Source organism: Microvirga sp. 2TAF3 (assembly GCF_052114965.1).
Taxonomy (GTDB): domain Bacteria; phylum Pseudomonadota; class Alphaproteobacteria; order Rhizobiales; family Beijerinckiaceae; genus Microvirga.
The window spans coordinates 15,001-71,742 of the sequence record NZ_JBFRFT010000006.1 but is presented as its reverse complement, the minus strand read 5'-3'; the positions used below and the strand labels follow the sequence as shown (position 1 = coordinate 71,742).

The 56,742-nt window shown below is 63.3% G+C and carries 49 protein-coding genes and 1 tRNA gene (1 of these 50 only partly in view); 33 read left to right on the top strand and 17 right to left on the bottom strand.

Annotated elements, in window-relative coordinates; all coding sequences use genetic code 11:
• The 7 genes from sucD to AB4Y97_RS08130 form a co-directional block, all read left to right on the top strand.
• Positions 1 to 278, top strand: the 3' portion of a protein-coding gene (sucD, locus tag AB4Y97_RS08160; RefSeq protein WP_441998526.1) for a succinate--CoA ligase subunit alpha. 610 nt of this gene lie to the left of the window's left edge; only the last 278 of its 888 coding nucleotides appear in the window; its start codon lies off the left edge, out of view; it ends in the stop codon at positions 276 to 278.
• A gap of 17 nt (positions 279 to 295) precedes the next feature.
• On the top strand, positions 296 to 784 hold the full coding sequence (locus tag AB4Y97_RS08155; protein WP_441998525.1) for a DUF1579 family protein: 489 nt from the start codon (positions 296 to 298) through the stop codon (positions 782 to 784).
• 12 nt (positions 785 to 796) lie between these two features.
• A complete protein-coding gene (locus AB4Y97_RS08150; RefSeq protein ID WP_441998524.1) occupies positions 797 to 3,757 on the top strand; it encodes a 2-oxoglutarate dehydrogenase E1 component in 2,961 nt (986 codons plus the stop codon).
• Positions 3,758 to 3,819: 62 nt separating this feature from the next.
• Positions 3,820 to 5,040, top strand: coding sequence for a 2-oxoglutarate dehydrogenase complex dihydrolipoyllysine-residue succinyltransferase (gene odhB / locus AB4Y97_RS08145; protein WP_441998523.1), 1,221 nt, complete (start codon positions 3,820 to 3,822; stop codon positions 5,038 to 5,040).
• 10 nt (positions 5,041 to 5,050) lie between these two features.
• Positions 5,051 to 5,272, top strand: a complete 222-nt coding sequence (locus AB4Y97_RS08140) for a hypothetical protein (RefSeq protein ID WP_441998522.1) — start codon at positions 5,051 to 5,053, stop codon at positions 5,270 to 5,272.
• Between the two features lie 3 nt (positions 5,273 to 5,275).
• Complete coding sequence (gene lpdA, locus AB4Y97_RS08135) at positions 5,276 to 6,676, top strand: dihydrolipoyl dehydrogenase (RefSeq protein WP_441998521.1); 1,401 nt, start codon at positions 5,276 to 5,278, stop codon at positions 6,674 to 6,676.
• A 7-nt stretch (positions 6,677 to 6,683) separates the two neighbouring features.
• Positions 6,684 to 7,307, top strand: coding sequence for a thymidine kinase (locus tag AB4Y97_RS08130; RefSeq protein WP_441998520.1), 624 nt, complete (start codon positions 6,684 to 6,686; stop codon positions 7,305 to 7,307).
• 6 nt (positions 7,308 to 7,313) lie between these two features.
• On the opposite strand, the gene AB4Y97_RS08125 is transcribed toward AB4Y97_RS08130, so the two are convergent.
• The gene (locus tag AB4Y97_RS08125; protein ID WP_441998702.1) at positions 7,314 to 8,294 is read right to left on the bottom strand and encodes a tyrosine recombinase XerC; all 981 of its coding nucleotides are present in this window, start codon (positions 8,292 to 8,294) and stop codon (positions 7,314 to 7,316) included.
• An 84-nt stretch (positions 8,295 to 8,378) separates the two neighbouring features.
• On the opposite strand from AB4Y97_RS08125, the gene AB4Y97_RS08120 reads away from it, so the two are divergent.
• The 8 genes from AB4Y97_RS08120 (at position 8,379) to AB4Y97_RS08085 (ending at position 17,024) form a co-directional block, all read left to right on the top strand.
• Entirely contained in the window at positions 8,379 to 8,999 is a 621-nt protein-coding gene (locus tag AB4Y97_RS08120) for a class I SAM-dependent methyltransferase (RefSeq protein ID WP_441998519.1), read from the top strand.
• Between the two features lie 43 nt (positions 9,000 to 9,042).
• The gene (locus AB4Y97_RS08115; RefSeq protein ID WP_441998518.1) at positions 9,043 to 11,205 is read left to right on the top strand and encodes a primosomal protein N'; all 2,163 of its coding nucleotides are present in this window, start codon (positions 9,043 to 9,045) and stop codon (positions 11,203 to 11,205) included.
• A 43-nt stretch (positions 11,206 to 11,248) separates the two neighbouring features.
• Entirely contained in the window at positions 11,249 to 11,809 is a 561-nt protein-coding gene (locus AB4Y97_RS08110; RefSeq protein WP_441998517.1) for a histidine phosphatase family protein, read from the top strand.
• Positions 11,810 to 12,024: 215 nt separating this feature from the next.
• Positions 12,025 to 12,597: a F0F1 ATP synthase subunit delta gene (locus AB4Y97_RS08105; RefSeq protein WP_441998516.1), complete on the top strand. Its 573-nt coding sequence runs from the start codon at positions 12,025 to 12,027 to the stop codon at positions 12,595 to 12,597.
• Positions 12,597 to 14,126 carry a F0F1 ATP synthase subunit alpha gene (atpA, locus tag AB4Y97_RS08100; RefSeq protein ID WP_441998515.1) on the top strand — a complete coding sequence of 510 codons (1,530 nt, stop codon included), beginning with the start codon at positions 12,597 to 12,599 and terminating at the stop codon, positions 14,124 to 14,126. Before AB4Y97_RS08105 ends, atpA begins: the two co-directional genes overlap by 1 nt.
• Positions 14,127 to 14,165: 39 nt before the next feature.
• The gene (locus AB4Y97_RS08095; protein ID WP_441998514.1) at positions 14,166 to 15,041 is read left to right on the top strand and encodes a F0F1 ATP synthase subunit gamma; all 876 of its coding nucleotides are present in this window, start codon (positions 14,166 to 14,168) and stop codon (positions 15,039 to 15,041) included.
• A 22-nt stretch (positions 15,042 to 15,063) separates the two neighbouring features.
• Entirely contained in the window at positions 15,064 to 16,506 is a 1,443-nt protein-coding gene (atpD, locus tag AB4Y97_RS08090) for a F0F1 ATP synthase subunit beta (RefSeq protein ID WP_441998513.1), read from the top strand.
• A gap of 116 nt (positions 16,507 to 16,622) precedes the next feature.
• A complete protein-coding gene (locus tag AB4Y97_RS08085; protein WP_441998512.1) occupies positions 16,623 to 17,024 on the top strand; it encodes a F0F1 ATP synthase subunit epsilon in 402 nt (133 codons plus the stop codon).
• Between the two features lie 68 nt (positions 17,025 to 17,092).
• On the opposite strand, the gene AB4Y97_RS08080 is transcribed toward AB4Y97_RS08085, so the two are convergent.
• Positions 17,093 to 17,503 (bottom strand): ACT domain-containing protein, encoded by a 411-nt coding sequence (locus tag AB4Y97_RS08080; RefSeq protein ID WP_441998511.1) that lies wholly within the window; start codon positions 17,501 to 17,503, stop codon positions 17,093 to 17,095.
• Positions 17,504 to 17,505: 2 nt separating this feature from the next.
• Positions 17,506 to 20,604 (bottom strand): bifunctional proline dehydrogenase/L-glutamate gamma-semialdehyde dehydrogenase PutA, encoded by a 3,099-nt coding sequence (gene putA / locus AB4Y97_RS08075; protein WP_441998510.1) that lies wholly within the window; start codon positions 20,602 to 20,604, stop codon positions 17,506 to 17,508.
• A gap of 111 nt (positions 20,605 to 20,715) precedes the next feature.
• Between putA and AB4Y97_RS08070 the strand changes: the two genes are divergently transcribed.
• Positions 20,716 to 21,177, top strand: a complete 462-nt coding sequence (locus AB4Y97_RS08070; RefSeq protein WP_441998509.1) for an Lrp/AsnC ligand binding domain-containing protein — start codon at positions 20,716 to 20,718, stop codon at positions 21,175 to 21,177.
• A 168-nt stretch (positions 21,178 to 21,345) separates the two neighbouring features.
• Here the strand turns inward: AB4Y97_RS08070 and AB4Y97_RS08065 are convergent, their stop codons facing one another.
• Positions 21,346 to 22,341: a TerC family protein gene (locus AB4Y97_RS08065; RefSeq protein WP_441998508.1), complete on the bottom strand. Its 996-nt coding sequence runs from the start codon at positions 22,339 to 22,341 to the stop codon at positions 21,346 to 21,348.
• A gap of 246 nt (positions 22,342 to 22,587) precedes the next feature.
• On the opposite strand from AB4Y97_RS08065, the gene AB4Y97_RS08060 reads away from it, so the two are divergent.
• Positions 22,588 to 23,682 carry an ABC transporter substrate-binding protein gene (locus AB4Y97_RS08060; protein ID WP_441998507.1) on the top strand — a complete coding sequence of 365 codons (1,095 nt, stop codon included), beginning with the start codon at positions 22,588 to 22,590 and terminating at the stop codon, positions 23,680 to 23,682.
• Between the two features lie 91 nt (positions 23,683 to 23,773).
• Here the strand turns inward: AB4Y97_RS08060 and AB4Y97_RS08055 are convergent, their stop codons facing one another.
• The 3 genes from AB4Y97_RS08055 to AB4Y97_RS08045 form a co-directional block, all read right to left on the bottom strand.
• Positions 23,774 to 24,919, bottom strand: coding sequence for a CobW family GTP-binding protein (locus AB4Y97_RS08055; protein WP_441998506.1), 1,146 nt, complete (start codon positions 24,917 to 24,919; stop codon positions 23,774 to 23,776).
• Between the two features lie 5 nt (positions 24,920 to 24,924).
• Complete coding sequence (locus AB4Y97_RS08050; RefSeq protein ID WP_441998505.1) at positions 24,925 to 25,821, bottom strand: DMT family transporter; 897 nt, start codon at positions 25,819 to 25,821, stop codon at positions 24,925 to 24,927.
• Between the two features lie 176 nt (positions 25,822 to 25,997).
• Positions 25,998 to 27,344, bottom strand: a complete 1,347-nt coding sequence (locus tag AB4Y97_RS08045) for a D-alanyl-D-alanine carboxypeptidase family protein (protein WP_441998504.1) — start codon at positions 27,342 to 27,344, stop codon at positions 25,998 to 26,000.
• A 190-nt stretch (positions 27,345 to 27,534) separates the two neighbouring features.
• Between AB4Y97_RS08045 and AB4Y97_RS08040 the strand changes: the two genes are divergently transcribed.
• From AB4Y97_RS08040 to AB4Y97_RS08030, 3 genes are all read left to right on the top strand, one after another.
• Entirely contained in the window at positions 27,535 to 28,437 is a 903-nt protein-coding gene (locus AB4Y97_RS08040; protein ID WP_441998503.1) for an EamA family transporter, read from the top strand.
• 85 nt (positions 28,438 to 28,522) lie between these two features.
• Positions 28,523 to 29,677, top strand: a complete 1,155-nt coding sequence (locus AB4Y97_RS08035) for a 2OG-Fe(II) oxygenase (protein ID WP_441998502.1) — start codon at positions 28,523 to 28,525, stop codon at positions 29,675 to 29,677.
• Positions 29,678 to 29,742: 65 nt separating this feature from the next.
• Positions 29,743 to 30,909 (top strand): acetyl-CoA acetyltransferase, encoded by a 1,167-nt coding sequence (locus tag AB4Y97_RS08030; RefSeq protein WP_441998501.1) that lies wholly within the window; start codon positions 29,743 to 29,745, stop codon positions 30,907 to 30,909.
• A 34-nt stretch (positions 30,910 to 30,943) separates the two neighbouring features.
• On the opposite strand, the gene AB4Y97_RS08025 is transcribed toward AB4Y97_RS08030, so the two are convergent.
• Positions 30,944 to 31,237, bottom strand: a complete 294-nt coding sequence (locus AB4Y97_RS08025; RefSeq protein ID WP_441998500.1) for a BolA family protein — start codon at positions 31,235 to 31,237, stop codon at positions 30,944 to 30,946.
• A gap of 89 nt (positions 31,238 to 31,326) precedes the next feature.
• Between AB4Y97_RS08025 and AB4Y97_RS08020 the strand changes: the two genes are divergently transcribed.
• From AB4Y97_RS08020 to AB4Y97_RS08005, 4 genes are all read left to right on the top strand, one after another.
• Entirely contained in the window at positions 31,327 to 31,953 is a 627-nt protein-coding gene (locus AB4Y97_RS08020) for a J domain-containing protein (protein ID WP_441998499.1), read from the top strand.
• 118 nt (positions 31,954 to 32,071) lie between these two features.
• Positions 32,072 to 33,061, top strand: a complete 990-nt coding sequence (gene cobS / locus AB4Y97_RS08015; protein ID WP_441998498.1) for a cobaltochelatase subunit CobS — start codon at positions 32,072 to 32,074, stop codon at positions 33,059 to 33,061.
• 117 nt (positions 33,062 to 33,178) lie between these two features.
• Positions 33,179 to 35,071 (top strand): cobaltochelatase subunit CobT, encoded by a 1,893-nt coding sequence (gene cobT / locus AB4Y97_RS08010; protein ID WP_441998497.1) that lies wholly within the window; start codon positions 33,179 to 33,181, stop codon positions 35,069 to 35,071.
• 90 nt (positions 35,072 to 35,161) lie between these two features.
• On the top strand, positions 35,162 to 36,193 hold the full coding sequence (locus tag AB4Y97_RS08005) for an esterase-like activity of phytase family protein (protein WP_441998496.1): 1,032 nt from the start codon (positions 35,162 to 35,164) through the stop codon (positions 36,191 to 36,193).
• 30 nt (positions 36,194 to 36,223) lie between these two features.
• Here AB4Y97_RS08005 and AB4Y97_RS08000 read toward each other — a convergent pair whose 3' ends face one another.
• Together AB4Y97_RS08000 and rpmB are read right to left on the bottom strand one after the other, a co-directional pair.
• Entirely contained in the window at positions 36,224 to 36,853 is a 630-nt protein-coding gene (locus AB4Y97_RS08000) for a queuosine precursor transporter (protein WP_441998495.1), read from the bottom strand.
• A 160-nt stretch (positions 36,854 to 37,013) separates the two neighbouring features.
• A complete protein-coding gene (gene rpmB, locus AB4Y97_RS07995; protein WP_441998494.1) occupies positions 37,014 to 37,304 on the bottom strand; it encodes a 50S ribosomal protein L28 in 291 nt (96 codons plus the stop codon).
• Between the two features lie 237 nt (positions 37,305 to 37,541).
• On the opposite strand from rpmB, the gene AB4Y97_RS07990 reads away from it, so the two are divergent.
• The 6 genes from AB4Y97_RS07990 (at position 37,542) to AB4Y97_RS07965 (ending at position 44,576) form a co-directional block, all read left to right on the top strand.
• Positions 37,542 to 38,387, top strand: a complete 846-nt coding sequence (locus AB4Y97_RS07990) for a DUF3108 domain-containing protein (protein WP_441998493.1) — start codon at positions 37,542 to 37,544, stop codon at positions 38,385 to 38,387.
• Positions 38,388 to 38,582: 195 nt separating this feature from the next.
• Positions 38,583 to 41,687 (top strand): helicase-related protein, encoded by a 3,105-nt coding sequence (locus AB4Y97_RS07985; RefSeq protein WP_441998492.1) that lies wholly within the window; start codon positions 38,583 to 38,585, stop codon positions 41,685 to 41,687.
• Between the two features lie 102 nt (positions 41,688 to 41,789).
• The gene (locus tag AB4Y97_RS07980) at positions 41,790 to 42,092 is read left to right on the top strand and encodes an RNA-binding S4 domain-containing protein (protein ID WP_441998491.1); all 303 of its coding nucleotides are present in this window, start codon (positions 41,790 to 41,792) and stop codon (positions 42,090 to 42,092) included.
• A 56-nt stretch (positions 42,093 to 42,148) separates the two neighbouring features.
• Positions 42,149 to 42,487: a ferredoxin FdxA gene (gene fdxA / locus AB4Y97_RS07975; protein WP_441998490.1), complete on the top strand. Its 339-nt coding sequence runs from the start codon at positions 42,149 to 42,151 to the stop codon at positions 42,485 to 42,487.
• Positions 42,488 to 42,947: 460 nt separating this feature from the next.
• Positions 42,948 to 43,532, top strand: a complete 585-nt coding sequence (locus tag AB4Y97_RS07970) for a CarD family transcriptional regulator (protein WP_441998489.1) — start codon at positions 42,948 to 42,950, stop codon at positions 43,530 to 43,532.
• A gap of 171 nt (positions 43,533 to 43,703) precedes the next feature.
• Entirely contained in the window at positions 43,704 to 44,576 is an 873-nt protein-coding gene (locus AB4Y97_RS07965; protein WP_441998488.1) for an RNA polymerase factor sigma-32, read from the top strand.
• 56 nt (positions 44,577 to 44,632) lie between these two features.
• Here AB4Y97_RS07965 and AB4Y97_RS07960 read toward each other — a convergent pair whose 3' ends face one another.
• Together AB4Y97_RS07960 and AB4Y97_RS07955 are read right to left on the bottom strand one after the other, a co-directional pair.
• Positions 44,633 to 46,063 carry a M48 family metalloprotease gene (locus tag AB4Y97_RS07960; RefSeq protein WP_441998487.1) on the bottom strand — a complete coding sequence of 477 codons (1,431 nt, stop codon included), beginning with the start codon at positions 46,061 to 46,063 and terminating at the stop codon, positions 44,633 to 44,635.
• A gap of 6 nt (positions 46,064 to 46,069) precedes the next feature.
• Positions 46,070 to 46,888, bottom strand: a complete 819-nt coding sequence (locus tag AB4Y97_RS07955) for a thermonuclease family protein (protein ID WP_441998486.1) — start codon at positions 46,886 to 46,888, stop codon at positions 46,070 to 46,072.
• 120 nt (positions 46,889 to 47,008) lie between these two features.
• On the opposite strand from AB4Y97_RS07955, the gene AB4Y97_RS07950 reads away from it, so the two are divergent.
• Both AB4Y97_RS07950 and AB4Y97_RS07945 read left to right on the top strand, forming a co-directional pair.
• Positions 47,009 to 47,085: transfer RNA gene (locus AB4Y97_RS07950), tRNA-Arg, on the top strand.
• 254 nt (positions 47,086 to 47,339) lie between these two features.
• The gene (locus tag AB4Y97_RS07945; protein ID WP_441998485.1) at positions 47,340 to 48,800 is read left to right on the top strand and encodes a tetratricopeptide repeat protein; all 1,461 of its coding nucleotides are present in this window, start codon (positions 47,340 to 47,342) and stop codon (positions 48,798 to 48,800) included.
• A gap of 15 nt (positions 48,801 to 48,815) precedes the next feature.
• On the opposite strand, the gene AB4Y97_RS07940 is transcribed toward AB4Y97_RS07945, so the two are convergent.
• The 5 genes from AB4Y97_RS07940 to AB4Y97_RS07920 all read right to left on the bottom strand — a co-directional run bounded on the left by AB4Y97_RS07940 (position 48,816) and on the right by AB4Y97_RS07920 (position 55,648).
• On the bottom strand, positions 48,816 to 49,520 hold the full coding sequence (locus AB4Y97_RS07940) for a hypothetical protein (protein ID WP_441998484.1): 705 nt from the start codon (positions 49,518 to 49,520) through the stop codon (positions 48,816 to 48,818).
• 636 nt (positions 49,521 to 50,156) lie between these two features.
• Positions 50,157 to 51,563, bottom strand: coding sequence for a chromate efflux transporter (gene chrA / locus AB4Y97_RS07935; RefSeq protein ID WP_441998483.1), 1,407 nt, complete (start codon positions 51,561 to 51,563; stop codon positions 50,157 to 50,159).
• A 1-nt stretch (position 51,564) separates the two neighbouring features.
• The gene (locus AB4Y97_RS07930; protein WP_441998482.1) at positions 51,565 to 52,389 is read right to left on the bottom strand and encodes a chromate resistance protein ChrB domain-containing protein; all 825 of its coding nucleotides are present in this window, start codon (positions 52,387 to 52,389) and stop codon (positions 51,565 to 51,567) included.
• A 472-nt stretch (positions 52,390 to 52,861) separates the two neighbouring features.
• Positions 52,862 to 53,071 (bottom strand): hypothetical protein, encoded by a 210-nt coding sequence (locus AB4Y97_RS07925; protein ID WP_441998481.1) that lies wholly within the window; start codon positions 53,069 to 53,071, stop codon positions 52,862 to 52,864.
• 180 nt (positions 53,072 to 53,251) lie between these two features.
• Positions 53,252 to 55,648: a putative bifunctional diguanylate cyclase/phosphodiesterase gene (locus AB4Y97_RS07920; protein WP_441998480.1), complete on the bottom strand. Its 2,397-nt coding sequence runs from the start codon at positions 55,646 to 55,648 to the stop codon at positions 53,252 to 53,254.
• 678 nt (positions 55,649 to 56,326) lie between these two features.
• Between AB4Y97_RS07920 and AB4Y97_RS07915 the strand changes: the two genes are divergently transcribed.
• The gene (locus tag AB4Y97_RS07915) at positions 56,327 to 56,635 is read left to right on the top strand and encodes an HU family DNA-binding protein (RefSeq protein ID WP_441998701.1); all 309 of its coding nucleotides are present in this window, start codon (positions 56,327 to 56,329) and stop codon (positions 56,633 to 56,635) included.
• The last annotated feature ends 107 nt before the right edge of the window (positions 56,636 to 56,742 follow it).

Sequence of the window (56,742 nt, the reverse complement as noted above, 5' to 3'; positions counted from 1 at the left end):
TCGTCATGATCGGCGAGATCGGCGGCTCGGCGGAAGAAGAAGCGGCCGAGTTCATCGCCCGCGAGGCCAAGAAGGGCCGTAAAAAACCGATGGTCGGCTTCATCGCGGGCCGCACGGCTCCTCCGGGACGCCGCATGGGTCATGCCGGCGCCATCATCTCCGGCGGCAAGGGCGGCGCGGAAGACAAGATCGCGGCCATGGAGGCGGCGGGCATCCGCGTGTCGCCGTCCCCGGCGCGCCTCGGCAAGACCCTCGTCGACGTGCTCAAGGGCCGCTGAGGGTAAGGACCACATCCATGGCACCGCAACCGGGAGCAGAACATCAGCGACTTCAGGCACTGGCCGGTGCCTGGATCGGCGATGAGGTGCTCTCGGATACCCCGTGGATGAAAGGCGGCAAGGCCACCGGCTTTGTCGAGACGCGGATGACTCTCGGCGGTTTCGTCCTGGATCAGGATTACCGCCAGGAGCGCGACGGTGGAGAAACGTTGCGGGCGAGGGGTTTGTTTACCTTCGATTCAGATCGAGGCGAATACAGGCTCTTCTGGTTCGACGATCTTGGTTTCGCTCCGGCAGATCCTGCCGGCGGAAGCTGGGAGGGTGGTACGCTCACGGTGCTGCGCAAGTCGCCGCGCGCCATCGCCCGTCACGCCTTCGCCATTCGCAGCGCTCAGGAGTACGAGCTTGCCATTGAGAATTCATGGGATGGCGGCGCCACCTGGATGCCTGTCCTGACAGGCCTCTACCGGCGCCGCTCCGAGGACGGCCCATCCCCTGTTGCTTAAGGAATAATGATCATGTCCCGCCAGGACGCCAACGAAAAGTTCCTCAACACCGCTTTCCTCGACGGAGCGAACGCTCCCTATATCGAGGATCTTTACGCCCGCTACCAGGAGAACCCGGCCTCGGTCGATCCCGAATGGCAGGCCTTCTTCGGCGCGTTGAAGGACGACAAGCAGGCCGTCACCCAGAATGCGCGCGGCGCCTCCTGGAAGAAGCCGAACTGGCCGGTCCCGGCCAATGGCGAACTCATTTCCGCCCTCGATGGCAACTGGGCCCAGGTCGAGAAGGCGGTCGGCGACAAGATCAAGGCGAAGGCGCAGAACAAGGGCGCCGAGATCAGCCAGGAGCAGGTGCTGCAGGCAACCCGCGATTCCGTGCGGGCCATCATGCTCATCCGCGCCTATCGCGTGCGCGGCCACCTACACGCCAAGCTCGATCCGCTGGGGATCAACCCGCGCCCGAACGACCAGGAACTGCATCCCTCCCATTATGGCTTCACGGACGCCGACTGGGACCGCAAGATCTTCCTCGACAACGTGCTCGGGCTCGAATTCGCCACCATTCGCGAGATCGTCACGATCCTGGAGCGCACCTATTGCCAGACGCTCGGCGTCGAGTTCATGCATATCTCCGACCCGGCGGAAAAGGCCTGGATCCAGGAGCGCATCGAGGGGCCGGACAAGGAGATCACTTTCACCCGCGAGGGCAAGCGCGCCATCCTCAACAAACTCGTCGAGGCGGAAGGTTTCGAGAAGTTCCTCGACCTGAAATACACCGGTACCAAGCGCTTCGGCTTGGACGGTAGCGAGTCGCTGATCCCGGCGCTCGAGCAGATCATCAAGCGCGGCGGCAATCTCGGCGTGCAGGAAATCGTGCTCGGCATGGCCCATCGCGGCCGCCTCAACGTGCTGACCCAGGTCATGGGCAAGCCGCATCGGGCGCTGTTCCACGAATTCAAGGGTGGCTCCTTCGCCCCCGACGACGTGGAAGGCTCGGGCGACGTGAAGTATCACCTCGGCGCGTCGTCGGACCGCACCTTCGATGGCAACAACGTCCACCTGTCGCTCACCGCCAATCCGTCGCATCTCGAGATCGTCGATCCGGTGGTGCTCGGCAAGGTGCGCGCCAAGCAGGATCAGCATGGCTGCTCGCCGGAGAACCGCACGGCGGTCATGCCGCTCCTCATCCACGGCGACGCGGCCTTTGCGGGCCAGGGCGTGGTGGCGGAGTGCTTGGGCCTGTCCGGCCTGCGCGGTCACCGCACCGGCGGCTCGATCCACTTCATCATCAACAACCAGATCGGCTTCACCACCGATCCGCGCTTCTCGCGTTCCTCGCCCTATCCGTCGGATGTGGCGAAGATGGTCGAGGCACCGATCTTCCACGTGAACGGCGACGATCCGGAGGCGGTGGTGTTCGCGGCCAAGGTTGCGACCGAATACCGCCAGAAGTTCCAGAAGCCGGTCGTGGTGGACATGTTCTGCTACCGCCGCTTCGGCCACAACGAGGGCGACGAGCCGGCCTTCACCCAGCCGCTGATGTATCGCAAGATCCGGTCGCATCCGTCGATCCTGGAGATCTACTCCAAGAAACTCCTGGCGGAAGGCGCGGTCAGCGACGCCGAGATCGAGGAAATGAAGAACGCCTGGCGCTCGAAGCTCGACGCCGAGTTCGACATCGCCTCGAACTACAAGCCCAACAAGGCCGACTGGCTCGATGGCCGCTGGGCCGGCCTCAAGGCCGTGCGTGAGGACGCCGACGATCCGCGTCGCGGCCAGACCGGCGTCTCCGTCGCGACTCTGCAGGCGATCGCCAAGGCGCTCACTACCGTGCCGGAGGGTTTCCATCTTCACCGCACGATCCAGCGCTTCCTCGATAACCGCAAGAAGATGATGGAGACGGGCGAGGGCATCGATTGGGCCATGGCGGAAGCCCTGTCCTTCGGCTCACTCCTGGTCGAGGGCCATCGCGTCCGTCTTTCCGGGCAGGATGTGGAGCGCGGCACCTTCTCGCAACGCCATTCGGTTCTCACCGATCAGGAGAACGAGGAGCGCTATACGCCCCTCAACCATATCAGCGAGGACCAGGCTCGTTACGAGGTCATCAACTCGATGCTCTCGGAAGAGGCGGTGCTCGGCTTCGAATACGGCTACACGCTCTCCGAACCCAATGCGCTGACGCTTTGGGAAGCGCAGTTCGGCGACTTCGCCAACGGCGCGCAGGTGGTGTTCGACCAGTTCATCTCGTCCGGCGAACGCAAGTGGCTGCGCATGTCCGGCCTCGTCTGCCTCCTGCCGCACGGCTATGAGGGCCAGGGACCGGAGCACTCCTCCGCCCGTCTCGAGCGCTGGCTGCAGATGTGCGCGGAGGACAATATGCAGGTTGCGTATTGCACCACGCCGTCGAACTACTTCCACATCCTGCGCCGTCAGCTGAAACGCGAGTTCCGCAAGCCGCTGATCCTGATGACGCCGAAGTCGCTGCTGCGCCACAAGCGCGCCGTGTCGCCGCTTTCCGCCATCTCGGAAGGCACTTCGTTCCACCGTGTGCTGGCGGATGACGCGCAGCGCAACACGGACGGCGTCAAGCTCGTCAAGGACGACAAGATCCGTCGCGTCGTGATCTGCACGGGCAAGGTCTATTACGACCTTTACGAGGAGCGCGAGAAGCGTGGGCTGGACGATGTGTATCTGATGCGCGTCGAGCAGCTTTATCCGTTCCCGGCGAAGTCGCTCGCGGCGGAGCTCTCCCGCTTCAAGAAAGCCGACGTGGTGTGGTGCCAGGAAGAGCCCAAGAACATGGGTTCCTGGACCTTCGTCGAGCCCTATCTCGAGTGGGTGCTCAAGACTGCCGGCTCGAAGGTGGATCGCCCCCGTTATGTGGGTCGCGCCGCCTCCGCCGCCACCGCCACCGGCCTGATGTCCAAGCATCTGACTCAATTGCAGGCTTTCCTCGACGAGGCTTTCGCGGCTTAAATAGCCGCGAAAGACTTTCTCCTTATCCCTGGGCCGAGAGGCCCTGACCCGACAAGACGAACATGGCGACCGAAATCCGCGTACCCACCCTTGGCGAATCCGTTTCAGAGGCCACCATCGGCCGCTGGTTCAAGAAGCCCGGCGATCCCGTGAAGGCCGACGAGCCCGTTGTCGAGCTCGAAACGGACAAGGTAACCCTCGAGGTCAATGCCCCCGCCAGCGGCACGCTCGGCGACATCATTGCCAAGGATGGCGAGACGGTGGCCCCCGGCGCAGTGCTCGGCTCTATCGTCGAGGGTGGCGCGGCCGCTGCTCCTACGCCCAAGGCCGAAGCGCCGAAGGCTGCTCCCGCAGCCGCGCCCGCCCCGGCTCCAGCCGCTGCCCCCGCTGCGGTCAAGGAACCCGGTCCGGCTGTCGGCCGGATCGCCGCCGAGAGCGGTGTCTCGCCTGCGGCTGTCGCGGGCACGGGCAAGGACGGTCGCGTGACGAAGGGCGACATGCTCGCCGCCATCGCGTCCGGCGTTACCGCTCCGGCTCCGAGCGCCCCGGTTCAGGTCCGCGCGCCCTCCGCCCCGGTCGATGCGTCGCGAGAAGAGCGCGTGAAGATGACCAAGCTGCGCCAGACCATCGCGCGCCGCCTGAAGGACGCCCAGAACACCGCCGCCATGCTGACCACGTTCAACGACGTGGACATGAGCGCCGTGATGTCCCTGCGTGCGCAGTACAAGGACGTCTTCGAGAAGAAGCACGGCGTAAAGCTCGGCTTCATGGGCTTCTTCACCAAGGCGGTGATCCAGGCGCTGAAGGAAATCCCGGCGGTCAATGCCGAGATCGACGGTCAGGATCTCGTCTACAAGAACTACTATCACATCGGCATCGCTGTCGGCACGGAGAAGGGCCTCGTGGTTCCGGTCGTGCGCGACGCGGATCAGCTCTCCATCGCCGAGATCGAGAAGAAGATCGCCGATTTCGGCCGCCGCGCCCGCGACGGGAAGCTTTCCATCGACGAGATGCAGGGTGGTACCTTCACCATCACCAATGGCGGCATCTACGGTTCGCTCCTGTCGACCCCGATCCTCAACGCGCCGCAATCGGGCATTCTCGGCATGCATCGCATCGAGGATCGTCCGGTGGCCCGCAACGGCCAGGTCGTCATCCGCCCAATGATGTATCTCGCGCTCTCCTACGATCACCGTATCGTCGACGGCAAGGAGGCCGTGACATTCCTGGTGCGCGTGAAGGAAGCCCTGGAGGATCCGGCGCGTCTCGTTCTGGACCTGTGAGTTAGGTATAATGACTAGCCGTCTCATCCCATTCAAAACGGCGGGCAATCAGGTCAAGGTTTACGTGAACCCAGATCGAATTGCCTACATTCGCGAAAATGTCGGTCGAGCAACCTGCATATTCTTTGCAGCCGGAGTGGACGCAAAGAATGGCGAACTGCCATTCTTGCTCGTCGATGGTGACGTGGATGAGACGGCAAAAAAGCTGAATGCAGCTGCAGCAAAGAGTTAATCAATGTCCTACGATCTCATCGTCATCGGTACCGGCCCCGGCGGCTATGTGTGTGCCATCCGCGCGGCGCAGCTCGGCCTCAAGACGGCTGTCGTTGAAAAGCGCAAGACCCATGGCGGCACCTGCCTCAATGTGGGCTGCATTCCGTCCAAGGCGCTGCTTCACGCCTCTCACGCCTTCGAGGATGCGAATACGCATTTCGACAAGCTCGGAATCAGCGTCGGCACGCCGAAGATCGACGTGAAGAAGATGCAGACCTTCAAGCAGGAGGGCGTGGACGGTAACGTGAAGGGCGTCGAGTTCCTGCTCAAGAAGAACAAGGTCGACGTGTTCTTCGGCTTGGGCCGCATCGCCGCCGCCGGCCAGGTCGAAGTGACCGGCGAGGACGGCTCGAACCAGGTTCTGCAGACGAAGAACATCGTCATCGCGACCGGCTCGGATGTGGCCCGTCTGCCGGGCGTCGAGATCGACGAGAAGGTCATCGTGTCCTCGACCGGCGCGCTGGAATTGGAGAGCGTGCCGAAGCGCCTCGTCGTCATCGGCGCGGGCGTCATCGGCCTCGAACTCGGTTCGGTGTGGCGTCGTCTCGGCTCGGAGGTGATCGTGGTCGAGTATCTCGACCGGATCCTGCCCGGCATGGATGGCGAGGTCGCCAAGAACTTCCAACGCATGCTCACCAAGCAGGGCTTCCAGTTCAAGCTCGGCTCGAAGGTTACGAAGGTCGAGAAGAAGGGCAAGGGCGCAACCCTCACCGTCGAGCCCGCCGCCGGTGGCGCTTCGGAGACCATCGAGGCCGATGTGGTGCTCGTCGCCATCGGCCGCGTGCCCTACACGCAGGGCCTCGGTCTCGACGAGATCGGCGTCTCGCGGGACAATCGCGGCCGCATTCAGACCGACGCGCATTTCTCCACCAACGTCACCGGCATCTATGCCATCGGCGATGTGATCGCCGGCCCGATGCTCGCGCACAAGGCGGAGGACGAGGGCGTCGCGGTGGCGGAAATTCTCGCCGGCAAGGCGGGCCACGTGAATTACGACGTGATTCCAAGCGTGGTCTATACCGCGCCGGAAGTCGCCTCCGTCGGCAAGACCGAGGAGGAACTGAAGGCTGCCGGCATCGCCTACAATGTCGGCAAGTTCCCCTTCATGGCCAATGGCCGCGCCAAGGCGATCGGCTTGACCGAGGGTTTCGTGAAGGTGCTGGCGGATGCGGCGACGGACAAGGTGCTCGGCGTTCACATCGTCGGCGCGAATGCCGGCGAATTGATCCACGAGGCGGTCATCGCCATGGAGTTCGGCGGCTCGTCGGAAGATATCGCCCGCTCCTGCCACGCGCATCCGACCTTCGCCGAAGCGGTCAAGGAAGCCGCGATGGCGGTGGAGAAGCGCGCGATCCATATGTGATCGGTCGATGGCGAAACTTCACTTCCTCTACTCGGTGATGAACGCAGGCAAGACCACGCATCTCCTGCAGGTTCGGCATAACTACATCGAGAACGGCGGCCATGTGCTGCTGTTCACGAGCCTGATCGACGACCGTTTCGGTGTCGGCAAGGTGAGGTCTCGCATCGGCATTGAGTCCGATGCGATTCCCCTGCGAAAGGATGAGGCCATCGACGCCATTGTCGCGGCTGAGAACGCCAAGAAACCGGTCACTGTCGTCCTGATCGACGAAGTGCAGTTCATGACGGCTGACCAGGCCCGCCAGCTTGCGTGGATCGTCGACGAGTTGCGGGTGCCCGTCATGGCCTATGGGCTGAAGAACAACGTCTACGGCACGTTGTTCAGCGATGCGATCGCCGTGATCATGGCGCTGGCCGACGACTTCCAGGAGATCAAGCAGCTCTGCCATTGCGGCCGCAAGGCGACGATGATTCTCAAATACGACCGCAACGGTCAGGCCGTCCGCTCGGGCGAGGTGGTCGAGATCGGCGGCGAGGGCCGCTACGTCTCCGTCTGCCGCCCTCATTGGACCTCGGGTGACATCGGCCCCGCCTCACGGCAATTGCTGTCCCGGACGGTGGCGGCGGAGTAGCGGGGCTCAGGCTTTCACCCGCGCTCGCGGATGCGCCGAATCGAACGCATCCATCAACCTCGTCGCATCCACTTTCGTGTAGAGCTGCGTCGTCGAGAGCGAGGCGTGCCCTAAGAGCTCCTGGATGCCCCGCAGGTCGCCGCCGCGAGCCAGAAGATGGGTGGCGAAGGAATGGCGAAGCGCATGGGGTGTGGCGCTGTCGGGCAGGCCGAGCACACCACGCAGTTCCTCCACCGCCAGCTGGATGATGCGCGGCGAAAGCGGGCCGCCGCGTGCGCCGACGAAAAGCGGACCCTCCGGCGGCACTGAATAGGGGCAGAGGTGGAGATATTCCTCCACGGCTCGCTGAATCGCCGGGATCACCGGTACGCTGCGCATCTTGCCCCCCTTGCCGGTGACCGTGATCGAATCGGTCCCGTGAATCGGCGCATCGCGCCGTTGAAGGCCGAGCGCTTCGGAGATGCGCAGGCCCGCCCCGTAGAGAAGCGACAGCACCGCAGCGTCCCGCGCCAGGATCCAGGGCTTGCGGTTCTCGCCCGCGCGGGTCTCCGTATCCGTTACTGCGACGGCGGAAGAGGCGGAGAGGGGGCGGGGCAGATTCTTGTCCACCTTCGGCGTGCGAATCGCCGCGAAAGCGGAGGCCGTGCCATGGCCGTCACGCTCCAGGTGGCGCGCGAAGGAGCGCAGGGCCGCGAGCTGGCGCATGAGGGAGCGGCTCTGAACGGCCTCCATTCGGCGGGCAGCGAGGAAAGAGCGTATGTCGAGGGGCTTAAGGCCAAGAATACCCTTGATGCTCGGGGGCTCGCCGAGATGTCCGGTGAGAAAGGTCAGGAACTGGCGCAGATCACGGGCATAGGCCTCCACCGTCTTCGCCGAGAGACGGCGCTCTTTGGCGAGCGAAGCAAGCCAAAGCATCGCCTCCCGGCGGGTATCCTCCGCGCCGGGCAGGGCGAGATCGAGGGGCGAGGCGGGTTTCGGTGAACTCATGGCGCGAGTATCGGTGTCCTGCTGTTTCAAAAGCGTGAACACCGCGAGATACTCATCCGCCATGAAACGAACAGACGACATTCAATGACCGATTCGGCCCCAAGCCTTCCGAGCAATGCGAGCTACGCTGAGAACGCCGATATTCTGGCCGTGCGTTACGAGAACCTGACGTTCGACGATATTTACGGACCCCTGGCTGCCTTCGTGCCGGAAGGCGGGCAGGTCATCGATATCGGCGCCGGGACGGGGCGCGATGCAGCGGCGCTCGTCGCGCGGGGCTTTTCCGTCCTTGCCGTAGAGCCGACCGCCGAAATGCGGGCACATGGCCAGCGCCTGCATCCGGATCCCGCCATCACGTGGTGCGACGATCTGTTGCCGGACCTGTCCCGTGTGCGGAGGCTCGGCATCGAGGCGGACTTTATCCTCATGACGGCGGTGTGGATGCACCTCACCGAGGAGGAGCGACGCCGCGCGCTACCGAACGTCCTGTCTCTTCTCAAGCCGCGAGGGCGCCTACTGATGAGCATTCGCAAAGGACCGGTGCCGGTCGGTGCGCGCATGTTCGAGATTCCCATCGAGCCGTTCATCGAGGCGGCGAGGGGGGAGGGCCTTGAGCTTCTCCAACTGAACAGGTCCGAGGACATGCACGGGCGCCCGGGCGTGAGCTGGACCAAGCTTGCTTTTGAAAAGACAAAGCGGGCGTAAATCGTCTATCAATCGCCCCATCGTTCCTCATGCTTGTTTCCTGATGGCTCCAAAGATCGCCGATGTCCTCATTCCGCTGGCACTGGACACGGCCTACAGCTACGCCGTGCCCGATGGGCTGCCCCTCAAGGAGGGCGATGTGGTGCAGGTGCCGCTGGCGACCCGCGAGGTGGCCGGCGTGGTCTGGGGCCTGCGCGAAGGATCGGGCGCCAATTTCAAGAAGATCACGGGCCGTATCGACGCGCCGGCGCTTTCGCCGAAAATGCGCAAATTTCTCGATTGGGTCGCCTGGTACACCCTCGCGCCCAAGGGCTCGGCTCTCGCCATGGGCCTCAAGCTGGTCGACGGCGAACGACCGGAGGCCGTCCGCGTCGGGGTCCGGCTGGCAGGCGACCTCCCCAAACGCATGACGCCCGCCCGGCAGCGCGTCGTCGAGGCGGCGAGGGGCGGGCTCGTCCGTCTCAAGCGCGAGCTGGCCCAGGAGGCCGGGGTCAGCGTCGGAGTCCTCGACGGCCTGATCGACGAAGGCACGCTGGAAACCGTGGCCCTGATGGCGGAGCCCGCCGCCGAGGCACCGGATCCGGATTTCCGCCACACCGGCCTCTCGGAGGATCAGCGGGCCGCCGCCGAGACTCTCGTCGCGACCCTGGCCGAGGAGCATGCGCCCGTCACCTTGCTGGAAGGCGTCACCGGTTCCGGCAAGACGGAGGTCTATTTCGAGGCGGTGGCCGAGGCCGTGCGGCAGGGGCGGCAGGCGCTCATCCTCATGCCGGAAATCGCGCTGACGGCCCAGTTCCTCGACCGATTCGCCGCCCGCTTCGGCGTGAAGCCCGCCACCTGGCATTCGGGTGTCTCGGGCCGGAAGCGCGAGCGGCTTTATGCGGGCATCGCTTCGGGCGAAGTGAAGGTTGTGGCCGGGGCCCGCTCGGCCCTGTTCCTTCCCTATGCCGATCTCGGCCTCATCGTGGTCGATGAGGAGCATGAGGCCGCCTACAAGCAGGATGATGGCGTCCATTATCATGCCCGCGACATGGCGGTGGTGCGGGGACGGATCGAGAATGCCTCGGTCGTTCTGGCCTCCGCCACCCCCTCCATCGAGAGTCGGGTCAATGTGGAGCGCGGTCGTTATCGCCATGTGCAACTGCCCGAGCGCTTCGGTGGCCGGCAATTGCCGCAGATCCGCCCGGTGGATCTGAAGCGTGAAACCATTCTGCGTGGGCGCTGGCTCTCGCCGAGCCTGATCGGCGCCATGGAGGAAAATCTGGGACGGGGCGAGCAGGTTCTGCTTTTCCTCAACCGTCGCGGCTATGCGCCGCTCACCCTCTGCCGAGCCTGTGCCCACCGCTACGAATGCCCCAACTGTTCCGCCTGGCTCGTGGAGCACCGCTTCCGGCGGTCCCTGGTCTGTCACCATTGCGGCCATGTGGAACGCACGCCGCAGGCCTGCATCTCCTGCGGCAGCGTCGATTCGCTCACCTCCTGCGGTCCGGGCGTCGAGCGAATTGCCGAGGAGGTCGCCGAACTGTTCCCGAACAAGCGCGGCATCGTACTCTCCAGTGACTTCCCCGGCGGCACGGAGCGTCTGCGGCGGGAACTCGCCGCCATCGCGGACGGCGAATTCGACATCGTGATCGGCACTCAGCTCGTCGCGAAAGGGCACAATTTCCCGCTCATGACCCTGGTCGGCGTGCTAGACGCGGATATCGGCCTCACTTCCGGCGATCCCCGCGCGGCGGAGCGTACCTTCCAACTGCTCCAACAGGTTACGGGGCGCGCCGGGCGCGGCGAAAAGCCCGGCCGCGCGCTGGTCCAAACCTGGCAACCGGACCATCCGGTCATTGCGGCCCTGGTCTCGGGTGATGCCGAACGCTTCTACAGGGAGGAAACCCGCGTGCGCGAGATGGCAGGCCTGCCGCCGTTTGGCCGCTTGGCATCCCTTATCGTGTCGGCCGCCGAGCGAGAGGCGGCGGAAGCCCATGCCCGCGCCATGGCCAAGGTAACGGAGCCGCCGCCCGGGGTTACGGTGCTTGGCCCGGCCGAGGCGCCGCTCGCCCTGATCCGGGGACGCTACCGCTACCGGCTCCTGGTGAAGACGGAGCGCGAGGTCGATCTCCAGGCTTATCTGCGCGCCTGGATGGCGCGATGCCCGAAAGTGCGCGGCAATACTCGCGTCACCATCGATGTGGATCCGCAGAGCTTTTTATGACGATGAAACGACAAGACGATAACAAGACGATAAAAGGGGCACCATGACCAAGATTGTTCACTGCATCCGCCACGGCCAATCCACCTTCAACGCCCATTTCGCTGAAACCGGGCTCGATCCGATGCATCCCGATGCACCCCTGACCGAGCTTGGCCGCCGGCAGGTCGCGGAGCGGGCTCCCGAGTTGCGTGTCCATTCCTATGAGCTGGTCGTAACCTCGCCTCTGACCCGGGCCATCCAGACCACCCTCGGGCTGTTCGGCGATCATCCCGCATCGCCGCCGATCCATGTGGAATGCCTGCATCGGGAATATCTCGAGAGCAGCTGCGATGTCGGACGGGCGCCCGGCTTTCTGGCTCAGGATTTTCCGAATCTCTCCTTCGGGCACCTGAACGAGATCTGGTGGCACAATGACGGCGAGCCCGACGAGCGAGGTTTCGTGACCGAACCGACAGCAATCTTGGCCGAGCGGGTCGGACAATTCCGCAACTGGCTTGCTGCCCGGCCGGAGAGTCTCATCGCCGTCGTCGGTCATGGGACTTTCTTCTCCCATCTCACGGGACAACAGCTGCGGAACTGCGAGGTTGCAATCCTGGAACTCTAAGGCCGCCGCCCCTCGGCGGAGCCGGTAGGAGCCTAGATCGGAGACTCTTGGCCCGCCTCGCCTTGCGCCTGCGAAAAACCCATGCTAGTGCACCCCTGCCTAGCGGGCGGAGAGACCTCCCCCCTGGCTCATTTCCACCGACCTGACGGGTTTCCCGAGAGCCTTCCGAGACTCTGCCGGTCCGAAACCCGTAAGACTTGAGAGAGACGATTCAAGTGGCGCAAAGCGGTTCGCAAGAAGGACCCCTCCTGTCGGGCGTGGCGCAACGCTATGCCTCGGCGCTGTTCGAGCTCGCTCAGGAAGCGAATTCCGTGGACGCCGTCGCCGGCGATCTCGACCGCTTCGGACGGCTGATTCAAGAGAGCGCCGATCTGCAGCGCCTGATCCGCAACCCCGTCTTCACGGCGGAAGAGCAGGCCGGCGCGATCGGCGCCATCCTCGACAAGACCGGCATTTCGGGTCTTGCCGGCAATTTCATCCGCTTGGTGGCCTCCAAGCGTCGCCTTTTCGCTCTGCCCGACATGATCCGCGCCTATCGCGAACTCGTGGCCGATGCGAAGGGCATCGTCCGGGCCCAGGTCATGCTGGCGGAGCAGCCTTCCGACAAGGTGATGAACGAAATCAAGGCGGCGCTGCGCGACGTCGCCAAGGCTGACGTCGCCCTCGACGTCAAGATCGACCCGAGCCTCATCGGCGGCCTCATCGTAAAGATGGGTTCCCGCATGGTGGATGCCTCGGTGCGCACCAAACTCAATTCCATTCGTCTAGCGATGAAAGAGGTCCGCTGATGGACATTCGAGCCGCTGAGATCTCCGCGATCCTCAAAGAGCAGATCAAGAACTTCGGTACCGAGGCTGAAGTCACCGAAGTCGGTCAGGTCCTGTCCGTCGGCGACGGCATCGCCCGCTGCTATGGTCTGGACAACGTTCAGGCCGGCGAATTGGTCGAGTTCGAGAGCGGCGTGCGTGGCATGACGCTCAACCTCGAATCCGACAATGTCGGCATCGTGATCTTCGGCTCCGATCGCGAGATCGCCGAAGGCCAGACCGTGAAGCGCACCGGCGCCATCGTGGACGTGCCGGTCGGCAAGGGCCTGCTCGGCCGCGTCGTCGACGCGCTCGGCAACCCCATCGACGGCAAGGGCCCGATCCAGGCGACCGAGCGCCGCCGCGTGGACGTGAAGGCCCCGGGCATCATTCCGCGCAAGTCGGTGCACGAGCCGATGGCGACGGGCCTCAAGTCCATCGACGCCCTCATCCCGGTCGGCCGCGGCCAGCGCGAGTTGATCATCGGCGACCGCCAGACCGGAAAGACCGCGATCGCCCTCGACACGATCCTCAACCAGAAGCCGCTCAACCAGGGCAACGACGAGTCGCAGAAGCTGTACTGCGTTTACGTCGCCATCGGCCAGAAGCGCTCGACGGTCGCGCAGTTCGTGAAGGTGCTGGAAGAGAACGGCGCGCTGGAATACTCGATCATCGTCGCCGCGACCGCTTCCGATCCGGCCCCGATGCAGTATCTGGCGCCGTTCGCCGGCTGCGCCATGGGCGAGTACTTCCGCGACAACGGCATGCATGCCGTGATCACCTATGACGATCTGTCCAAGCAGGCCGTCGCCTATCGCCAGATGTCGCTTCTGCTCCGCCGTCCGCCGGGCCGCGAGGCTTATCCGGGCGACGTGTTCTATCTCCACTCGCGTCTTCTCGAGCGCGCCGCGAAGCTCAACGATTCGCAGGGTGCGGGTTCGCTGACCGCTCTGCCGGTCATCGAGACGCAGGCCAACGACGTGTCGGCCTATATCCCGACCAACGTGATTTCGATCACCGACGGCCAGATCTTCCTTGAGACGGACCTGTTCTACCAGGGCATCCGTCCGGCGGTGAACGTCGGTCTCTCCGTGTCCCGCGTGGGCTCGGCCGCCCAGACGAAGGCGATGAAGAAGGTCGCCGGCAAGATCAAGGGCGAGCTGGCGCAGTACCGCGAAATGGCGGCCTTCGCTCAGTTCGGCTCGGACCTCGACGCCACGACCCAGCGCCTGCTCAACCGCGGCTCGCGCCTCACCGAGCTTCTGAAGCAGCCGCAGTTCTCGCCGCTGAAGATGGAAGAACAGGTGGCGGTGATCTATGCCGGCGTGAACGGCTATCTCGACGCGCTGCCGCTCAACCGTGTCCGCGCCTTCGAAGACGGCCTGCTCGGCACTCTGCGCAGCAAGCATGCCGACATTCTGGAGGCGATCCGTTCCAGCAAGGATCTGACGAGCGATACGGAAGCGAAGCTCAAGGACGTCGTCCAGTCCTTCGCCAAGTCGTTCTCCTAAAAGATCGAACCGGGTTTCCGGAGAGGATAGGGCCGCTCGATGCCGAGCTTGAAAGACCTTCGTAACCGCATCGCCTCGGTGAAGGCGACGCAGAAGATCACCAAGGCCATGCAGATGGTGGCCGCTGCGAAGCTGCGCCGCGCGCAGACAGCGGCGGAAGCCGCGCGTCCTTATGCGGAGCGCATGGCCGTGGTTCTCGGCAACCTCGCGTCCGGCATTACTGTCGGGCCCGAGACGCCGCGTCTTCTGGCCGGCACCGGCTCCGACCGGGTGCATCTCCTGATCGTCTGCACGGCCGAGCGCGGCCTGTGCGGCGCGTTCAACTCCTCCATCGCCCGTCTGGCCCGCGACCATGCCAACCGGCTGATGGCGGAAGGCAAAACCGTGAAGATCATCTGCGTGGGCAAGAAGGGCTACGATATTCTTCGTCGCCAGTTCGGCCAGCAGATCATCGATCTCATCGATCTGCGTTCGGTGCGCCAGCTCGGCTTCGAGCAGGCCGACCAGATTGCTCAGAAGGTGCTCGCACTCTTCGAGCAGGGTGAGTACGATGTGGCGACCCTGTTCTACTCGCGCTTCCGCTCGGTGATCGCCCAGATCCCGACGGCGCATCAGATCGTGCCGGCCCAGATCGAGTCCGGGGCCTCCTCGGCCGCTGATGCCGTCTACGATTACGAACCCGATGAGGGCGAGATCCTGACGGCGCTGCTGCCGCGGAACCTGACCGTGCAGATCTTCCGCGCGCTTCTGGAAAACGCCGCATCCGAGCAGGGCGCGCGCATGAGCGCCATGGACAATGCGACCCGCAACGCGGGCGAGATGATCAAGAAGCAGACGATGACCTACAACCGGTCGCGTCAGGCGATGATCACCAAGGAACTGATCGAAATCATTTCGGGCGCCGAGGCGCTCTGACGACATCCGAGAGGAGCCAATCATGGCCAACACCGCCAACAAAGCCGGCAAGCCGACCGGCCACATCACGCAGGTCATCGGCGCCGTCGTCGACGTGAAGTTCGAAGGCCACCTGCCGGAAATCCTGAACGCGCTGGAAACCACCAACCAGGGCAATCGTCTGGTGCTTGAAGTGGCCCAGCAGCTCGGCGAGAACACCGTCCGCTGCATCGCCATGGACACCTCCGAGGGTCTGGTCCGCGGCCAGCCCGTCACCGATACCGGCGCGCCGATCTCGGTGCCCGTCGGCGCCGGTACGCTCGGCCGCATCATGAACGTCATCGGCGAGCCGGTCGACGAAGCCGGCCCCATACCGTCGGAAGGCACCCGTGCCATCCACCAGCCGGCCCCGTCCTATGCGGAGCAGGCGACGGAAGCGCAGATCCTCGTCACGGGCATCAAGGTCGTCGACCTGCTCGCGCCTTACGCCAAGGGCGGCAAGATCGGCCTGTTCGGTGGCGCCGGCGTCGGCAAGACCGTGCTGATCATGGAGCTCATCAACAACGTCGCGAAGGCGCACGGCGGCTACTCCGTGTTCGCCGGCGTCGGTGAGCGCACCCGCGAAGGCAACGATCTCTACCACGAAATGATCGAATCGGGCGTGAACAAGCTCGGCGGCGGCGAAGGCTCCAAGTGCGCCCTCGTCTACGGCCAGATGAACGAGCCCCCGGGCGCCCGTGCCCGCGTCGCGCTCACCGGCCTGACGGTCGCCGAGAACTTCCGCGACCAGGGTCAGGACGTGCTGTTCTTCGTCGACAACATCTTCCGCTTCACGCAGGCGGGCTCCGAGGTGTCGGCGCTTCTCGGCCGTATTCCGTCGGCGGTGGGTTATCAGCCGACGCTCGCGACCGACATGGGCGCGCTGCAGGAGCGCATCACCACCACCACCAAGGGCTCGATCACCTCGGTGCAGGCCATCTACGTGCCCGCCGACGACCTGACCGATCCGGCCCCGGCCACCTCCTTCGCCCACCTCGACGCCACGACCGTGCTGTCGCGCTCGATCGCGGAAAAGGGCATCTACCCGGCCGTGGATCCGCTCGACTCGACCTCGCGCATGCTCTCCGCCGCCATCGTCGGCGAGGAGCACTACAACGTGGCCCGTCAGGTTCAGCAGATCCTTCAGCGCTATAAGTCGCTCCAGGACATCATCGCCATTCTCGGCATGGACGAGCTGTCGGAAGAGGACAAGCTGACCGTGGCCCGCGCCCGTAAGATCGAGCGCTTCCTGTCGCAGCCCTTCTTCGTGGCCGAAGTCTTCACCGGCTCGCCCGGCAAGCTCGTGGCGCTCGAAGACACCATCAAGGGCTTCAAGGGTCTCGTGAACGGCGACTACGATCACCTGCCCGAAGCTGCCTTCTACATGGTCGGCTCCATCGACGAGGCGATCGAGAAGGCCCAGCGCCTCGCTGCCGAAGCGGCGTAATTCGACAAACGAGCAGCATCCCGGATCGGGTTTCACGGTCCGGGACGCACGACGCGTAAACTCCAGAACGATCCCGGATTTCCGCCTTGCTGCGGCCCGGATGACGAGGGGCTGATATGGCGACCTTCACATTCGAACTCGTCTCTCCCGAGCGCGTGCTGTATTCGGGCGCGGTCGACGCGGTCGTCCTGCCCGCGACCGAGGGCGACATGACGGTTCTCGCCGGTCATGCGCCGATGATGACGTCCCTCAAGACCGGGTTCCTCGTCATCACCGACACGCCCGGCAACGGAAAGCGGATTCTCATCCGCGGCGGCTTCGCCGACATCAATCAGAACGGCCTCACCGTCCTTGCCGAGCGGGCGCTGCCCGCCGAGGAACTGACGCAGGAGGTTCTCGACCGCGAGATCCTTCAGGCCGAGATGCAGTACGATGCCAGCGGCGATCTGGCGACGAAGCATGCGGCCGAGTCGGCCGTCGCCCAGTTGCGGGAAGCCAAGGCGGCGTTGAACTACTGATCCGAAAGCACCCGGCCCCGAGCCGGGTTTTTCTTTTTCACGACGTAAGTAGGGCGAAAAGCCCGCCCTCAGACAGGCGCGGCCGCTGAGTCCGAGAGACGGCGCAGAATCTCCATCGCGTCCCCGACACCATCTTCCGCGATGAACAGATGATCGTGGAAATAGGCCGAGACCGGATTCACGCCGATGCGGGCCTGCGCAAGCGCGCTCGTGACGGCCGCCACAAAACCGACCGCCTCCAGCGATGAATGGATCGACAGGGTGATGCAGCGACACCGATAGATCGCCGCGAGGCCTTTCGCGCGTGCCACCGTTTGCGGCACGATCAGCGTCACGCCCTCATCCTCGCGAAAAAGCATGAGGGCGGCCGCCACAAGATCCGGCGCCGGTTTGTCGGTGGTGACGAAGACGTAAGTGTCGGGCTGGAGGACGGGCGTCATCGAGGCGATGAGCCGTTGAAGATCGGTCTCGCCCGTCATCCTCATTCTCCCATCGCGATCAGGTTCGCGTTACCGCCCGCCGCCGCCGTGTTGATTGTTACCGTCTGCTCGGTGGCGAAACGCAGCAGATAGTGCGGGCCGCCAGCTTTCGGTCCCGTGCCAGAGAGGCCATGCCCGCCGAAGGGCTGTACGCCGACGACGGCGCCGATCATGTTGCGATTGACATAGACATTGCCGACCGAAAGGCGTTCGACGATGCGGTTTACGGTGGAATCGATGCGTGAATGCACGCCAAGGGTCAGGCCGTAGCCGGTTGCATCGATGGCCTGCAGTACCTCATCGAGGCGCCCTGATTTGTAGCGCATCACATGCAGGATCGGGCCGAACACTTCTTCGGCCAGGGCGGCCGGGCGGTCCAGCTCGAAGATATGCGGCGCGACATAGGTGCCTGCATCGGGAGCGTCCCCTGCATAGTGCACCTTTGCGGAACGCTTCATGGCGCTCACATGGGCGTCGAGCCGCTCCTTCGCCTCGCTGTCGATGACGGGGCCGACATGGGTCGAAATCTCACGCGGGTCGCCGAGTTTCAATTCACGGGCATTGCCCGCAATCATCTCGATCATCTTGTCCGCCACATCCTCCTGTACGCACAGGAGCCGCAAAGCAGAGCAGCGCTGACCGGCGGAACGGAAGGCCGACATCACGACGTCGTCCGCCACTTGCTCGGGCAGTGCCGTGGCATCGACGATCATCGCATTGATGCCTCCCGTCTCGGCGATGAGCGGAACGATGGGGCCGTCCTTCGCCGCAAGGCTGCGATTGATGAGGCGCGCCACATCCGTCGAGCCGGTGAAGACGACACCCGCCACATCGCGATGCTCGACAAGTCGCGCGCCGACGCGTCCGTCACCGGGGACGAGATGCAGCGCGGATACGGGAACGCCGGCCTCGTGCAAAATCTTTACGGCAAGCGCTGCGATCAGCGGCGTCTGCTCCGCCGGCTTGGCGACGACGGCGTTGCCTGCCATCAGGGCCGCCGCCACCTGTCCGAGGAAAATGGCAAGCGGGAAGTTCCAGGGCGAGATCGCGACGAACACGCCGCGCCCGCGCAGGCGAAGAACATTGCTCTCTCCCGTCGGTCCGGGCATCGTTTCGCCGGAGCCGAACAGCGCGCGTCCCTGCGCGGCATAGTAGCGGCAGAAATCAACAGCCTCGCGCACCTCCGACAGGGCGTCGTCAAGGGTCTTGCCGGCTTCCGTCTGAAGCAGATGAAGCAGCGCGCCGCGGCGCGCTTCGAGCAGGTCGGCCGCGCGCATCAGGGCTTGCGCCCGAACCTCCGCATCCGTTTGGCTCCAAGTGGCAAAACCCGCCTGAGCCGCAACGATGGCCTTGTCTGCCACCTCGGGCGACGCCTCGCCGACTTGCCCGGCGATGGTGGTGCCGTCGATGGGGCTGACGACCGGACGCTTCTGCCCCCCGACAACCTTCCCGTTGATGATGGGCTCGGCGTCATAGGTTTGTTGCGCACTCTTCGCAATCTCTTCGAGCAGCGCGTCGAGTGCGGTCCTGTTGCCGAACTCCACACCCTTCGAATTGGGCCGGCCCGGACCGTAGAGATCGCGAGGCAGGGGCAGCTTCGGATGGCGCGCCTTGTCGGGCGAAACGATAATGTCCGCCGGCCGCTTCAGGAGAGCCTCCACGGGGACTGCTTCATCTGCCGCTACCGATACGAAGGAGGAGTTGGCGCCGTTCTCAAGCAGGCGCCGCACAAGATAGGCGAGCAGATCGCGGTGGCCACCGACGGGTGCGTAAGTCCGGCAGGCCAATCCCGGCTCGTCTTCAAGAAGGCGCGCGTAGAGTGCCTCGCCCATACCATGCAGGCGCTGGAATTCGTAGCCCTCCGTTCCGCCCGCCCGCTCGATGATCGAGGCTACGGTGAGCGCGTTGTGGGTGGCGAATTGAGGATAGATGCGCGGGCGAAGGGCAAGCAACTTTTCCGCGCTGGCGACATAGTTGAGATCGGTCATCGCCTTACGGGTGAAGACCGGATAATCGTCGAGCCCACGCTCCTGGGCGCGCTTCACCTCCGTGTCCCAATAGGCGCCTTTGACGAGGCGCACCATCATGCGTCGGTCATGGCGTTCGGCCATGGCAGCGATGGCATCGATCACGGCGCCCGCGCGCTTCTGATAGCCCTGGATGGCGAGGCCGAAACCGTTCCAATCGGCGAGCGACGGATCGGCGATCACTGCCTCGATCACCTCCAGAGACAACTCAAGCCGGTCCGCCTCCTCCGCATCGACAGTGAAGTTGAGGTCATAGGCCTTGGCTTTCTGCGCCAGTTCGATGACGAGCGGCACCAGCTCGCGCATCACCCGCTCGCGGCTGGTCGCTTCATAGCGCGGATGGAGCGCGGAGAGCTTGACCGAGATGCCGGGGCGGTTCGGCAATGGCTCGTTGCCGGCTGAAGCGCCGATGGCCTCGATGGCTGAAGCATAAGAGTCGAAATAGCGTCGCGCGTCGTCTGCCGTGCGCGCGCCTTCGCCGAGCATGTCGAAGGAATAGCGATAGAGCCGGCCCTTGCTGGAGCTGGCGCGCTTCAGGGCTTCTTCGATGGTCTGGCCCAGCACGAAATGACTGCCCATCACCCGCATGGCCTGGCGTGTTGCCGTGCGCACGGCGGGGAGGCCGAGGCGCTTAGTGAGCTGACGCAGGATACCCTCCGGCGTCTCGCCGGGCTGGATGATGCGCGCCGTGATGCCGAGCGCCCAGGCGGAGGCCGAGACCAGAAAGGAATCGGACTTCGCCTCATGTCCGGCGAAATCCGCCTGTCCGAGCTTGTCCTCGATGAGGCGGTCGGCCGTCGCGGAATCGGGCACCCGCAGCAGAGCCTCGGCCAGCACCATGAGGGCAAGGCCTTCCTTGGTGGAGAGCGCGTATTCGCGCAGCATCTCTTCGACGCCGCCGAGCCCGTTGCCCTTGGCGCGGATCGCCTCGATCAGCCGTTTTGCCCGCTGATCCACCCGGCGCTCCCGCTCCGGCGACAGCCGGGATCCGGCGAGAAGCCGGGTGGCGATAGCCTTGTCATCCTCCGCATAGGGTGGATTAAAGGGCAGGACAGAGGTGGCGACTTGGATCATGGCGTTCTCCCGAGGATGGCTGAAATATAGGAGGCGTCGCAGCGTGTTTCGATGGCGATTTCCGGAGCTTGGCCGTAGAATATCCGGACAGATAACGAAAAGGCCGTGATAATGACGGAAATCGACCGGATCGATCGAAAGATCCTGAAATGCCTTCAGAACGATGGCCGCATCGCGACCGTCGATCTCGCCGAGAAGGTCGGCCTGTCGCCCACCTCCACGAGCGAGCGCATGAAGCGGCTGCAGCGGGAGGGCTATATCGCCGGCTTTGGCGCGCGGCTCGATCCGCATCGGCTCGGTCTTGAGCTTCTGGTCTTCGTCGAGGTCTCCCTCGACAAGACGACGCCGGATGTGTTCGAGAAATTCGCAGAGGCCGTCCGGAGCGCGCCGGAGGTGCTGGAGTGCCACATGGTGGCGGGCGGATTCGACTACCTGATCAAGACCCGCGTCGCCGACATGGCCGCCTATCGCCGCTTCCTCGGCGAGATTCTGCTGGCGCTCCCGGGCGTCAAGGAGACCCGCACCTATGCGGTGATGGAGGAGGTGAAGAGCGATGGCCTGCTGCCGGTCTAGAGCATCGGACCCAAAAGTGGACTCCACTTTTTGGGAATCAATCCGATTGCTCAGCTTTTGAGACCGGCGCATCGTCGGTGCGAACTGAAGGTCCGCGTCAGCGAAAAATCGGGTCCACTTTTCCGCACGATGCGCGAAGGGGACTCTTCCGAGCCCCCTTCGCTTCAGTTAGCGGGCCGCCTGCCCGGGGATTTCCTCACCGTTTCGCGTCTTCCACAGGCTCCATACGACACCGGCGGTAAGAATGCCGAAGGTGGCGCCGAGCGAGATGGCAGGCGGGATCTTGTCGAGACCGAGGAGGTCGGCCAGGAAGATCTTGGAGCCGATGAAGATCAGCACCACGGCCAGGGCGAGCTTGAGATAGTGGAAGCGGTGCACCATTGCGGCGAGCGCGAAGTAGAGGGCGCGCAGGCCGAGGATCGCGAAGATGTTCGACGTGTAGACGATGAAGGGATCGGTGGTGATGGCGAAGATCGCCGGCACCGAATCGACAGCGAACACCACATCGGCGATCTCGATGAGCACGAGCGCCAGGAATAGCGGCGTCATGAACCAGACGAGCCTGCCGCTTGCCGGATGAGGCTTCTTCACGAAAAAGCGTTCGCCGTGATGCTCGTCGGTGACGTTGAAACGGGTGCGCATGAAGCGCAGCACCGGATTCTGGGCGATGTCGTATTCCTTGTCAGAGAACACAAGCATCTTCACGCCGGTGCCGATGAGGAACAGGGCGAAGATATAGAGGACCCAGGAAAACTGCGAGATGACGGCGGCGCCGAATCCGATCATCAGCGCGCGTAGCACGAGGACGCCGAGAATGCCCCAGAACAGCACCCGGTGCTGGTAGAGCCGCGGCACGGCGAAGAAACCGAAGATCATCGCGATGACGAACACGTTGTCCATCGCAAGGGCCTTCTCGACGGCGAAGCCGGTCAGATAGTTCAGGCCGGGCTCCGGCCCGAGATACCACCAGACGAAGGCACCGAAGAGGAGACCGAGCGCGATGTAGAAGGCGCTCATCAGAAGGCTCTCGCGCACACCGATCTCCCGGTTCTTGCGATGAAGCACCCCGAGATCGAGAACGAGCAGAGAAACGACAACTCCAAGAAAGGCAAGCCACATCCAAAGAGGCTTGCCGAGCCAGCTTATCAGCAGGACTTCGAGCATGACCGAACCCATGAGTGTTGAACACAATCGGTTCCGACATCGCGGCGCATTCTGCGTCCGCCAGAGGGGCCCGGTCACCGATGAGGTCCAAGTGGGAAGCCGAGCCGCCCGCGTCAAGAGGGCCGCATCCCGGTCTCAGATCCGCATTTCTGAAACCAGGAAGGGCTTAAAGTGCTTGACGCCTGGGAGCGATCTGCTTGCATGATCGAAACTGCAAAAAGAATGGTCTGAAGATTTCCAGAGTGAATGCGCGTCTGGCTCTTCGGTGAGGCCGGGAACGACATCAGAGGAACAATAGCAATGCTTTCGGGCGGTTCTGCAAAGGCCAGGCGATGGATCGGGGGGATCCTCGTCGGTACAGCCGCGCTTCTCGGCTCCGCCGCGGCATGGGCGCAGACGCCGGTCCGCTTCAGTCTGGACTGGCGCTGGGAGGGGCCCGCCGCTCCCTTCGCTGTCGCGCTCGAGAAGGGGTACTTCAAGGCCGAAGGTCTTGAGGTGACGATCGAACCGGCAGCGGGTTCGCGGGAGTCGCTCGCTCGCGTGGTGTCCGACACCTTCGATGCAGGCTCCGCCGACGTGAATTCGCTGGTGCGTCTTCGCCATGACAAGCCGGACATCGACGTCAAGGCCGTGATGATGATCTATGACCGACCGCCTTTCGCGATCACAGGGCGCAGGAGCCGGGGCATCTCGAAGGAGCTTTCAAGCCTGCAGGGCAAGACCTTCGGCGCGCCGCAGGCGGACGCCGCTTATGCCATATGGCCTGTCTTCAAGATGGTGAACAAGATCGACGATTCCGGCATGAAGTTCGAGAATGTCGGCTTTCCCGTCCGCGAGCCCATGCTGGCGCAGGGCGAGGTCGACGCGGTCTTCGGCTTCGCCTTCACATCCTACATCAATCTCAAGTCCCGCGGCGTGCCGGTGGAGGACATCCTCACATTGCTCATGAGCGATTACGGCCTTGAGACCTACGGCAATGCGATCGTCGTCTCGGAGAAATTTGCCAAGGAGAAGCCCGAGGCGGTGAAAGGGCTTCTGCGCGCCATCGCGAGAGGCGTGCAGGATACGGCGAAGGATCCCGGAAGCGCCGTCGACGCTGTCCTGATGCGTAACGACTTGGCGAAGAAGGAGGTGGAACTCGATCGCCTCAAGATGGCGCTTGAGCAGAACATGATCACGCCCTGGGTCAAGGAAAACGGCTTCGGCGGCATCGACCATGAGCGTTTCGCCAGGGCCCTCGACCAGATCGGCCAAGCCTTCAGCTACAAGGCCAAGCCGAAGCCGGAAGATGTGTTCACGGATGAGTTTCTCCCGCCCGCTGATCAGCGGAAGGTGAACTGATTTCCCGCCGTACCGGCTGTCGCGCCGCGCGCCGCATCGATTAGCGCATCGTGCGAAAAAGTGGACCCGGTTTTCCGCAAAGAACGATGCTCTAGCGGCGCAGCGAAAGCGGATTGTCGGCCAGCGCCGCCGCATCCGGGCGGTCGATTTGCGGCTTGCCGAGAAAAGCGTTCCACAACGTCTCGACGGTGCTTTTCTCAAGATCGTTCACGATGAAGACAAGGCGGCTACGCCGGTCCTCGCTCGGCCAGCGCGGCAATACGGCGGGCACGTGGATCACGTGCTGCACCCCATGGATGACGACCGGATGCTCCGGATCCTCCGCCAGCGCCACGAGCCCCTTCACTCGCAGAAGCTTCGCTCCTTGAGACGAGCGCAGAAGATCGAGGAACATGTCGAGCGTGCCTTGACGGATCGGCTGGTCGCTGGTGAGGCAGAAGGCGCGGATCCGCTCGTCGTGCCGGTTCACGTCGTGATGGTGATGGTCGTGATCATGCCCGTGATGGTGATGTCCGTGCTGATGCGCATGGCTTTTGCGTTCCGCCTCCTCCACGGCCTCCACTTTCAGCCATTCGCCCACATCGGCGATCTTTCCATCCAGGTCGAACAGGCCACCGGCGACGATGGCATCGGCCGACGCGTCCGCGTCGAGAAGTGTCGCGCCTGGATTGAGGTCGCGCAACCGCTCCCGCAGACGCTCGAGATTTGCCGGAATCTCGACGAGATCCGTCTTGGTGAGGATGATCCGCTCCGCAACGGCCGCCTGTTTCACGGCCTCCGGGTGTGCGTCGAGGGTGGCCTCGCCGTTGACCGCGTCGACGACTGTCACCACGCCCTCAACCGCGTAGCGCATCGAGAGATAGGGGTGATAGAGCATCGCGTGCAGGATCGGGGCCGGATCGGCAAGGCCGGTGGTTTCGATGATGACGCGCCGGAACGGCGCAATGCGCCCGTTGTCGCGCTTGCGTAAGAGATCTTCCAGGGTCGCGATGAGATCGCCGCGCACCGTGCAGCAGAGGCAGCCGGCCGAGAGCAGGACCATGCCCTCATCGACGGTTTCGACGAGAAGATGGTCAAGGCCGATCTCTCCGAATTCGTTGATGATGACGACGCTGTCCTGCAAGGCCGCATCCTGCAGCAGCCGGTTCAGGAGCGTCGTCTTGCCGGCGCCGAGAAAGCCTGTGAGGACGGTCAGCGGGATCGGGGGCAGGGGGCCGGCGGGGCGGGCATCGGACATGAAGGTCAATCCGTGGGAACGAGAGGAGCGGCGCGGGGCCGCTCAAGCAGGATATTGGCGACGATGGCCGCAAGCACCAGGGCGCCGCCCACGGCTTGTAGGGGATTGATGCTTTCCCCCAGCACGAAGATGGAGGTTACGGCCGAGACGACGGGCTCGATGCAATAAATGATCCCGGCCGCGGTTGCCGAGATGCGGCCCAGGGCCACGATCTGAAACAGGAAGCCGAGGACATAGCCGCCGACCGTCATGGCAACGGCGAAGGGGGCCAGGGCCAGGACGGCGGGGGTGGCGAGTTGGCCGGTGAAGACGCTGACGAGAAGGGCCGTCGGCAGGACGATCAGGTGCACCCAGAAGATTTTTGCAACCACATTCGTCTTCCGGCAGCGGGCGGCGGCGAAGAACTGGGTCGCGGTTGCCGCCGCCGCCCCCAGCGCCAGGACAAGGCCGCGCCAGTCCAGATTGCCGAAGGCCGGGCCGACCACCATGACAATCCCGATCAGCGCCAGGACCACGATGCCGATAAGAGTAGGAGTCAGCCTGGTCCCTTCGACGAGGGGGCTCGCAAGCACGATGAGGGTCGGATAGGCGTAGAACAGCACCGCTGCCACCGTCACCGGGATGAACGCGACGGAGGAGATGTAGCAGAGCCCGAGGATTGCGGTGGAGATGCCGAGTACGCCGATGGTGACGCGCTCCTCTCGTGCGACACCGAGCGACCGCCGGATCAGAACGGTGGCGATCAGCACGAGCGCCAGCATCAGCAGAACGCGGTAGACAACCACGGCCGGGCCCGAAACGCCTCCCAGGGAGGCGACTCGGGCATAGACGATATTGAGACCGTAGAGGCCGGCCGATCCCAGGGCGAACAGGAGGCCGTTGGCAGGAGCTGTGCTGGACATGAAAGCGATCACGGTGACGCGACACCGTTCGCGCGGTTCGCCGCCGATTGCAAGGGCCGAACGTCGTCGAGCGGGCCTGCGGGAAGGCAGGCCGGGTCGCATCGGGCATCGGCTGCGCCAGATGCCGGCCTTAAGGCCATGGGGCCTTCGAGGGCGGCAGCTCTTGGCTTCGCGATTCAGTTCTTGGCAGCCTTTGCCTTCAATGGGGCCTCGGCGGAGGTCTGCGCCTTGCCCTTGACGTTCTTGCCCTTCTGGTCACTCACGGGCTTCACGCTGATGCTGGTATGCGCTTTGTCCTTGCCAGCTTCCTTCTTGGCCTCTTTCTTGGCCGCGGGCGTTTTGTCGGAGTTTTTGGCATTCTTCGACTTGGCTGAGCCAGACCCCTTCTTCGATGTAACCTTCTTGGCCTTGTCGGCAGCATCCTCTTTTGCGGCCTGGGCGGCGAGTTCAGCCTCCGAGGGAGGATTCAGCCCTACCCAGATGCGCTCCGGCTGAACCGCCGAGCGCGGGCCGAGGGCGGTTCGAAGCGGTTGCGTTCCGCCAGCGAAAGCCATGATTTCGGAAGAGAAGAGGTTGGGAACGCCTGCATTGTCGCCATTGGCGATGGTCGTCGGGCTATCCTCTTCGCCCGGCATGGGACCGCGGCGGTCGCAGATGACCGAGCGCATGTCCGGTGGCGTCGTGGTCGCGGAAGCCGGCAGCGCCGCAAGGGTCGGGTTAGAGGAACTCGCCAGGCTGTTGAAGCCGCGGTCGAACAACTCGGCCGCTTTCATGGTGCGCTCGTTGGCGGAGGGGGAGCCGAGAACGACCGTGATGAGGTGCCGACCGTTGCGCGTTGCGCTTGCCACCACGTTGAACCCGGCCGAGCAGATGAAGCCCGTCTTCATGCCGTCGGCGCCGGGATAGCGACCGATGAGGCCGTTGGTATTGCGCATGATTCGGCGGCCGTACTGGATGGCGCCGATATCGAACAGGCTCTGGTAGTCTGGAAATTCCACGAAAAGCGCACGGGCGAGAATCGCCATGTCACGAGCGGAGGTCTGGTTGCGCTCGTCGGGCAGGCCATGCGGATTGGCGAAATGGCTCTCGTGCATGCCGAGGGCTTGAGCCTTTCGGTTCATCAGCTCGGCGAAACCTTCGATCGATCCCCCGAGATTCTCGGCAATGGTCGCGGCGACATCGTTCGCCGATTTGACCATGATGATCTTGAGGGCGTTGTCGAGGCGGATCTCCGTGCCAGGCTTAAAACCCATCTTGGAAGGCGGCAGAGCGGCGGCGCTATCCGACACCTTGAGAAGCGTGTCCATGCTCGCCCGGCCGGAGCGGACGCTGTCGAGCGCCACATAGGTGGTCATCAGCTTGGTGATGGAGGCCGGGAACCAGGGATCGGTCGCCCGCTCGGCATGGAGGACGCGGCCACTTTCAGCCTCCACGACGAGCGCGGGACTACCTGCCAAAGCCGATCCGCTCATGAGAGCCGCAAAGGCAAAGGCTGTCATACGGAGAGCTCGGCTGACGCTCATGCGGAACGGCTCCATTCTGAGACTTTTGAAATGTGAGGATGTCGTGACAGCCCCGGCTCCAACGGACTATTTTTAGCCCTGGAGCCCGCATTTGACTAGGCTGCCGGGGCTCGAAGCCCTTATCTGTCCACCCTTTCTAAGGGATTCCGTGGCAAGAGCATGGCAAGAGCAGCGCAGATTCAAGATCGACATGACCCTTTCCTTCCTCTGGATTCCCGTGACCTTGGCCGCTGCGGCAGCCCAAACCGGCCGTAATGCGACCCAGCGCCGGCTGACCGAAACCATTGGTACGATTGGCGCAACGCAGGTCCGGTTTCTTTATGGTTTTCCATTCGCCGTTATGGCGCTTGGCCTTGTGCGTTTCGCTTTTGGGGAGTCGATTCCTACTCCGAATGCCCTCTTCCTGTTCTACGTCTTAGCCGGGGCGACGACACAGATTCTCGCCACGGCGCTCATGCTTTCCGCCATGCGGGAGCGTTCGTTCTCCGTCGTGACCGCCTATATGAAGACCGAACCGGTGCAAGTGGCGCTGTTCGGGCTAATCCTGCTCGGCGACCCGCTGACGCCCGGAATCGCCCTTGCCATCATCGTCGCGACGCTCGGCGTCATCCTCATGTCGATGAAGCCGGGCGCAGGCCTCACATCGTCGGGCGTGCGGCCCATCGTCTTCGGCATTGCCTCCGGTGCTTTCTTCGCGCTCGCCGCCATCGGGTTCCGCGGCGCGATCCTGTCCCTGCCGGAGGGGACGTTCCTGATGCGTGCGACCACGACGCTGGTCTGGGCGCTGGGCACGCAGACGGCCATCCTTTTGGTCTGGCTCGGGCTTCTCGACCGCAAGTCGCTCATGGCGAGTTTCAAGGCATGGCGTCCTTCCCTCGGGGCTGGATTTCTCGGTGCGCTCGCCTCGCAATTCTGGTTCATCGGTTTTGCGCTGACGACAGCCGCGAATGTGCGCACGCTCGCGCTCGTGGAGGTGCTGATGGCGCAGGCCGTCTCTCATCGTTTCCTGTCACAGGTCACGACCCGACGCGAGCTTGCCGGCATGGTGTTGATATTGGGAGGCGTCGGGCTGCTTCTGGCCATGCAGCATTGACTTGATTTCCGGCATCGTTCGAAAATAGAAACGCTATAACTTTAATTTAAATGCGCTTCCTCGGAACATCGCCGGAATATCGCCTATGAACGTGGCCACTGCTCAACAGCTCTATCGTGCCCTTGAGGTCGGCGATCCCGCGCCCTGGTTCCGCCAGAACTCGACGAGCAATTCCGATTATGTCTTCGATACGGCCGCGGGCCGTTATGTGGTTCTGTGCTTCTACGGAACCGCCTCGGACGAGGTGGGCCGGTCAACGCTCGATGCGGTGCAGAACAGGCACCGTCCGCTTTTCGACGATGAACACATCGCCTTCTTCGGCATCAGTTGCGATCCGGGCGATGTCCGGGAGGGGCGCGCCCGCGAAATCCTTCCCGGCATTCGCCATTTTTGGGATTTCAACGGTAGGGTGAGCAAGCTTTTCGGGGCGATGCCGCACAACGCTGTCGAAGGGTCGTCCATGTCTCTGCGCCGTTTCTGGGTGGTGCTCAATCCCACCCTGCGCGTGCGGGCGATATTTCCCTTCAAGCCGGACGGCAGCGATCGCGAGGAGGTTGCGGCCTACTTACGCGAACTGCCTCCGGTTCGGCTTTTCGGCGGGTTCGAGATCCAGGCTCCCGTCCTGATCATCCCGGATGTCTTCGAGCCAGGCTTCTGCCGTCATCTGATCGGTCTCTACGAAGAGCATGGCGGCGAGGAATCGGGCTATATGCGCGAAGTGAACGGCAAGACCGTTCCGACATATGATCACAGCCGCAAAAGCCGCAAGGATTATACGATCGCGGATCAGGGCTTGGTCCGGCAGGTGCAGGAACGCGTCATTCGCCGCATCAATCCCGAGATCCAGAAAGTCCATTGCTTCAAGCCGACCCGGATGGAGCGCTACATCGTCTCCTGCTATGCGGCGGAGGACGGCGGACATTTCCGGGCGCATCGCGATAATACCACCAAAGGCACCGCCCATCGCCGCTTCGCCGTCTCGATCAACCTCAATTCCGAGTTCGAGGGCGGCGAGGTCAGTTTCCCCGAATACGGCCCGCGCAGCTACAAGGCGCCGCCGGGTGGGGCGGTCGTTTTTTCGTGCTCGTTGCTGCACGCGGTGTCGAAAGTCACTGCGGGCCGCCGATACGCGTTTCTGCCTTTTATCTACGACGACGAGGCGGCGAAGATCCGCGAGGCGAACAATGCCCATCTCGGCGAGGGCGTGGGAGCCTACAAGGCTGAAGCCGTCTCGGCCTGAAGCGATCTTGCCGAAGGGGCGGCCAGGGCCCATTCTCAAGTTCAAACATCCTTGAGGAGACTCCCATGACAGCCTGCATCGTCGGCTGGGCCCATACACCCTTCGGCAAGCTCGATACCGAGACGGTCGAAAGCCTCATCGTGCGCGTCACCAACGAGGCGCTGGACCATGCGGGAATCGGGCCGGAGGACGTGGACGAGGTCGTGCTCGGCCATTTCAACGGCGGCTTTTCCCCTCAGGAATTCACGGCCTCCCTCGTCTTCCAGGCGAGCGACAAGTTCCGCTTCAAGCCGGCGACACGCGTCGAGAATGCCTGCGCGACGGGCTCGGCCGCCGTGCATCAGGCGATCAAGACCATCGAGGCGAAGCGTGCCAGGACCGTGCTCGTGGTCGGCGTCGAGCAGATGACGACCACGCCGGGACCCGAGATCGGCAATATCCTCCTCAAGGCCTCCTATCTGCCGGAGGACGGCGATATCCAGGGTGGGTTCGCCGGGGTCTTCGGCAAGATCGCGGGCCAATATTTCCAGCGTTATGGTGATCAGTCGGATGCGCTCGCCATGATCGCGGCGAAGAATCACAAGAACGGCGTCGACAATCCCTTCGCCCAGATGCGCAAGGATCTGGGCTTCGCGTTCTGCCGCGCCGAGAGCGACAAGAACCCCTTCGTGGCTGGCCCCCTGAAGCGGACGGATTGCTCCCTGGTCTCCGACGGTGCTGCGGCGCTCGTCATCGCCGATACGGAAACCGCGCTGCGCATGAAGCGCGCGGTGGCCTTCCGCGCCACGGCCCATGCGCAGGACTTCCTGCCCATGTCGAAACGCGACATCGTCCAGTTCGAGGGCTGCGTCGAGGCGTGGCGGCGGGCGCTCGATCAGGCCGGGATAGAGCTCTCCGACTTGTCCTTCGTCGAGACGCACGATTGCTTCACCATCGCGGAACTCATCGAATACGAGGCGATGGGGCTGACGCCTCCAGGGCAGGGGGCCATGGCGGTCAAGGAAGGCTGGACGAATCGGGACGGCAAGCTGCCTGTGAACCCCTCCGGCGGCCTCAAGGCCAAGGGACACCCCATCGGCGCGACGGGCGTGTCCATGCATGCGCTGTCCGCGATGCAGCTCTGCGATGAGGCCGGGGGTATCCAGGTGAGGAACCCCGTTCTCGGCGGCATCTTCAACATGGGCGGCGCCGCGGTCGCGAACTACGTCAGCGTGCTCGAGCGAATCAAATAAGGCCTGATCCGGAAAGGTCAGGACTTAACCTGATTCAGGCCCGGCGGTTTCCGCGCGGATCGGGTTCTCCCGGCGCGCGGGCCTCGATGGCCAGTGCGTGCAACCCCTTGGCGAAAGCCCCTTTGAGCGCCTCGTTGACGAGGCGGTGACGGTCGACCCGGCTCTTGCCGGAAAAGGCTTCCGACACGATATGAATACGGAAATGGGTTTCGCCGCCTTCGCGCCATCCGGCGTGACCGTGATGCTGTTCCGACTCGTCCGTGACGGTCAGTTCTGTCGGATGCAGACGTCCCTGCAACTCCTGCGTGATCCAATCGGTGAGGGTCATGTTCTTTGGTAAACCTTTTTGAACGGGTCTGCGGCGAAAAGCGTCGAGGCCTTGGCTCTTGGCCGGAAGCCACTCATAATCGCTGCGTCATGGATCTCAATTCACCTCTTTTCGACCGCATCCGCATCAAGTCGACCTGCGATGAGCCGCGCGAGGCGGAAGGGCCTGTCTGCGAGCACCCGGCCTGCAAGGCGCCGGGCGAATATCGCGCGCCAAAGGGGCGGGACCATGAGGGGCAATATTGGCGCTTCTGTCTCAATCATGTGCGTGAATACAACGCGTCGTATAATTATTTCGCCGGCATGTCCGACAATGCGGTAGCGGCCTATCAGAAGGACGCCATCATCGGCCATCGCCCGACCTGGGCCATGGGCGTGAATTCCAATGCCAAGGCGGAAGGCGACGGCAAGGGGCAGGCGCGCGAATGGGCCTATTTCGACCCCTTGGGGGTTCTGCGCGGCGAGGACTTTACGCAGGGGCGGCAGCGTCGGGCGCCCGTCGAGCCGAAACGGCCCCGCCATACCGGCCCCGTACGCCGCGCGCTCGATGTGCTCGGGCTCGACGAGACCGCCGACGGACCCGCGATCAAGGCCCAGTACAAGGCCCTGGTGAAGCGCTTCCATCCCGATGCGAACGGGGGCGATCGTTCCTTCGAGGAGCGGCTGCGCGATATCATCAAGGCGCACGATATCCTCAAAAGCGCAGGAATGTGCTGAGGAAACCCGCATCACGCAGCCCTTAAATGCAACGATCCCGTTTGCGCCCCATGGGCTTGATTGTTAAGTAACCTCCAGCGCTTGTGACAATTCGACAAATTCCGACCGAAAGGCCCCGATGATGGCAACGACCGAAACAACGACCCTCTTGCCGGATATGAAGGTTTCCGTGCGACAGGTCTTCGGCATCGATTCGGATCTGGAGGTCCCTGCCTTTTCCCAGAGCGAGGAACATGTGCCGGATCTCGATCCGGACTACCTCTTCGACCGGGAGACGACGCTTGCCATTCTCGCAGGCTTTGCCCGCAACCGTCGCGTGATGATCACCGGATATCACGGCACCGGCAAATCGACCCATATCGAGCAGGTCGCCGCCCGGCTCAACTGGCCCTGCGTGCGCGTGAACCTCGACAGCCACGTGTCCCGTATCGACCTCGTCGGCAAAGATGCCATCGTCCTCCAGGAGGGCAAGCAGGTCACGGCCTTCCAGGACGGCATCCTGCCCTGGGCTCTGCAGCACAACGTGGCGCTGGTCTTCGACGAGTACGACGCGGGCCGTCCGGACGTGATGTTCGTGATCCAGCGCGTGTTGGAACAATCGGGCAAGCTCACGCTTCTCGATCAGAAGCGGGTGATCCGGGCGCATCCGGCATTCCGCCTCTTCGCCACCGCCAACACGGTGGGCTTAGGCGATACATCCGGCCTCTATCACGGCACGCAGCAGATCAACCAGGGCCAGATGGACCGCTGGTCCATCGTGACGACCCTGAACTACCTGCCGCACGACAAGGAGGTGGACATCGTCCTCTCCAAGGCGAAGCATTATCAGGAAGGTCCGGAGGGCCGCGATATCGTCAACAAGATGGTGCGCGTGGCCGATCTGACCCGCAGCGCCTTCATGAACGGCGATCTTTCGACCGTCATGAGCCCGCGTACGGTGATCACCTGGGCCGAGAATGCCGAGATCTTCGGCGATACGGGTTTCGCCTTCCGCGTGACCTTCCTCAACAAGTGCGACGAGCTGGAGCGGCCCCTCGTCGCGGAGTTCTATCAGCGCTCCTTCGGCAAGGAACTGCCGGAGAGCGCGGTGAATATAGCGTTGTCGTAAAAGTGTCGTCCCGGACGCGTCATGGGCGCGATCTGGGATCGTATGGCAAGTTCGCTGGTTTTGGCGATCCCGGCTCTTTGCTACGCTTCGGCCGGGATGACGGCTTAAAGGGATCCAATGTCCATCTCGAACCGCAAGCCAGGTGAAAAGAAGGAAGCGCCGGCGGAGCCGCTGAAGCGCTCCATCGCCGGCACCATGAAGGCCATTGCGCGCAAGCAGGACCTGGAAGTCACCTTCGCCTCGGACCGCCCGGCCCTCATGGGCGACAAGGTGCGCCTTCCCGAGCCGCCCCGACGGCTGACACCGCAGGATGTCGCGATCCTGCGCGGGCATTCCGATTCCATGGCCCTGCGCTTGGCCTGTCACGATATCGCCCTGCACCGCAAACTGGCGCCCGAAGGCCAGGCGGCGCGCGCGGTTTTCGACGCGGTCGAGCAGGCTCGCGTCGAATCCATCGGTTCCCGCCGCATGTCGGGCGTCGCCTCCAACATTTCGGCGATGCTGGAGGACCGCTACCATCGCGGGGGCAAATACGAAGAGATCACCGACCGCGCCGATGCACCCGTGGAGGATGCGGTGGCGCTGATGGTGCGCGAGCGCCTGACCGGCCAGCGGCCTCCGGCGGCCGCGGCCAAGATCGTTGATCTCTGGCGGGACTTCATCGAGGACCGGGCCGGGCACGATCTCGACGGCCTGCTCAAGAACATCGAAAACCAGCGCAGTTTCGCCCGCGGTATCCGCGATCTTCTCTCCTCCCTCGACATGGCCGACGAGGCCTCCCTCGATTCCGAGGATGAGGAAAACGAGGAGGAGAACGAGTCCGAGCAGGATCAGCAGCAGGGCGAGGGCGAATCCGAGCAGGAATCGCAAGGCGACCGGGCCGAGGCCGAGGTCAGCGAAGATTCCAGCGAAGAGATGGAGGAGGGCGCAAGCGAGGATGCCGATGGCCCCTCCGGCGAATTGCCGGACGAGGCCGACGAGGCCGATTCCGAAAATGCGTCCGAATCCTGGCGTCCGCCATCCCGCTCCAACGAGGCGCGGGGTCCCGATTACAAGGCTTTCACTACCAAGTTCGACGAGGTCATCCACGCGGAGGATCTCTGCGACTCGGATGAGCTGACGCGCCTGCGCGCCTATCTCGACAAGCAGCTCGCCCATCTCCAGGGCGTGGTCGGCCGGCTGGCCAACCGCCTGCAGCGGCGGCTCTTGGCGCAACAGAACCGGGCCTGGGAGTTCGATCTGGAAGAAGGGACCCTCGACCCCGCGCGACTCCCGCGCGTGATCATGGACCCGTTCCAGCCGCTTACCTTCAAGCACGAGCAGGATACGAATTTCCGCGACACGGTGGTGACGCTCCTTCTCGACAATTCCGGCTCCATGCGCGGCCGCCCGATCACCGTGGCGGCGACCTGCGCCGATATTCTGGCCCGGACGCTCGAGCGTTGCGGCGTGAAGGTCGAGATCCTCGGCTTCACAACACGGGCCTGGAAAGGCGGACAATCCCGCGAATCCTGGCTGCAGAGCGGCAAGCCGGCCAATCCCGGCCGTCTCAACGACTTGCGCCACATCATCTACAAGCCGGCGGATGCGCCCTGGCGCCGTGCGCGGAAAAATCTCGGGCTGATGATGCGCGAGGGCTTGCTCAAGGAGAATATCGACGGCGAGGCGCTCGACTGGGCGCACAAGCGCTTGCTCGGCCGCCCCGAGCAGCGGCGGATCCTGATGGTGATCTCGGACGGCGCGCCGGTTGACGATTCGACCCTCTCGGTCAATCCGGGCAACTATCTCGAGCGGCACCTGCGCTTCATCATCGAGGACATCGAGACTCGTTCCCCCGTTGAGCTCATCGCCATCGGCATCGGCCACGACGTGACACGCTATTATCGTCGCGCGGTGACCATCGTCGACGCGGAGGAGCTGGGCGGCGTGATGACGGAAAAGCTCGCGGAGCTGTTCGAAGAGACCCCGCCGCTTCCCGCACGTGCACCCCGCCGCAGGGCTTTCGCCTGAGCCGGTTTCGCTTGTGGGATCAGGCCTCCGCAGTCCGATTGCCGTCTGCGTTCGGCTCAGGGCTCGCGCATGACGTAGAACGAGAACGGCATGAGGCTTAATCGTCGTTTGTTCCTGATCGGCGGCGGAGCCGTCGCGGCCACTGTTCTCGCAGAGCGTACCTTTGCCCGCCCCCGGGCATCGGCCACGACGATTCCGATCGAGATCAGGGGCAGGCCGATCGACCATTTTTCCGTGACCGATCAAGGTCGCCGCCGATTCGGCGATCTGCTCTTCCGTTCAGGGCTCGACCTGCGCTGCTCCGACCGCCGCTTCGGCGGTTTTTCGGGCCTCTGGCGCTCCCCCGAAGGCAGGCAGATCGTTGCCGTCGCCGACAATGCCCAGTGGTTGACCGCAAGGGTGCAGACCTCCGATGGTCGGCTGTCAGGTCTTGCGGATGCCAAGCTTGCCCCGCTGCTCCACGATAATGGACGCCCCCTGAGCGGTACGCGCTATTACGATACGGAAAGCCTGACCATCGCGGATGGGGTGGCTTATGTAGGCATCGAGCGCAAGCATGCGATCATGCGGTTCGACTGGGGCTCCCAGGGTGTTGTGGCGCGCGGCAATCTGGTGCCGTTGCCGGAAAGGATCCGCGAGGAGATCCAGAATCTTCCCAATAACCGGGGCCTTGAGGCCATTGGAGTCGCGCCGCCTCGCTCGCCTCTGGCAGGAGCCGTCGTCGCAATTGCCGAGCGCTCGCCCAAACATGACAGGCCGACCCAGGGCTTCATCGTCACAGGGCCGCGCCGGGGCACGTTTTCGGTCCGGCTGTCGAACGGCTACGACATCAGCGATCTGGCCTTCCTGCCGAGCGGCGAAATGCTGCTTCTGGAGCGGCAGTTCTCGCTCTTTGAGGGTTTCCGGGTCCGCTTGCGCCGCGTGGCGGCCGAGGCCGTGAAGCCTGATGCCGAGGTGGATGGCGCGGTCATCTTCGAAAGCGATTCATCTCATCAGATCGACAATATGGAAGGATTGTCCGTCCATCACGAGGCGGGCGAGACCGTCCTGACCCTGATCTCCGACGACAATTTCAGCCCGCTTCAGCGGACGCTGCTGCTGGAGTTCTCGCTCATCACCTGAGCAGGCTCGGATCCGTGCCGCTTGCCAGGCTCAGGCAGCGCTTCGCTGCATCAGAGCCGGCCGCATCAGCTTGAGCACGGCGCCATAGGGAAGGATCGAGAAGGCTGACAGGGTCAGCTTGACCCCGTAATCGGCGAGGGCGAGGGTGACCCAGGGGAGTGCCAGGCACTCACCGGCAATGCCCACACGGCTCAAGAGGCCGTCGATGGTCTGCTCGGTGCCCGGCAGGGTCCCGCAATAGAACGCGATCGAAAAGAAGATCATCGTGTCGACCGCAGCCGAAATCGTCGACGAGGCGAAGGGCGGCAACCACCAGGCGCGATCGCGCAGGCGCGAGAAGATGGAAACGTCGAGAAGCTGGGCCGTCAGGAAAGCGCTGCCTGAGGCGATGGCAATGCGTGGCGATGCCAGGATGACGGACAGGATCACGGCCAGGACGAAGCCGACATAGACGACGCGGCGGGCGCCTTTCGGCCCGAAGCGCCGGTTGGCCAGCTCCGTTACAAGGAACGAAAATGGGTAGGTGAAGGCGCCCCAGGTGAAATAATCCTGCAGGCCCCAGGCATGGAACGGATACTGGACCAGGATATTCGACGACACGACCACCACGGTCATGGCGACGAGCGCAATACCAAAATCCCGACGGTCCAAAGCAGTCATGGTATTCGTTCCTAGAGCGCTTTCGGCGCGAGCAGGTACAGGCTTTCCGGCAGAAGCGCTTTAAATCGACGGGTTGGAGGGCTCTCAATCTCCAGGCGGGCAACGCAAAACGGGCGGCCAGAAGGCCGCCCGTAGCTTAGCATAGGCTGGAAATCAGAGATCAGCTCGCGGCAGCGAGCTTCTTCTCGATCTCACGCTTCACAGCGAGGGCGGTGGTCGACAGCTCGTCAGCCTTCGCCTTCGCGAGGAAGGCATCGAGGCCGCCGCGGTGCTCGACCGAGCGGAGAGCGTTGGCGGAGATACGCAGGCGGACGGAGCGCTGCAGCGTATCGGATTGCAGCGTGACGTTGCAGAGGTTCGGCAGGAACTTCCGCTTCGTCTTGCGGTTCGAGTGGCTCACCAGATGGCCACTCAGCACGGCCTTGCCGGTCAATTCGCAACGGCGCGACATGGGTTCAATCCTATTGTTCAAACGGGGTCACGGCTTCATCTGCTGCGGGTTTGCTTCAACGCAGATCCCGCGGATGCCGGACACCAAAAGTCCTTGGAAGGTGCGAGCCTATAGGCCGAAACCGGACCCCGCGTCAAGAATAGCACGCTGCCGCAGCTCGAATTTTTGTAATATCGTGGTCACGATTTATTCGGATTTTCGTGAGACGGACTTTAATTGACCTCCGAGAACCTCCCCATGCGCCTCATTGCCTCAACAGTCCTGGCCCTGGCCTTTGTCGGAATCGGCTCGCAAAGCGAGGCGCAGACCCTGAAGGTCGATTACGATGTGACCCTCGCCGGATTGACGCTCGGCAAGGCCGATCTGACCTCGACCTTCGACGGCTCGAAATACAAGATGCAGGCTGGCGTGAAGCTCTCCGGGCTTGCCAAGCTGCTCACCGGCGGCAAGGGCGCGGCCACGGCCGCCGGCACCATCGTCGGCTCCCAGCCTCAGCCGGCCAGCTTCGCGATCACGTCCCGCTCCTCCGACGATCAGCGAACGGTCCGCATGGGCCTGACGGCCGGCAATGTGGAGGCGGTCGAAATCGTTCCGCCGATCGAGGAGAAGCCGGACCGGGTTCCCGTCCAGGAGGATCACAAGAAGGGCGTCGTCGATCCGATCAGCGCGCTTCTCATGCCGGCCATGGCGGCTGGAAACCTGACCGATTCCGCCAATTGCAATCGCACCATTCCCGTTTTCGACGGGGCGGCCCGCTTCGACGTGGTCCTGAGCTACGGCGAAAGGAAAAACATCGATGTGCCGGGCTACAAGGGGCCGGTTCTGGTCTGCAACGCCCGCTATGTCCCCATTTCCGGCCATCGGGCCCTGCGTCCCTCCACCAAGTTCATGGAGGACAACAAGGACATGTCCGTATGGCTTGTGCCCCTCGAGGAACAGCGGCTGCTCGTTCCGATGCGGGTTTCGGTGCGCACCATGATCGGTATCAGCGTGGTCGAAGCCTCCCGCTGGGCGTTCGGCGGCGATGCCAAGGTCGTTCCGATCTCGGCCGGCGGGGCCGTGAAGGCCGGAGCCGCCCAATAATCGGCCCATTCTCCCATATGGATCGACGGGCAGGCCGGTGGCGAACCCGATCCCAGCCACCATATAAAAGGCTCACCTGCTGCTGGGCGGATTGTGCCCAGTCGCGTTTTGAGAAAGTCCGTTGTACCGTTTTGCGGCCTCAGGGCTTCTCGACCATCTCAGCCGGGATATTACCCGCATAACCTCAATCCAGGCATGGCTCGCCGTTCCCTTCTTCCGCAATTACGCGCGCGCGGCGTGACGGCCGTGCTCGGCCCCACCAATACGGGCAAGACGCACCTCGCCATCGAGCGGATGCTCGGCCATGAGAGCGGCATGATAGGCCTGCCGCTGCGCCTGCTGGCGCGCGAGGTCTATCAGCGCGTGGTGGAGAAGGCCGGCGCCCACAACGTGGCCCTGGTGACCGGCGAGGAGAAGATCAAGCCGGACAAGCCGCGCTACTGGATCTCCACCGTCGAGGCGATGCCGCGCGACCTCGACCTCGCCTTCGTGGCGGTGGACGAGATTCAGCTCGCCGCCGACCTCGACCGGGGCCATGTCTTCACCGACCGCCTGCTGAACCAGCGCGGGCGCGAAGAGACGCTTTTGATCGGCTCCAACACGATGCGCCCGCTTATCGAGGCCCTGATCCCCGGCGTTCATGTCATCACCCGGCCGCGCCTCTCGCAGCTGACTTTCGCAGGCGAGAAGAAGGTGTCGCGCCTGCCCCGTCGCACGGCCATCGTCGCGTTCTCGGCGGAGGAGGTCTATGCCATCGCCGAGCTGATCCGCCGTCAGCGCGGTGGCGCAGCCGTGGTCCTGGGGGCTCTCTCGCCCCGGACCCGCAACGCCCAGGTCGAGCTCTATCAGTCCGGGGACGTGGAATATCTCGTCGCCACCGATGCGGTCGGCATGGGCCTCAATCTCGATGTGGACCATGTGGCCTTTGCCTCGGACAAGAAATTCGACGGTTTCCGTTTCCGCAAGCTTTACCCGGCGGAATTGGCACAGATCGCCGGGCGGGCGGGGCGGCATATGCGGGACGGCACCTTCGGCACGGCGGGGCGCTGCCCGCCTTTCGATGCGGAAACCGTCGAGGCGCTGGAGAATCACACCTTCGACCCCATCAGAATCCTGCAATGGCGCAATCCGGACCTCGATTTTTCGTCTCTTGGCCGATTGCGGGACAGTCTGGCGGAGCAGCCCCGGGAATACGGCCTCGTGCGCGCGCCCATGGGCGAGGACCTGGCGGCCCTCGAACTTCTCGCCCGGGATGACGATATCCAGGCCTTCGGCCGGTCCAAGGTTGCCGTGGAGCGGCTCTGGCAGGTCTGCCAAGTGCCTGATTACCGCAAGGTTTCGCCGCAAACCCATGCGGATCTCGTGGGTCAGCTCTACCGTTTCCTGATGAAGGACGGGGCCGTGCCGGCGGATTGGTTTTCCCGGCATATCTCGGCTATGGATCGCACGGATGGAGATATCGACACCCTCTCCAACCGCATCGCCCAGGTCCGGACTTGGTCTTTCGTTGCCAACCGTCCGGACTGGTTAAAAGATCCAGAGCATTGGCAGGGTGTTGCGCGTCAGGTAGAGGACAAGCTATCGGACGCGCTCCATGAACGTCTCGCCCAGCGCTTTATCGACAGGCGCACGAGCGTTCTCATGCGGCGCTTGAGAGAGAACACGATGCTCGAAGCGGAAATCACGACCACCGGCGATGTCACAGTCGAGGGTCAGCACATCGGTCACCTGCACGGCTTCCATTTCGTGCCTGACCCCCAGGCCGATACGGCAGAGGCCAAGACCCTGCGCAATGCGGCCAGCAAGGCTCTGGCGGGCGAAATCGAGTCGCGGGCCGACCGGTTCGCCGAGACGCCCGATACCATGCTGGTCCTCTCCAACGACGGTACCATCCGATGGATGGGCGATCCCGTTGCCAAGCTGGAGTCCGGCGACAAGATTTTTGAGCCGCGCCTGCGCATTCTCTCCGATGAGCAGCTGACGGGGCCTGCCCGCGACAAGGTCGACAGCCGCCTGCGCGCCTGGCTCAAGGCCTATATCGTCCGCCTGCTCGGGCCGCTGCTGGAGCTCGAAGGCTCGCAGGAGCTGACCGGGCTTGCCCGCGGCATCGCCTTCCAGATCGTCGAGGCGCTCGGCGTGCTCGAACGCGCCAAGGTGCTGAACGACGTGCGCAGCCTCGATCAGGATGCCCGCGGCGCTCTGCGCAAGGCCGGCGTCCGTTTCGGCGCCTACCACCTCTATCTGCCGGCTCTGCTGAAGCCCGCCCCGCGCATCCTCGCGGCACAGCTCTGGGCGCTTCAGCATGGCGGCCTCGACCAGAAGGGCATCGACGAGATCGCCCATCTCGCCCAATCCGGCCGGACCTCGATCCCGGTCGATACGGAGATCGCAGCAGGCCTCTACCGGGCCGCCGGCTTCCGGGTCTGCGGCGGCCGGGCCGTCCGCGTCGATATCCTGGAGCGCTTGGCCGATCTCATCCGGCCCGCCATCGCCTATCGTCCCGGTGTGACCCCCGGCGAGCCCCCGGCGGGGACGGCGGATGGAGAAGGCTTCGTCCCGACTGTGTCCATGACCTCGCTCGTCGGCTGCGCCGGCGACGACTTCGCCACCATTCTCAAGTCGCTCGGCTATATGATGGAGCGCCGCTCCGGCCCTGCGATCACGGTGCCGCTGGTTGCTGCGCCGCGGGTTGTCGAGGCGCCAGCGCCGGCAGACGAGGCTGATACCGCAAGCCCTGAGACCGCTGCCGAGATTCCTGGTTCCGAGAATGGCAACGAAACCGCGCCGGAAACGGTTGAGGTGGCCGCTCCTGAGAGTGACATGGCCACGGCAACCGAAACGGAGGTCCCGGTTGAGGGTGTCGATGCGCCGGAGGCAGTATCCGCTCCGGAAGAGCCCATCATGATCGAGGTTTGGCGTCAGCATCGCCGCCATCAGGAAGGTGGGCATGCCCGCCAGGGGCGTGGCCGTCCCGACCGGGGTGATCGCCGCCCCCGTCATGGCGAGCAGCAGGGCGAGCGTCCCACGGGGGATCGCCCGCCGCGGCAGGATCGCCGCCCCGACCATCGTCAGGATCGTCGGCAGGATCATAGGGCAGAGCAGGGCGAAGGTGGCCGGCCGCAAAATCGCCCGCCGCGCGGCCCAGGCCGCTCCGACGAGCGCCGCAACCACCGTCCCGAGAAACGTTTCGACGGGCGTCGGGACAGTGGCCAGGAGCGGCGCGAGAAGCAACCGGACCCGAATTCGCCCTTTGCCAAGCTCATGGCCCTCAAGGCCCAGCTTGAGGACGGCAAGAAGTAAGGTCCGCATATATGATCCGGACAGGCCTATTTCGGGGTACTGATTGGATCATGCGTGAAGAAAGGCCGGGACGGATGCGTTGTCGCACCGCCCCGGAACGCAATGCGTGAGGACCGTCAGCGGCTGGACAAGTGGCTATGGTTTGCGCGCTTCGCGAAAACCCGGACCCTGGCGGCCAAGCTCGTCACGAGCGGCTTCGTCCGGGTCAATGGCCAGCGCATCGACAATGCCGCGAAGGCCCTGGCAATCGGCGACGTCGTAACGCTTGCGCTGGCGCGGACGACGATGGTCGTGCGGGTCGAGGATCTCGGTCAGCGCCGTGGCCCTGCACCGGAGGCAAGGCTGCTCTACGTTGATCTCAACCGCGATAACGGGGTGCTTGTCAGCGACGGCAACAGGGGGTAGAGCGGCGGCCAGCCTCTTTCCTATCCTTCTCGAACAGACCCTTCAGAGGACCGTTCATGACCTACGTCGTCACTGAAAACTGCATCAAGTGCAAGTACATGGACTGCGTGGAGGTCTGTCCGGTCGATTGCTTCTACGAGGGCGAGAACATGCTCGTCATCCATCCTGACGAGTGCATCGATTGCGGCGTCTGTGAGCCCGAATGCCCGGCCGAGGCGATCAAGACCGATGCGGAGCCCGGCTTGGAGCAATGGCTCAGGATCAACGCCGACATGGCCAAGAGCTGGCCCAATATCACGCAGAAGAAGGATGCGCCTCCGGACGCCAAGGAGTTCGACGGCGTTTCCGACAAATTCGAGAAATTCTTCTCGCCCAATCCCGGCGAAGGGGACTAGGCCATCGTGCGAAGAAGTGGATCCGGTTCTTCGCGAGAAACGATGCTCAAACGAAAAGGTAGAGCGGACGCTCCGATTCCGCCGGAACGCATCCCGCTCTAGACCGGAAGTTCAGCCATAAACGAAGCTTCTTTTGCGTTGTTTCTGAAATATTTTTGCTTTTTCTGCGAGACTGTGATAGGGTCTCGTCAATGCCGTCGCTTGCACCCGACGTGCGCCAACCCCGCAATTAAGCGGTTCACTAGATGAAGCAATGATGGATGCACGGCCCGTGACGTAAGGTAGCTTGCTATCTCATGTCAGGGGTCAGGGGCGTGTTCTAGCTACTGGCTTAATCAGGGAGACGAGCGGAATAGTCAAGTTCCGCGACCCGTCAATTTTTGTTCCGCCGGAGCCCTGTCCGGTGGAACGACAGCGCCCTCGCCCTGTGCGAGGGACCATGCAAGGAGGCCTCTCTCGCATGACCACCGCCAAGAAGTCCGCTCAGCGTCTGGGTTTCAAGACCGGCGAAGCGATCGTTTATCCCGCTCACGGCGTCGGCCGCATCACGGCTGTCGAGGAGCAGGAGATCGCGGGTTTCAAGCTGGAGCTGTTCGTGGTCTCCTTCGACAAGGACAAGATGGTCCTTCGCGTTCCGACCGCGAAAGCTGCCAGCGTCGGCATGCGCAAGCTCGCCGAACCGGCTCTTGTTCAGAAGGCTCTGGACGTGCTGACGGGCCGGGCCCGCGTCAAGCGCACCATGTGGTCACGCCGCGCGCAGGAATACGAGGCCAAAATCAATTCGGGCGATCTGATTGCCGTGACCGAGGTCGTCCGTGACCTTTACCGTTCGGAAGCCCAGCCTGAGCAGTCTTACAGCGAGCGTCAGCTTTACGAATCCGCTCTTGATCGGGTCGTCCGCGAAATCGCCGCGGTCAACAAGATTACCGATACGGAAGCCCTCAAGCTCATCGAGCAGAGCCTTGCCAAGTCGCCCCGCCGCGCCAAGGGTGCCGAAGCGGAAGCGGAAGCCGAAGGGGACGATCTCCAGGAAGAGGCGGCCTGATCGCAGGTTTGCCGAACCCTATCTTATCTCAAAAGCCCGGCTTTCGCCGGGCTTTTTATTGGCCGCTACTGCTTGTTTTTCCAGGGTTCCAGCCTATTTCCGCAAACTTAGCTATTTCGCGCTGAACTTTTTCCCCTCTCGCTCGTTGTGTCTTTGCCAAGGGAGGACACAATGGGAGAAATCTCTGGGGTTCGTCGTCGGTTTGTCCGTGCGGCCATGAATGCTCCGTTCCTCGAACGGGAAGAGGAGCACCTTCTCGCCGTGCGTTGGAAGGAACAACGCGACGAAACCGCTCTCCACCAATTGACGGCCGCGCATATGCGGCTCGTAATTGCGCTTGCGGCCCGCTTCCGTCATTACGGCCTGCCCATGGCCGATCTCGTTCAAGAAGGGCATGTGGGCCTGCTGGAAGCCGCGGCTCGTTTCGAGCCGGAACGGGAGGTCCGGTTCTCCACCTATGCCACTTGGTGGATCCGTGCCTCGGTGCAGGACTATATCCTCCGCAACTGGTCAATTGTCCGCGGCGGCACAAGTTCCGCCCAGAAAGCTCTTTTCTTCAATCTGCGCCGCCTGCGCGCCCGGCTGACCCGGGGTGGCGAGGAGCGGATCGCCTCCGACATCCACGAGAAGATCGCTCAGGCGATCGGGGTGTCCCGGGCCGATGTGGCGCTGATGGATGCCCGGCTTTCCGCTCCCGATACTTCCCTCAATGCTCCTGTTCTTGACGCCGACGCCTCGAATTCCGCCGAACGGGTCGAGTTTCTCGTCGACAGCAGCCCGCTGCCGGATGAGAACGTCAGCGACGTGATCGACAGCGAGCGCCGCGTCCGGTGGCTGCGACAGGCTCTGGAAGTGCTCAACGAGCGTGAGCTGCGTATCCTGCGCGCTCGCCGGCTCGACGAGGAGCAGGTAACCCTGGAATTCCTCGGCGACCGGCTCGGAATCTCCAAGGAACGCGTCCGACAGATCGAGAATCGCGCTCTGGAAAAGCTCAAGCGGGCCCTGATGGAAAAATATCCGCAGGCCTCGGGCGCCTTCGTGTGACCTGCCACCGGCATGGCGCGAGCCAAGCCGGTGCGTTGCCCGGCATCTTTTGGCAGTTACTCGACCGCGATCTTGTAGCGCTCGCCGACCTTCAGGGTGTCGTTGCGTTCGAGACCGTTAAGCACCGTGAAGCGGTCGAGCGGCCGATCGACAGGCATTCGCCCCGCCAGGCCCTGTACGGTATCGCCAGGCTGAGCCACGACCACCTTCAGCCGCAGCGGTCGGATCATGCGGGCCTCATCCGGCTGAACCTGCCGGACGCTCTCCAGCGTCCGCTGGAACAGCCCTTCGAGATTTCCCGTCCCGCTGCGGGCCGCCATGATGAGGCGGTAGGTGGTGTTGCCGATGCGGATCGCCGAGAGCCGGAATGTCCATTCCTTGCCGACGGACAGGGCCTTCGCCATGGGCAGATTGTTGATCGTCGTGGTCGAGAGGCTGCCGGGTTCGATGGTGTCGTTCCAGGTGGAGCGAAGCACCTCCTCGAGGCTTTGCCCGGCCGGCGTATCGGCTGCATCGAACAGAAGCCGTCGGCTGCCATCGGCGGAGGCGCCGAGGACGGCCTGCGAGGTATTTTCCAGCGTAAAACCCTCCGGCGCCTCGAAGGCGACACCGAGGCGGGAATGGATGAAGCGGCGTCCTCTGACAACGCCATCCGCCGGATCGTCACCATAGGCAATGCCATCGATGGCCGACAGGTAATTGGCCCGGCCCGACTCGCCGATGCCGGGAGCGCTGGCACGCCGGGCCGCCTGCAGGGCCAGTGCGATGCGATCACGCGTGTTTGGATGGCTCGCCATCATGTCCGCGCTCGCATCGGAACCGCCGGTGGCCGAGCGGCCCAGCGCCGTCAGGAAGCGCGGTGCGCCATAGGGATCGAAGCCGGCCCTTGCGAGAACCTTCACGCCGGCCTGGTCGGCCTCGAGTTCCTGTGCCCGCGAGAAGTTAGCCAGCGTCGAACGTGACTGGTTCTGCACGACAGCCGCTTCCTCTGCGTTGTTCAGCACATTCTCAGTGACCCGCTTGATCAGGGTCGAACGCGCCTGCAACTCGTTGCGCTGAGAGGCATGCCGGAGGGTCACGTGGGCGATTTCGTGGGAAAGCACCGCCGCGATTTCCGAAGTGTCGTTCGCCAGAGCCAGCAATCCGCGGGTTATGTAGAGCCGTCCGTTCGGCAGAGCGAAGGCATTCACCACGGGCGAATTCAGGATTGCAACCTGGTAGGACTCGTCAGGCCTGTCGCTCGCATCGACCAGACGTTTCGTGACATCGTTCAGAAGCCGCTGAATTTCGGGCGCCCTCAATTCGCCGCCGAACGCTGCGACCAGACGTTCGTGATCGCGGTCGCGTGACTGCTCGGCGCCCACGACGCGAGGCGCGTCGGCCGGGAGCGAGACATTGCTGTCGAAGCCGGCGCAGCCTGCGAGCCAAGCGACGAGCAGGGCGCCGACGGTGACTCGAATTCCTATGACCTGACGTATACGGCTCATGCTCGCTCAGCGTGGCAGGCGCTTGCCCTCGAGGCGTTCGATCATCTCAGGTACTACAATGGTAAGAGAAGCGCCTTGCCAAGGCTCCAAAATGCCTCGGGCCCTGATGCGCTGCCCCTTGAGTGCCGCGGCATCCACGCCGCGATCCGCCATCGACTTCCATGTCCGTTTGGGAATGATGATCGTGAAGTCCTCTGCCCAATGCCCCCCGAAGTTCAGATAAATTCGTTGCTTGCGTTCGCCGATGGTCCGAACTCGCCCTTCGACAAGAGCGAAGGTGCCGAATCGATCCTGCAGGCGGTTGGTTTGCTCCGCATCGATGGGCTTATAGAGGGCATCTGCCCAGAGGCCAAGGTTTCGCTTGCGGGCCGTTTCTTCAAGCGCCAGCAATTCGGGCTGGCAGAAGGCATCCGCGATGCCCGGATCGACCAGGGCAAGGCCTGTTTCGACAAGACCTTGCGCGAGATCGAGGGCTTCCGTGTCGCCCGCCATGCGGATTCGAACGGGCAGTCGGCCCCAGCGGTCGCGCTCCGATCGGTCCTCGACGAGAAGCGATCGACCGATCCGCGCCCGCAGCCAAGCCTGCGCATCGTCGCGATAAGGGGATTTATCCGGAATCCGGATCGCGGAAAGCTTGGCGAGGCCGCCGGACGCCAGAATGAGGTCGCCCCCAGGCGTCATGCCCTCCAGCCGATCAGGGCGGGCCGTGACCGTGCAAGCCGATGGAAGCCTGTTCCGATCGCCCGCTGCGACCTGCTCCTGACCCGCTGCCGGTATCGCCAGCAGGGCAATCGCAAGGCTAAAGGCGCAGGATATCCGCATCATCGATCCCGTTCAGGCGACAGGATCATAGCCGCCTGCGAAGCAACGGCCAGCCAAAGCTTTCGCGAAGTGCCGGCTGGACCTGGTTTACCTGTGAGTGAATTGTGCTACTCATCCCCGTACGGTCCCGTAGCTCAGCAGGACAGAGCAGCGGTTTCCTAAACCGAAGGTCGGAGGTTCGAGTCCTCCCGGGATCGCCAGCTTTTTCGAGGCTCGCCGAAGCTTCCAGCCGACGGAGCCGACGGAATGATAGCCTCGGACGCCCGGCCTACGCGAGCCGTCGCTCGCTCCATTTGCCGCTGACGGTGCGACAGGGATCACATCTCGTCTCCGTTTTCCGTCCTGTCCATTCACTGAACGGCAGGCCAGGAACCTTTCCTCTGTACTGACCGAATATTGCCTGTATTTTTCGAGGAACCTTCCGGCCCCCCTTTGATATCGATGCGGGACGGCAATGGACGAGAAAAAGAAGATCGCGGCAACGGTGAGGGACTATCTTGCTCGCGAGAGACTCTCGCGGGAGCAGTTCGCCTTCAAGACGAAGCTCGGGAAGTCGACCATCGACAAGTTGCTGATCGGGCTTTTCTCCGGCCGTACACTTTCGATTGTGGAAAGCCATACCAAACTGTCACTCCGGCCGATGCTCGATTCCGGCGCCGCCCCAAGCACGGCGAAGATCGTCTCACCGGATGCCTCGCCCCGCCCAAGCTCGCCCTGCCCAAGGCTCGATGAGCCGTCGATCGCAGTTCTTCCCTTCACGAACATGAGCGGCAGTCCCGATCAGGACTATGTCGGGGACGGGCTTGCGGAGGATATCATCACGGCGTTGGCCCGCCTGCGCTGGCTCTTCGTCATCGCGCGCAATTCGAGCTTCGTCTACAAGGGCAAGGCAGCCGATGTCCGCGCGATCGCCCAGGCCCTGGGCGTCCGATATATTCTGGAGGGCAGCGTCCGCACGGCCGATGGACGCATCCGGATCAGCGGCCAGCTCATCGATGCCGAATCCGGAAAGCACATCTGGGCGGAGAAGTACGATCGCGAGTTCCATGACCTGTTCGCGGTTCAGGACGACATCACCGAGCGGGTCGTCGCGGCCGTGGAGCCCCACCTCTACGCCGAGGAAGGATTTCGCGCGTCGGCCAAGCAGCCCGACAGTGTCAATGCGTGGGGGCTCGTGGTGCGTGCGCTGGACATGATCAATCGCATGGAGCGTAGGCAGAACCGGAACGCGCAGGCGCTCCTTCTACAGGCCATCGCGATGGAGCCGAACTATGCCCGGGCGCACGCGTTGCTCAGCTGGGCTGTCTGGTGGGCGGCGCATCTCCGCTGGGAGTGGCCGGACACGAGAAACCGCTATCACGAGGCGGCAGCGCACGCGCAGGATGCGCTCTCCCTTGATCCGAGCGATCCCTGGGCGCGGATGGTCTTCGGACTATGCCTTAGCACGGCGGGACAGCACGATCGCGCCCTCGGCGAGCTCCGGATGGCGCTCAACCTCAATCCGAGCTTTGCACTTGGCCACACGGCGTCGGGATGGGCACTCCTGCGCGCCGGGCATTTCGACGAGGCGATTGCCGAGACGGGTCACGCACTGCGTCTGAGTCCGCTCGACAGCTTTTCCGGCTTCTACACGTCCATTCACGGGTTGGCGCTGCTGGCAGCCAGGCGCTTCGAGGAGGCACTCCCCTTCATGCGGGCCTCCGTTGCGTCCTTTGCGGAGTATTCGGGGCACTACAATCAACTGATCAGCTGCTGCGGCCATCTCGGCCGGTTGGATGAGGCTCGGGAATTCATTGTTGCAAGTAACCGAGTCGGCCCGCCCCTGCGCCTGAGCGAGGTGCGGGCAGTGCTGAACAAGTTCGCCCACCGGGATGTCTTCGTGGAGGGCCTCAGGAAGGCTGGCATCCCGGAATAGAAGGTCAGCCTCTAGTCAGCGGTTCGCATGTTGATGGCTGCCGCCGCGATGGTGTTTGCAGGTAACGTTCGGATTGAACGGCGCGAACACCCCATTGGGGTTCTCCCGGTAGATCCAGACATGCCGGTCATAATGCGGCTCGAACATGTGAGCCTCGTCGACGGCCGTGGTGGGATCATCCGCCATCGTGTCGTAGGCCACGCCATGGAATGTCGGCAACGTGCTGTTGCCTGCGGCGTGCCAGGACTTGCGGAAGACCAAATTCTCGACCGCCACGAGCTCGAGCGACCCATCGGCCTGCGGCTCGTAGATGAGGATCGCGGGCTCCCAAAAGTCGGTGTGGGTGCCGTTTCCGTCGATGCGTGAGTTCGGCGGGGCGGTAATGCCTAGCAGATCCGGGCGGAAGAAGTGGATCCCCATGGCTCCCAGCTCCGCGGGCTTGCCCATCATCTCCGCCGTATCGCAGACGTCGCCCGAGTCGCGGAGATAGCCCTCGGCGAGCGCCACGTTGACGTCCCTGAAGCGCTCGGTCGCCTGGTGGACCTCGGCCAAGCTCGGCTCGCGTGTTCGAGACGTGGTGCTCGTCGCATCTTTTTCAGCCGGCGCGGTCGGGCTTTTATGAACATGACCGTCATGGGCCGAGGCGGAGAGAGCGGAGGCTGCAATGAAGGCAAAGAAGCTGAGAGCGCTGATTGCGCCGCGTGGATGAGATTTTCTCATGGAAGCGATCCTTCCCTAGTTGGTGCCGATGATGGGCATGCGGACGCCGGCAGGCCGTCCGGGTGCGGCGGGCAGATCGGCGGTTCCCTTCGTCATTCCCGGGGAGCGACGTCTCAGGCTCGATCCGCGGGGAACGCAAAAAATGTAGCGGAAGGGCTTTTCCGGAGCTCTCGTCGGAAGTTGCCTGTTCTTTTCGGGAAAGGGTCGGCATTCGGCGATCTCGGAAACCGTGGTGGGTGGTTATTCCGCCAGGGGGGCGCGTGCGATCGGCCAACGCTTCGATTGCATCAGTCGGATGTGCCTCGGCGATATGGGAGTCGCCGCGTTCGGTCCTGATCTTATGCGCCGTCATCAGCGCGTCGGCATGAGTATGGCCCGATGGCGGTTCGCAACGGTAGGAAGCAAGCTCGGTCAGCAGGCCAAGCGTGTCTTCGAGGTACATTAAATCCATGCGGCATCGAGGAGGACGTTATCCGCATTGATACCGCGTTCTATACGCTCTGTTTCCTTGAGGGCCTGTGACCGATCCATCGCCTACGCTGGCGACGTAAAGCGTGTCGGTCGCGGTGGCATAGCAGCCCGGGCGACCTGTCCGGGAGAGCCGAAGCGTTCATCGGTTGCTTTCCGTGAACGTGCTCATGAGATCGCTCCTATGAGGTAGAGAATGATGCCCGTGGCGGAAGTTGCGGCCAGGGTCGGGACCATGCCGACCTTGAACCGGAACATGGCCACGACCGCCGCGACCGAGAGCAGAAGCGCCCAGAGGTTGACGCTCTGAAGCACCGGGCCATCGAAGTGAACCGGCCCCCAGGCAAGATAGCGCACGTCCGCGAAGATGGTATGAATCGCGAACCAGATCGCCAGGTTGAGGATCACGCCGACCACGGCAGCCGTGATCGCCGAGAGAGCACCGCTCAGCGCCCTGTTGTCCCGCAGGACCTCGATGAACGGCGCGCCCACGAAGATCCAGAGAAAGCACGGTGTAAAGGTCACCCAGGTGGCAAGCAGCCCGCCGAGGGTGCCGGCCACCAAGGGGGACAGCGAACCTGGATCCCGGAACGCGGCCATGAAGCCCACGAATTGCAGAACCATGATGAGCGGACCCGGCGTGGTTTCGGCCATGCCGAGGCCGTCCAGCATCTCGCCGGGCTTCAGCCAGCCGTAATGTTCCACCGCCTGCTGGGCGACATACGCCAGCACCGCATAGGCCCCGCCGAAGGTGACCATGGCCATCTTCGAGAAGAACATGGCAATCTGACCGAAGACATCCCCCTGGCCGAGGGTGAGCAGGATGGCGATGACGGGACCCAGCCACAGCGCCAGCCAGATCGCGGCGGTCTGCAGGGTGCCCCTGACGGTCGGACGCGCATGCGCCGGCAAGCTCTCGCCGAGCACGCTCTCGGCATCGGTCAAGCCCTGGTCCGCCGACCCATGCCCTCCGCCGACCTGGAACTGAGCCAGCTCGGCCCTCCCGCCAAGATAGCCGACGAGACCCGCCGTCAGGATGATGATCGGGAACGGGACCTTGAAAAAGAAGATCCCCACGAACGCCGCTGCGGCGAGGCCAAGCATCATCCGGTTCTTGAGCGAGCGCTTGCCGATCCGCACCACCGCTTCGAGGACGATGGCAAGGACCGCCGCCTTCAACCCGAAGAACAGGGCCGAGACGATTCCGACCTTCCCGAACAAGGCGTAGATCCAGCTCAACACCATGATGGCTACGATGCCGGGCAGGATGAACAGGCCGCCGGCGATGAGGCCGCCGCGGGTTCGGTGCATGAGCCAGCCGATATAGGTCGCGAGCTGCTGGGCCTCGGGGCCCGGCAGCAGCATGCAGTAGTTCAAGGCATGCAGGAAGCGGTTCTCGGAGACCCAGCGCTTCTCCTCGACCAGGATGCGATGCATGACCGCGATCTGGCCGGCGGGGCCGCCGAAGCTCAGCATGGCGACGCGGGCCCAGACCCGGACAGCTTCGCCGAGAGTGACACCCTGCGAAGCTGATATGGGCGTATCCCTCGTTGCAACCATTGGCGCGTCAGCCATCTCACGATCCCCGCTTCTTCACCGGCCAGTTATGGGTCTCGTCGGTCGCGTCCCGACACCAGCGATAGAACGCGTCGTAAAGCGCCATCCCGGCGTCGAGCTGTTCGAGATCGTCCGCATACATCCGCGAGAGGCCGAGCGAGGCCGCCAGCAGGCCCGGTGCTTCGGGCGCGAGATCCGGGCGGGCCGTGTCGGCGCCGCGCACGATCCTCGCCAGATGCAGGAGCGGCTCCGTTGCGAGACCGAGTTCCTCCACCATCACGTCGAAGGTGCATTTCTCGCCGCGGTGGCTCCAGAACACGCCATCCCCCTCGATATCGAAGGGGGCCGCCCCGAACCGCTCGGCGACGCCTGGAACATCGGACGGGGTCACGAACAGGAAGACGGCATGCGGATCGACGAAGCGGCGGATGAGCCAGGGGCAGGCGATCCGGTCGACCTTCGGGCGGGAGCGGGTGACCCATACGGTGCGGCCGAGAGCATCGCGCGGCGGCAGCTTGACCGCTGGCACCGTCGGCAGGCCTGCCTGTACCCAGCCTAAGGCCCCGCCTTCGAGGGAATCCGCAGGAATGCCCTCGTGCCGGAGCCAGGCGGCCACGCCCTGGCTGAGCTTGAGCCCTTTCTGGCAGATGACGACGGCCGTCTGGCCGCTGAACTCATGAGCCCAATCGGTGACGGCCTGCCACGGTCGGCGGAGGGCTCCTGGGATCAGGCGCGGTTCGGCGGCAAAGTCCTCATCGGTCTGGACATCGATGAGGACGGGGCATTTGGGGGTGCCGATCAGACGGGCGAGCTTATCAAGGGAGATGGTATTAACTGACGCCATGGTGCGTCCTCGCTGAAGGTGAGCCGGACGCGATACTTGGGCATGTCGCCTCGTGGGGAGATCGCAATCCCCATGCCGAAATTAGACAGCGTTCGTGCTTCCGATGTCAAGTCTTGCCTAGAGCATCGTGCGCAAAAGTGGACCCGGTTTTGCGGCCACGCGATGCTCTCATCAGGGAGAAAGCCTCGGACCTAAAAGTGGAAGCCACTTTTAGGTCCGAGGCTTTAGTGCTCGACACTCCGCGCGATGCGAGGTGGGAAACTCATATGGCAGCGCCTTTTCGAGCAAGCAGTCGCCTCTAGCCACGGGCTACACAAGTTGTCGATCGACACCTCGCACGTGAAGGCGCGCTCGGTTACGGCATAGCAAGCCCGAGTGCACTAGCTCCGCCAGCGATCGGGAGCTGGCGGCGGTTCGGACGAAGCTGGTGGTCGGACTGCATGAGATCCACTCCATTGGAGGAGGTCTTGGCCTAGCGCTTCCACGCGTTTTCGTTCTTCTGCTCGTAGTCGCTGAATGCCTTCTTGAGACCGGTGAGCACCTCGGCCGAGGTCTCGAACATGGCCTTGAGCTGGGGCTCGTCCACCTTGCTCACGTCCTCGCGCATGTGGTCGATCAGCTCCTGGAAGCGTTTCTGCATATTCCGGGTATGGTGGCGGGGGTGGCTGTCTTCCGGCTGCATCGCAGGCTTCTCCAAACGCAAGCTGGCCGCGTCGTTCCCCAGGTGACCCGACAACGCCACCCCGTCAGATCCGTTCCGGGCAGTGGAGCAGGCCCCGCAATGCGTTCGGCCACCAAGGAGGCGAGCGCACCAGAACTTGCGAGCGCCAGGAAACCGAGCGCCAGGAAACGCGCTGCTGCGTCAGGCATCCGACGAGTGGCCTGCGCCGTGTTCCTTGTCTCCTGTTCGCCAGCCCGCATCGCATTGCCATGACTGGACGAAGTGTTGAACGGTTTCGGCTGCCATTGGCCATCCGAAAAAGTATCCTTGCCCTAGCCCACAACCCTGCTCCCAAAGAAGCGAGGCTTGAGCGAGTGTCTCGACCCCTTCGGCAACCACTTCAATGCCGAGGCTTCGACCAAGACTCAGCACTGCTTTGACAATCGCGGCCCCCTCCGCATCCGCCTCCAGGTCACTGATGAACGAGCGGTCAACCTTGATCACGTCGGACGGGAACCGCTTCAGGTGCGTGAGCGAGGCATAGCCTGTGCCGAAGTCGTCGAGCGCGATTGTCACGCCTGCTGCGCTCAACATACGCAAGGCCCGCTCGACATATCCGGCGCTGCGACCCAGGAACACGCTCTCGGTCACTTCCACTTCAAGGCAGTGCATTGGCACGCCCGACCGCCCTAGTTCTTCGAGGACGCGCTCCGCATAATCATCGTGACGGAATTCGGCGGGTGAAGCGTTAATGGCAATCCGGCCTATATCAAGCCCGGCATCGAGCCAATTGCGTATGTCGCTGAAGACGCGAAAGCGCATGCGCTCCCCGATGGCAGTGCCGAGATCCGTATCATCGAAGGCGGCCGCAATCGCCTCGGGAGGTTGGACCCCTAGGCGGGGGTGGTGCCAACGCAGGAGCGCCTCAAAGCCACTCAGGGCGCCTGAGGCCAGCGCCACCTTGGGCTGGTAGAACGGCACAATCCGGTCGAACATCACCGCATTGCGGGCCACTTCCAGGGCCGAGGTGGTTTTCTGTGCCTCCTCACGCATGGCCGGGTGAAACATCGTGAACGTGCCGCGTCCGGCGGCCTTGCAGCGATATAATGCAAGGTCCGCCTGCTTCTGGAGATTCTCTCCCTCTGTACTTCGCTCGGAGATAGCTCCACCGATACTGGTGCGGCAGTCGAGAGTTTTGCCATCGTGTCTTAAAGGCTCCTGCATTCGAGCCAGGATGGCCTTAGCTGTTGCAACAACCTCGTCCTTGCTGGCGACATCGGCCAGGATGATGGCAAACTCGTCGCCACCCAAGCGGGCTACCGTGTCAGTCGTACGCACGAGGCTGCAAAGTCGCTTGGCAAACTCCTTCAAGAGAGCGTCTCCGGCATCATGGCCGAACCTGTCGTTGATCTGCTTGAGATGGTCGAGGTCCATGATCAGCAGGCCGACTTTCCGTCCCGTCCTTTCAGCCTGATCGAGCGCTTGCTCGAGGCATTCCTGAAACAGTCTGCGGTTGGACAGGCATGTCAGATCGTCATGATAGGCCGCCCAATGCAGTTTCTCCTCCGCGAGCTTTCTGTCGTGGATGTCCTCGACCGTTCCGTACCATCGGATGACCGTGCCATTCCCGCCGAGCCGGGGCGTTGCCCTGGCCCGAAACCAGCGGCAGCTCCCGTCAGCGAGGCGCAGGCGGTATTCGACATCGATAGGATTGCGGCTGCCCAGAGCATCCGACCATTGCCGCGCTGTCGTTAAAATGTCATCAGCGCGCAGAGCCCTGATCCAGCCCTGCCCAAGCGCCTCTTCGACAGGCATCCCCGTCAGCGCGCACCAACGGGGGGAAACATCGAGAAGGTTACCCTGCGAATCGGTCGTCCAAGGAATCTGCGGATTCAGCTCGACAGAATAGCGGTAGTGCTCTTCGCTCTCGCGCAGCGCCTGTTCCGTCCTTTCATGGTCAGCTTCGATGCGCTCCTTGGCCATGGACAAGAAGACGAATGCAAGCATGGGGGCATAGACCACGAGAAAGAGCGCTATTTCCGTCGACCATCTGTTGGCAAAAGTGTTGAGCCAGAAGTTCAGATTCAGCTGCAGGCCGAGGATTCCCCGAAAGAAATTGAAGGCAGCCAGGGCGAACAGGAGGAGGACCGCAGCTCGTTGGGATGCCAGACGATGGGAAGCATTCCTCCAAAGCTCCCACCCTGAAAATGAGGCATATCCTCCAATAATCAGCGACACGAAGAGGAGTCTGGAGCTTAGCGTCTCGTGGATGAACGGGAAGGCGACAATCCAGAGGACAGGACCAATGATGATAGCGGGCAACCTCTCCGAGCGGCCATTGAAGGCCCTGCAACCGGCGTACAGGGCACCGTAGGCGAGCATTACAAGCGTGTTCGCAACGAGCAGATTGAGGTGGCTTGGCACTCCTTGGCCGAGGTTTGCCATTCCGATCCCGATGGGGATAAGGCAGAAGGCGCCTCCCCACCATGCAAGCGCATGGACCCTTCGATTATGGGTCCATGCGAAGAGTAAGAGCATACCGAGTATGGCTGAGAGCAGCACAAATGCGGCAGCTAACGTCTGGGGATCGAGGATCATTATGTTATCAGCGAGAAATTCAGCCGGGCTGTAGCGAAGGGCCGAGTTGCATTAACCTGTCAAGTCACAGGATGCAGCAGCGGCTGAGGCAAGCACGCTACAGATTGTATCTCTTGAAGTTAATGCAGAAGTTGATGCAATAGAGCCCCAGAGCCCGGTCTGCGTGAAGGCATGCCCCGTTGAGGTGAGCGCCGATGGCCGCCATGACATCCCCCTCGGCAAGTATCCAGGATAGCTGCTTGCGCGTGAAGCGGGCGTATTCAAGTCAGCCTCCAACAGCTCCAGTCCTGGGGATGTTTCAGCCATCCGCGCTCCGGCGTCGGGTAGAACGGTGTGCCGCAAATACAGCGCTCCAATCCCCAGTTTCCGCTGAAAACTGTTCGTTCCTGAGCTCTGCCATCTTTTCATCTGTGCCGATGGCGCTATTCAGATCGCACTGCTATAGCTTCACTAGTAGCAACCAAGGAGTATCCGATGGCTAAGACTGCAACTCAGGTTTCATCCAAGAAAGCCCCGAGCCGCAAGGCTGCAGCGCCCAAGGCTGCAAGCAAGGCACCGACGAAAACCGCGAAGAAATCCGCAAAGGCGGTCGCAACCAAGACGGCAGCCAAGACGGCAGCGGCCAAGGCCGCAGTGAAAGCACCGGCGAAGGCGGCGAAGGCGGCGAAGGCTCGGACGGTGTCTGCGAAAGCATCTGCCGATAAGGCGGTGGCCGTGTTGACGTTGCGTCATATCGCAGAGAAGCTCTCCGAGGCACATGAACTGCCGAAGCGCCAGGCCAACGAGATGTTGACCCAGGTGGTCGAGATGATCACGAAGAGCCTCAAGAAGGGCGAGAAGATCCGTTTGAGCGGCCTTGGCATTCTGCAGGTACGCAAGCGGGCCGCTCGCATGGGGCGCAATCCGCAGACCGGTGAACCCGTGAAGATCAAGGCCTCGAAGAAGATTGCCTTCCGCGCCGCCAAGGATCTCAAGGAAGCGATTTGACACTCGCGCGGTGATGCTGCTTCGTGATGTCGTCCGCGGCCTCATTCTCGGGCCGTGACGGACTTGCTGCCCGCCTCTTTGGCTGCTCTGGAGCATCGGACCCAAAA

Coding starts and splice junctions, on each gene's coding strand:
- odhB (WP_441998523.1), top strand. CDS start 3,820: ATGGCGACCGAAATCCGCGTACCCACCCTTGGCGAATCCGTTTCAGAG.
- AB4Y97_RS07985 (WP_441998492.1), top strand. CDS start 38,583: ATGGCTCGCCGTTCCCTTCTTCCGCAATTACGCGCGCGCGGCGTGACG.
- AB4Y97_RS07945 (WP_441998485.1), top strand. CDS start 47,340: ATGGACGAGAAAAAGAAGATCGCGGCAACGGTGAGGGACTATCTTGCT.
- atpD (WP_441998513.1), top strand. CDS start 15,064: ATGGCCAACACCGCCAACAAAGCCGGCAAGCCGACCGGCCACATCACG.
- AB4Y97_RS07965 (WP_441998488.1), top strand. CDS start 43,704: ATGGGAGAAATCTCTGGGGTTCGTCGTCGGTTTGTCCGTGCGGCCATG.
- AB4Y97_RS08000 (WP_441998495.1), bottom strand. CDS start 36,853: ATGACTGCTTTGGACCGTCGGGATTTTGGTATTGCGCTCGTCGCCATG.
- AB4Y97_RS08070 (WP_441998509.1), top strand. CDS start 20,716: ATGACGGAAATCGACCGGATCGATCGAAAGATCCTGAAATGCCTTCAG.
- AB4Y97_RS08115 (WP_441998518.1), top strand. CDS start 9,043: ATGGCTCCAAAGATCGCCGATGTCCTCATTCCGCTGGCACTGGACACG.
- AB4Y97_RS08045 (WP_441998504.1), bottom strand. CDS start 27,344: ATGAGCGTCAGCCGAGCTCTCCGTATGACAGCCTTTGCCTTTGCGGCT.
- AB4Y97_RS08035 (WP_441998502.1), top strand. CDS start 28,523: ATGAACGTGGCCACTGCTCAACAGCTCTATCGTGCCCTTGAGGTCGGC.
- AB4Y97_RS08040 (WP_441998503.1), top strand. CDS start 27,535: ATGACCCTTTCCTTCCTCTGGATTCCCGTGACCTTGGCCGCTGCGGCA.
- AB4Y97_RS08025 (WP_441998500.1), bottom strand. CDS start 31,237: ATGACCCTCACCGATTGGATCACGCAGGAGTTGCAGGGACGTCTGCAT.
- AB4Y97_RS07940 (WP_441998484.1), bottom strand. CDS start 49,520: ATGAGAAAATCTCATCCACGCGGCGCAATCAGCGCTCTCAGCTTCTTT.
- lpdA (WP_441998521.1), top strand. CDS start 5,276: ATGTCCTACGATCTCATCGTCATCGGTACCGGCCCCGGCGGCTATGTG.
- AB4Y97_RS08080 (WP_441998511.1), bottom strand. CDS start 17,503: ATGACGGGCGAGACCGATCTTCAACGGCTCATCGCCTCGATGACGCCC.
- AB4Y97_RS07970 (WP_441998489.1), top strand. CDS start 42,948: ATGACCACCGCCAAGAAGTCCGCTCAGCGTCTGGGTTTCAAGACCGGC.
- AB4Y97_RS08110 (WP_441998517.1), top strand. CDS start 11,249: ATGACCAAGATTGTTCACTGCATCCGCCACGGCCAATCCACCTTCAAC.
- rpmB (WP_441998494.1), bottom strand. CDS start 37,304: ATGTCGCGCCGTTGCGAATTGACCGGCAAGGCCGTGCTGAGTGGCCAT.
- cobT (WP_441998497.1), top strand. CDS start 33,179: ATGTCCATCTCGAACCGCAAGCCAGGTGAAAAGAAGGAAGCGCCGGCG.
- AB4Y97_RS08140 (WP_441998522.1), top strand. CDS start 5,051: ATGACTAGCCGTCTCATCCCATTCAAAACGGCGGGCAATCAGGTCAAG.
- AB4Y97_RS08125 (WP_441998702.1), bottom strand. CDS start 8,294: ATGAGTTCACCGAAACCCGCCTCGCCCCTCGATCTCGCCCTGCCCGGC.
- AB4Y97_RS08030 (WP_441998501.1), top strand. CDS start 29,743: ATGACAGCCTGCATCGTCGGCTGGGCCCATACACCCTTCGGCAAGCTC.
- AB4Y97_RS07925 (WP_441998481.1), bottom strand. CDS start 53,071: ATGCAGCCGGAAGACAGCCACCCCCGCCACCATACCCGGAATATGCAG.
- AB4Y97_RS08150 (WP_441998524.1), top strand. CDS start 797: ATGTCCCGCCAGGACGCCAACGAAAAGTTCCTCAACACCGCTTTCCTC.
- AB4Y97_RS08020 (WP_441998499.1), top strand. CDS start 31,327: ATGGATCTCAATTCACCTCTTTTCGACCGCATCCGCATCAAGTCGACC.
- AB4Y97_RS08050 (WP_441998505.1), bottom strand. CDS start 25,821: ATGTCCAGCACAGCTCCTGCCAACGGCCTCCTGTTCGCCCTGGGATCG.
- AB4Y97_RS08060 (WP_441998507.1), top strand. CDS start 22,588: ATGCGCGTCTGGCTCTTCGGTGAGGCCGGGAACGACATCAGAGGAACA.
- AB4Y97_RS08005 (WP_441998496.1), top strand. CDS start 35,162: ATGAGGCTTAATCGTCGTTTGTTCCTGATCGGCGGCGGAGCCGTCGCG.
- AB4Y97_RS07980 (WP_441998491.1), top strand. CDS start 41,790: ATGCGTGAGGACCGTCAGCGGCTGGACAAGTGGCTATGGTTTGCGCGC.
- AB4Y97_RS08155 (WP_441998525.1), top strand. CDS start 296: ATGGCACCGCAACCGGGAGCAGAACATCAGCGACTTCAGGCACTGGCC.
- AB4Y97_RS08120 (WP_441998519.1), top strand. CDS start 8,379: ATGACCGATTCGGCCCCAAGCCTTCCGAGCAATGCGAGCTACGCTGAG.
- putA (WP_441998510.1), bottom strand. CDS start 20,604: ATGATCCAAGTCGCCACCTCTGTCCTGCCCTTTAATCCACCCTATGCG.
- AB4Y97_RS07955 (WP_441998486.1), bottom strand. CDS start 46,888: ATGATGCGGATATCCTGCGCCTTTAGCCTTGCGATTGCCCTGCTGGCG.
- AB4Y97_RS08130 (WP_441998520.1), top strand. CDS start 6,684: ATGGCGAAACTTCACTTCCTCTACTCGGTGATGAACGCAGGCAAGACC.
- fdxA (WP_441998490.1), top strand. CDS start 42,149: ATGACCTACGTCGTCACTGAAAACTGCATCAAGTGCAAGTACATGGAC.
- cobS (WP_441998498.1), top strand. CDS start 32,072: ATGATGGCAACGACCGAAACAACGACCCTCTTGCCGGATATGAAGGTT.
- chrA (WP_441998483.1), bottom strand. CDS start 51,563: ATGGCTGACGCGCCAATGGTTGCAACGAGGGATACGCCCATATCAGCT.
- AB4Y97_RS08065 (WP_441998508.1), bottom strand. CDS start 22,341: ATGCTCGAAGTCCTGCTGATAAGCTGGCTCGGCAAGCCTCTTTGGATG.
- AB4Y97_RS07930 (WP_441998482.1), bottom strand. CDS start 52,389: ATGGCGTCAGTTAATACCATCTCCCTTGATAAGCTCGCCCGTCTGATC.
- AB4Y97_RS08085 (WP_441998512.1), top strand. CDS start 16,623: ATGGCGACCTTCACATTCGAACTCGTCTCTCCCGAGCGCGTGCTGTAT.
- AB4Y97_RS07960 (WP_441998487.1), bottom strand. CDS start 46,063: ATGAGCCGTATACGTCAGGTCATAGGAATTCGAGTCACCGTCGGCGCC.
- atpA (WP_441998515.1), top strand. CDS start 12,597: ATGGACATTCGAGCCGCTGAGATCTCCGCGATCCTCAAAGAGCAGATC.
- AB4Y97_RS07920 (WP_441998480.1), bottom strand. CDS start 55,648: ATGATCCTCGATCCCCAGACGTTAGCTGCCGCATTTGTGCTGCTCTCA.
- AB4Y97_RS08055 (WP_441998506.1), bottom strand. CDS start 24,919: ATGTCCGATGCCCGCCCCGCCGGCCCCCTGCCCCCGATCCCGCTGACC.
- AB4Y97_RS07990 (WP_441998493.1), top strand. CDS start 37,542: ATGCGCCTCATTGCCTCAACAGTCCTGGCCCTGGCCTTTGTCGGAATC.
- AB4Y97_RS08095 (WP_441998514.1), top strand. CDS start 14,166: ATGCCGAGCTTGAAAGACCTTCGTAACCGCATCGCCTCGGTGAAGGCG.